Raw genomic sequence first — 55,393 nt, 5'->3', positions numbered from 1 at the left:
GCGCACTTCCCGATACCTCGTCGAAGCAGCGGCCGATTCCACGACGTTCCCGGTGCGTGTCTGGGATCTGAAGACGGGGCGCCACCGCGACCTGCCGAAGATCATTCCCGGGATCAAGTCCATCTGGTTCGGCCCGGACGACACCACGCTGATGGCAATGGGGACCACCTCGTCCTACACCGAGATGATGGACGCGGTCGACATCCGGACGGGTACGAGGCGACGCCTGGTCACGGATGGCAAACAGAGCGGTGTGTCGAGTGACGGAACCGTGGTCATCACCTGCCATGAAGGGGACAGCGAGTCCTCGGCCAAAGCTCTGTACCAGACGATACGAGTGGCGGACCGGCGGATCCTACGCGGTTACCGATCCGACAACACCACGTGCGAAACTACGGTCCTTGACGCCAAGGGCGACCGGTTTGCCCTGACCGGCTACGGAGACACCTGGGAAATCGTCAACGCCAGCGGCAACGAACGACCACGAAAAGTCATAGCTCCTTCTGTACGCCGACACGACCTTTCTCCGGAACTACCCTTGCTCGGCTCCGAACAGGAGCCCGTCCTGGCTTTCAAGGACGACATTTCGGTTTCCGGACACACCCTGGTGAGCGCCGATGGAGCCACCGCCTACGGCGTACCAAGACTGCTCGGGGACGGACGCACGGTGCTCGTCCGCCTCGGAGAGAAGGGCGACACCCTGCGCGTCATGGAGACCGAGGGCGACAACCGCGACCTGGCCGAAGTGTCCGTCAAGGCCAAGACACCGCCGGCCAAGGAACAGGTCATCGCGATCAACAGCGCCGAGACACTGATGGCGGACGTGTCGGACAAGAATCGGGTCACGATCCGCCGACTGCCGTCCCTGCGCCGCGTATCGGAGTTCAAGACAGCCGTCGAGCCACCCGTCGTCGACCGGGACCCCCACGACCTCTTCACCCCGCCCGGTGACGTAGGCGAACTGGAACCCGTCGACCTCGTCTTCCTGCCCGGTGATCGGCTCGTGACGGTCGTTGGTTCCCTCGTCGAACAGTGGGACACCCGCAAGGGACGTCGCCTCTCCTCGATCGATCTGAAGGACCTGCGGCTTACTTCCCAAAACCGGCCGGAGTACCACGTGACTCCCCACCGCGACCCAGGTCTCCTGGCGGTCAGCGTGGGCGACGAACCGGACCTGCACGCCGTCGACCTGCGCACAGGCCAGAAGAGGAAAGACCTTCGCATCCGATTCGCCGACAACTTCCTCACCGCATACTTCCTCAAGGACACGCGCTATATGGCCGTCCTGACCTCGGGACGCATCCTGGAACTGTGGTCCGTCGAACCGGGACAACGACCACGTCGAGTGGCAGCCTTCCCCAAGCCGCTGCGACCCGGCGAGTGGGCAACGGGCAACCCCAATGGCGCACACTACTTCCTGGCCGCTGACAGTTCTGTGACCTTCCTGAAAGCAGACGATCCGTCATATCGGGAGACCTACGAGTTCGCCGAGAACCAGAGCGTCATCTCTGCCACCAGGGACGGCAAGGCACTGTTCGGCTCTCCCACCCCGGAGTCTTCACTCGATGCGCTGGGGAAGTCTCCCCTGTCCCTGACCCGGCTGGACCCCATCCTGTGGAAGCGGCACCTGTGCAAGGTGATCGGCCGTGGCCTCACCGACGACGAACGCCGCGGCCTGCCCGGTCAGCTGCCGGACAAGATCTGCACCACATGATCCGCGAAGGTCTTGTCGGTGCCGCGGGGGTGTTCTGGCTGGTCAGGGGGCGGCGTCGTGGCGGCGCGGGTACGGCAGCGGGTCGATGTCGTTGCCGGGCCGGTGCGGATCTCGAAGTGCACGTTCCGTCGGTGATCCACTTCCAGGGCAGCCGCCCGGTCTTCCGCAGGTGGCTGACCTCGTGGATCGGTGTGCCCGTAGTGCGAAAGCCCCGCACGTCTCCGCTTGAGTTCTGGGGGGACGTACGGGGCCTTCTGCAGGCCGTGAACGTCCGAGGTGGTGCCAGCATCACGGCCTCGCACGCCGCGAGTTCAGCTGATCACGGGTTTCTTGATCAATCAGCATGGCGGGTCAGCTGGGCCATCAGCTCGCGGTTCGCGGCGCGGGCGGCGGCAAGGTCGTCGTCCCGCTCCGGCCTACTCCGGGCGGGGGTCGCGCAGCGGATTGCGGTGACCGCAGTCCCAGCACTTCACACTCTCCGGGAGCTTCTCGTACCGCGTGCCGGGGACGCCGAAGGAGCCGTCGATCCGGAATCCACCGCAGCCCTGGCACGGTGTGGCGTGGAAGGGCTTGTCGCAGCGGAGGCACATGCCTTCCGCGCTGGTCTGGTCGAGGCAGGTAACTCGGGTGTCTGCGCTGCCACATCGCACGCAGAACGCTTCCTGGGTCTTCATGGTTCGGGTGTACATCAGATTCGCGACGTCGTTCCCCCCGCTCCGAACCGAGGCGTCGGTGGCGGTCACAGAGCGTGTGACACCGGGGGTCAGCTTGTCCTTTAACCCGTCTTCCCTGCTGTGCCCTTGCGGCTGACTTTGTTCACGAGTGTCGGTTCTGGCTCAACTTTCGTGGTTCGGAGTACCAGTGCCTCCTCCAGGAGCATGTTCCACCGGCCTGACCTGCGAGACGCCGGTCACGGCACCGTTCAGAGATCGGCGTGACCGTTCACATCACAGAAGTTGAGCCAGAGCCCGAGTGTCGACAGCGATTGTTCAGCACGTCGGGAGGCACTGAAACCGCGCCGTGTTAGATGGTCAAGGCAGGAGACAGCGCCGGGTCCGTGTCGCTCGGTGGCTGCAGCCCCGTCGACAAGGGCGTCGGCCGATTCGGACCTGTCCCAGGGGCGTGCGTGGGCCGCCTCAGCCCTTCCGGTAGGTGGCGACGGCGTCATCACCGAAGGACGCGGCGAGCGCCCGCGTGACCAGGTCGGGCAGCTTGGTGTGTCCGTCGTCTTCGGTCCAACGCGTCAGCGCCGTGTGCATCGCGGCCATGCAGGCGCTGGTCGCCGCCTGGGCGCGAAACGCGGCGTCGGGATCGGTCGCGTCACCCCCGAGGGCGTCGACGATGGCCTGTTGCAGCGCGTACTGGCTGTCCAGGTGCCGGGCCCGCAGCGCGGGCGTCGAGACCATGAGCCGGAGGCAGTCCAGCAGGAACCGCTCGTTCGCCTCCGGTTCGTCCCCGTTGCCGCCCGTCAAGGCGGTGGCCGCGTCGATGAGCGCGCCGCCGACGCGGCGCACCAGGGGTTGCGTCGCGGAGGATGCGGCGACCTGCTCGGCGATGAGTTGGGCGGGCTGGTCGATGAGGACGAGGTCCTCCTTGGTGGGAAAGTGCCGGTACACGGTCATTGCCGAGACGCCGGCGGCCTCGGCGACGTCGGCCACCGTCACCGCGTCGTAGCCGTGGTCGGTGAACAGCCGCACCGCGTGCGCTTGGACCAGGCGCCGCGTCTCGAATCGCCGTCGTTCCCGCAGGGTTGGTTGCCGCTCACTCATGTGCTAGACACTACCATCACGTTAGTAACTAACACTTGGATGGAGTGAAGACATGGGCGATCTGACGGGCAGAACGGCTTTAGTCACGGGCGCGTCGCGCGGCATCGGGCAGACAATCGCCGCTCGGCTCGCGGCCGAAGGGGCCACGGTCATCGTGCACTTCGGCACGGATGAGAGCGGGGCGGCTGCGACGGTCGACGCGATGGAACGCGCCGGTGGGACCGCCTTCTCCGTCCGAGCCGAACTGGGCGTGGACGGCGACGTCGAGACACTTTTCGCCGGCGTGGAGGCCGGCTTGGCCGGTCGGCCGCTCGACATCCTCGTCAACAACGCGGCAGCCGCCCCGGCCGGCCCGCTCGGCGTGACGACCAGGGCGGAGTTCGACCACTTGTTCGCGGTGAACGTGCGAGCGCCGTACTTCATCATCGAGCGGACGCTGCCTCTGTTGAGCGAGGGCGCCCGGATCGTCTCGGTCTCGTCGGTGGCGACCCGGATGGCCAACTCGGCCCAGACATCCTTCGCCATGACGAAGGGCGCGATCGAGACGATGACCAAAACCATCGCCGTCCAACTCGGCCCCCGAAGGATCACGGTGAACGCGGTCGCTCCTGGGGCCACCAGGACGGCGACCAACGGAGCTGTCTTCGACACGCCGGGCCTCACCGAACAGATATCCGGTATGACGGCACTCAACCGGCTGGGCGGGCCCGACGACGTAGCCGATGTGGTCGCCTTCCTCACCTCCCACGCCGCCCGCTGGGTCACCGGTCAGATCATCGACGCGAGCGGTGGCCTGTTCCTCGGCCCACGCGTCTGACCAACGAGGACTAACTGGCTGTTCTCTATCCGCTCGGGTGGTCGGTGGGGTTCGAACAGGGACCTGGTCTGGGTGAGTCTGCAGGTGCGGATGCATGGAAGAAGGGCCTCTTGGTAGCTCGCGGATGTCGAGTCCAGCGAGAAGCAAGAGGCCCTGTTGTCGAAGTGTCGCGTGGTCACGGTTGCCGGGTCCAGTTGGTCCACTCCTTCGTGTGACTGCCTCGCCCACAGGTTCGGAAACGCAGCCGACCGGCCAGGGCGCCGGCCCCGGTACGACTCGGACATGAGCGATGACGAGTGGGCCGTGGTGCGGGACTTGCTGCCGGTTCCGGAATGGCTGGCCGGCCGGGGCGGACGGCCGGAGGGCTACTGCCACCGACAGATGCTCGACGCGATTCGCTACCTCGTCGACAACGGCATCAAGTGGCGGTCGATGCCCTCGGACTTCCCGCCCTGGCCACGGGTGTACGCCTTCTTCGCCCGCTGGCGGGATGCGGGACTCGTGGCCGAGTTGCACGACCGGCTGCGCGAGACCGTCCGCGATGCCGAAGGCCGTGATCCGGAACCGACTGCGGCGATCATCGACTCGCAGTCGGTGAAGGCAGACGCCACCGTCACCCACGGCTCGCGAGGTTTCGACGCCGGGAAGAAGATCAACGGACGCAAGCGGCACCTGCTCACCGACACGCTCGGGCTGCTGCTGGACGTGCTGGTCACCCCGGCCTCGACCACCGACCGGGACGCCGCCCGCATCCTCCTGCCAGCGGCCCAGGGCCGCTTCGGGCGACTGGCACGGGTCTGGGCCGACGGCGGATACACCGGCCACCTCGTCGACTGGAGTGCCACGCAACTCGGCCTCGTCCTGGACATCGTTCGCCGCAGCGACGACACCCGCGGCTTCGCGGTGCTGCCCCGCCGCTGGGTCGTGGAAAGATCTTTCGCCTGGTGCCTGCGCAGCCGGCGTCTGGTCCGGGACTACGAACGCCGCACCGATACCAGCGAAGCCGTCATTTTGTGGTCGATGACCATGCTCATGAGCCGCCGCCTGGCCGTCCAGCACCAGCAGCGTCTTGCCCCGGCAGCAACAGGGGCAGCGTGAACCTGCCCGGCTTCGCCTCGACCAGCCAGCCCCGTTCCACCAGTCGCTTCAGCCGTGCCCTGGCACCTTCGACGCGGGAGGCGGATGCACTGTCCCAGCCCAGCACCACCGCTGCCCGCCGGGCACCCAGCCCGTCGCCTCCCGCATCGACTGCGGCGGCCATCAACGCCTGATAGTCCGGCGACAACTCCGCCACCTCACTCGCGTGTCGCCGGTGAGGCACCGCCCGGCGCGGTCCGACCGGCTTCCTCCTCGGCCAGCGCCTCCAGATACTGCTCCAGGCCGATCACCCGGCACCGGTGCACCTCCTCGGCGTCCGCCAGAGCCGCCCGCACCCGTTCCAACTCGGCTTCGAGTTCCTTCACCAGCGCGGCCGCGGCTTTCTGCCGCGCTTCCAGAACCGCCCGCATCGACGGCATCCGCCACCCCCACGACCTCTCGCCCGGCAACAAGCCGAGGCTTTCGCAGCAGCAGCTACTTCATGCCTGACCAGCCAATACGTCACACGAGGTTCGGAAAGAGAACGGCCTCTAAGAGGTCCTACTGACCTTTCCGCTCAGTTGTCGTGTTGAGTGTGAGACCGGTTTCGGCGAGGCAATCCTCGATGAGGTCGGTGCGTCGTTGGATGCGGCGCAGGCCACTGCGGACAGCTTGGACAAGGTGGTCGCGATCGCGGAAGACGACGTTGACGGTAGTGCTGCGCCGGAGCAACGACCAGATGCCCTCGACCGGATTGAGGTCGGGTGCATAGCTGGGTAGCTGGACGACGGTGAGCCAGTCACGCTCTACCGCGTACTCACGTAATCGGCTGCAGCGATGAACATTCAGGTTGTCCCAGATCACCAGGATGGGACCGCCGAGCTGGAGGTGGGCCCGCACGAGAAGATCACGGTAGTCCTGCCAGGTGAAGCCGCGGTAGGCCCCTTGGTGATGGCACTGGACGCGAGGACGGTAGATCAGACGGCTGCGTTCGCCGGCCTTGAAGCACACCAGTGCGGCCATCGTGATGCGGCCGCGGGAAGCGCCGTTGAATCGAACCACGGGTGTGCTCCCCCTGGGTGCCCAGGTGCGTGCACGGTGCGACGTCATCGAGACAGCGGCTTCGTTCTCGAAGACCAGCCATGCCCCGAGCGCCGCCGCGGTGGCTTTGCCCGGGGCCAGATCTCCTTCACCCAGCCGGACACCGCCGCATCGTCCCGTTCGACCGCCCGCCGGGCAGGCTGCTGACACGACCAGCCATGCCGCCGCAACAACTCCAACTGGTCGGCAATCAGCAGCCGCACCCGCGAGAGCGTCCACCGCTCATCCGCCCAGCCCTGAGCCATCGCGCCTTCCAGCAACAGCGGCTCGAGCACGGCGAAGTCACTGTGTCCGAGCTTCGGCCGCTTGGCCGGGCCCGACGGGCGCAGAGCCTGTCGCCCTCCCTCGCGCCAGGAGCGGCGCCACCGTTCCACCGACCGGACGCTGACCCGCAGTTCTTTCGCGATCACCGTGTTCTTCTCACCCCGCACAAAGCCATCGGCGGCCAGCATGCGCACCCGCTCCCGCGCGGCCTGACCCTGCGGAGTGAGACCACCACCCTACGCACATCTCATGGCCACGGCATACCGCAAGGATCTAGCGATGTCAGCCCCGACAACTGAGCGGAAAGGTCAGTAACAAAGCCGTTGAACGTGACGGTGGGTGATCACGCAGACGGCGAGGCTGAGGAATGCTTCGTGGATGTCACGGGGCGAATTCCTCGCTGCCAGAGCAGACGGGTTCTTCGACCGCAGGTTCTCCAGCAGCACGTGCAGGCGGTCCCAGACGCCGGCCCCGCTCCAGGCCGCAAGACGCCGCCAGTACGTCATCCCGGAGCCGAAGCCCAACTCCTGGGGCAGCAGGTACTCCCACTGGATGCCGGTGTGCAGGACGAAGAGGATCCCGCACAGCGCCTGTCGGTCCGGCACCCGCGGTCTGCCCTCGACCTTCTTCGGACCCGGCTTCGGCAACAACGGCTCGGCCAGCGACCACAGTTCGTCCGACACGATCCACGGCCGCGACTGACGGTTTCCCATACCCAGACATACGAGCAGAGAGGCCGAAAGCCTATGAGCGCTCTGACGTAGCTGACGGCCAGGCGGGCCGACGACACCTATCCGTCGCGTCCGGTCGGCGTGTCTATCGGAGTCTCGTTCGTGTGAATTCAGGTTTGATGCGGCGTTTTGCCGTGCGGGGCGACGTGACCATGGGGGTTCGGCGCCATCTGATCGCCCAGCGAGGAGAAACCGATCATGAATTTATGCGTGCGTGCTCTCGAGAGGGCTGCTGCCGGCGCCTTCTTGGCCTCTTCGTGGGCGGAGCTGTACCGGCAGGACCCGGAAGCAACGCCCTACCAGTCTCCATCGTGGCTCACCGGATGGGCGCAGCAACTCCCGTTCACTGCCCGCCCCGTCGTGGTCCTCTGCGAGGATGCTGCCGGGCAGGTCCTCGCCGCTCTGCCGCTGGTTCACGACCACGAGGGCTCGGAGGTGCGGACGTATGCACTGTCCACGCCGATGGGAGAGTACGTCCGGGCCGTGGGCCCGGCAGCCGAGGACCCGCGGGTGTCGGCGTCCTTCGCCCGGTACCTCCACGACCTGGCGTACCAGGGCCACCGGGTGGAAATCGCGGGCCTGCCCGCGGCCGGCCACCTCGCCCGGCACCTCGCTTCCAGTGGCCCGGCCGCATCCGGGCTGTGGCGCACGAGCGTCACCGACTGCGCCGAGATCGCGTTACCGCTCGCCTATGAGGCGATGTCGCGCTCGACCAGACGTGATCACAAGCGACGCCAGCGGACCTGGGACGAAGTCGCCATCAGCCGGAAGGTGACCTACCAGCGCAGCCGCGACAGCGGCGAGTTACTCAGCGCCTACGCTGTCCTGGCCCGGCTGCACGCTCACCGCTGGGCCGGCCACACCCCGCCGGCCGGCGCGCGCCACACACCCGGCGCAGCCCACTGGCAGGCCGTGCTCAAACGGTGCGGCCCCAGCACAGCGTTCATCGCCACCCTCGCCCTGGATGGCGAAGTCGTCGCAGCCCAACTCTGCCTGACACGAAACCGCCGGGCCTACTCCGTCGTACCAGCGATGCACCCGGACTACAGGGACCTCGCACCAGGCCACGCACTGCTGCGCCACCTCGCACAGGACCTGACCTGTGCCGGATACGAACACCTCGACCTGGGCCGTACCGCCCCAGGCCAGCACGCCTACAAGAACCAGTACCGGCCACACTGGAGCCAGACCCTCTGCGCCGTCAGCACCCCTGCCCTCGATTCCCGCAGCGTGCCGGACGAGCTCTCCACACGTCAGCCACAACAGGTGTAGCCGGTCACTCTCAAGGACCGTGGACGCGCTGATACTCCAGATCCGGCACCTCCTGGATCCGCTCGGCTCCTTCGGCTACGGCAGCCTGGCGTCGGACCCTTGCTGCCTGCCGGAGGTCCTGCCCGTGGAGGCCATGAGTCCGGCGCGCGGCGCATGGCGGCTGGGTGGGGACGACCACTGGCTGGGGATGACGGCCGCCCGTGGGGTGGCCAGGGAGACCGCAGAGGCCGTACTGAGAGCGATGCACGAGGGCACTCACCGCTACACGCCGCCCGGCACCTGGGGCGAAGCCGTCGCCGAGGCCCGGGAGCAGGCCCTGTGGGGCGCGGGCGACGCCGCGTGGCGGCTGCTGCGGAACGCACTCCCTGCATGGGAGGCACCGGGCCCCTTGCTGAGCGCCCCGATCGGGCTCCTGTGCCGGTGGGTTGAGACGCCGAACACCTCCCTCAACGGCACGGGGGCTTTGTGCGTTGCGGCTCTCACCTCGGCCTGACCGGCGTCACCCGATCAGTGGCCACGCTGAAAACGCTCCGTGACGGCACGAGCCGGCCCGGCCCCTACCAGCACCTCGCCGAGGAATTCACCGCCCGCCTCCAGGCGCTGCAGGCCGGTGAGATAGTCGACCCCCGTGCCGCGCAGCTTGAACGGCTGAAGAAGGAGAACGCCGAACTGAGGGACCGGGTGGCCCGTCGGGACAGGGAACTGGCGGAGCTGGCCGAGTTCAGAGTCCTGGCCATCTCGCGACTGGCTGCCCAGCATGACGAGAGCGAACGACTGCGTTCGCTGCTGACACGGCACGCGGAGCCGGGTGATGTGGTCACCGGGTTCGCGCCGCGGGCGGGGGATGCGCCGTTCGGGTCCAGCTGACTCAGGCGGCTACCCCGAGCTCCTTTCGGGTGCGCTGGACGAATGCACGGACGGACGGCTCACGCTGCCACGGGCTGAGCGCGGTGTTGAACTCTCGGGCGCAGTCCTTGGCGAGAGTTCGCGTCCCACGTCGTGGGAGAAGCTGCCCTGCAGCAGCGGGGCAGCTTCCTTCTGGAAGCAGGTGGTGACGGAGTTGACCCGCCAGTTGCCGCCGCCGTACTTGGAGTCGTAGCGGCGGGCGTCGCCGGCCGCGTCGCGCAGCTGCTCAAGGTCGGTGCGGCCGACCTGGCGGCCGCCGCGGAAGCTGGGGCGCCGTCACGCCGCGCGGGCTGTGCCCGGGGTGCCACGACCTGCGCAAGCGTGCGCGGCGCGGGAGGTACGAGATAGGTGACCGCTGCCGGGCTGCCGGATCGCCGTCCGTCTCGGCGAGGATCCGCAGTGGGTTGAGGCAGAGCTTGAAAATCGCCCCCCTTTCTCCCGGGCGTCCACTGCTGTCGGCGTACGGACTTTTCTCCCCAGTTGCGTACGGACGAACGTCCCCAGCTCTGGCCGTGGGGGGCGGCAGTGCGGCAGGGACCTCGGTTGAGATCGATGCCCCGACCAGGGACACTCGCGCGATGAGCCGCAGTACATCGTCTGAACCGATCGAGCGAGGGTGGGACGAGCCCTGGTATCGGGTCCGTATGGAGGGTTTCGAGGTGTCGTTCCTGCCCAGCGACGGCGAGGACTTGGACGAGGTCTGCAACGTCGATGTCTTCGTGACTCTGGAGGATGGATCTCGTTGGACCGCGACCGTGTTCACCGTCGCGGAAGTCGAGCGCCTGATGAAACTCTGGACAGGGACCGACGAGGCCCTCGGGGGCCGGTACTTCTGGGTCTCGGACGGCCTGATCGTCAGGTTTCCGGGCATCGACAGCATGACCGAAGTGATCGCCGGACTGATCGAGAACGGCGAGTTCTCCGAGATCTTTCAGCCGGTGATCAACAACTGATCAAGTGTTCGGCCGCCGGAAGCGACGTGGGTTGTCAGGCCACGTCGTTCTCTCGCTCGATCGCCTTGAGGCGGTTCTTGAGCCGGTAGCTGGGGCCGTTGATGGAGATCACTTCGCAGTGGTGGAGGAGCCGGTCGAGGATGGCGGTGGCGAGGACCTCGTCGCCGAAGACCTGGCCCCATTCGCTGAAGGTCTTGTTCGAGGTCAGGATGATCGAGCCCTTCTCGTAGCGCTTGGAGATGACCTGGAAGACCAGGTTCGCCTCGGCTCGTTCGAGGGGCTGGTAGCCGACCTCGTCGACGACGAGAACGCTGGGCCGCAGGTAGGTGCCGAGCTTGTTCGTCAGACGGCCGGCGGCTTCGGCGGCTTTGAGGTTGCGAACCATGTCGTCGAGGCTGGTGAAATAGATCGAGTAACCGGCCCGGCAGGCCGCAACCGCGAGCGCGACGGCGATGTGCGTCTTGCCGACCCCGGGCGGCCCGAGCAGGGCGGCGTTCGCCTTGCCGTCGACGAACGAGAGGGTGGCCAGGTCCTTGACCTTGCGCGGGTCGAGGTCGGGCTGGAAGGAGAAGTCGTACTCGTCGAGCGTCTTGTGGTGCGGCAGCTTCGAGAGTCGCAGGCCCTGGCGGAAGCGGCGGTCGTCGCGGACGGCGAGTTCCTCGGACAGGACCAGGTCGAGGAAATCGAGGTAGCCCATCTTCCCCTCGTCGGCCCGCCGGGTGTACTCGTTGATCGTTTCGGCCAGGTGGGGCAGGCCGAGCTTGCCGGCCGTATTGCGGATGCGGGTGGAGACCAGCTCGCTCAAGACGTTTCCCTCGTGCTCGGACGGGTGGTGAAGGGACGGGTTCCGGTCAGCTCGTCATAGACCGACAGCGGACGGCGGCCGACCTCGACGCGGGTGGCCGCAGCCCGGTTCAGCAGTGCCTGCAGAGGTCCGGCCTCCTCGCCCAGTGGACGTTCATGGCGAGGTCGTGGCAGGACATCGCCGGTGGTGGTGCGGCGTCCCTTGCCGGTGGGCAGGCCATCCCAGTGGGTCTCTTCGACAACGCGGACCCCGCGGCCGATCGCCCGCGGATGGGTGGCCAGCAGCGTCTCGCCGCTGCTGTCCACGATGGTGGAGTGCAGCATGACCTGCGACTTCGTGGCCCTGATCTCCACCAGCTGACGCGGTCGGACCCTGCGGGCAGGCACCGAGTAGAGGTTGCCGCCGAAGGCGACCAGGCAGTCCTTGCCGACCGGCCGCAGATGCCGCTCGGCCACCAGATACGGAGTCTCCGGCAGCGGCTTGAGGGCCATGTGGTCGCGGGCCGCCCGCTCGCCGATGATCTGCTGGTGAGTCCTGTGGGCCTGAGCCCGTCGCTGCGGCCCCCATGCGGCGAAGGCGGCGTCCATCTCCTCCACGGAGGAGAAGGACCGGCCGGACAGGACGTGGTCACGGACGATCAGGACCTGCCGTTCGACACGGCCCTTGCCGGTGGGCCGGTAGGCGGCCAGGACGTCGATATCGAAGTCGTAGTGGCCCGCGAACCCGACCGCTTCCGGATGCAGCGGGACCGCCTCGCCCGGAGCGACGTGCCGTCGGACGACCGTCTTCGTGCGGTCGTAGACGATCGTCATCGGGACGCCACCGAAGTGAGCGAAGGCCCTCCGGTGGCAGTCGAAGAACGTCTGGAGGTCCTGGCTGGTGGTGAAGCAGCAGAACGGGTCGCGCGAGTACGACAGCGTCATGTGGAAGGAGTACACCTTCGGAATGCCCATGTGGGCGAGGATCTTGCCCTCGTCGCCCCAGTCGACCTGGGCCTGGGCACCGGGGATGACCTCGAAGCGGCGGTGCATGCCGGCGAGTTCCTTCGGCGTGATGCCGAGCTCCTCGGCGATGCGAGGCCGGGCTTCCTGAACGTAGAGCTTGACCCTCTGGTAGTTGCCGGTGAACCCGTACTCCGCGGTCAGCCGCCCGTGGATCACCGCGGCCTTCATCAGGATCTCCGCCCGGAGCATCGAGTCGACCAGCGGCGCGAACTCGTCGATCACCCTCGCCTTCGACCGCCCGTTCGGCGACCGGCGCGGCGGGGTCGCCGGACCTGGTGCCGACAGATACTTGCGGACCGTCTTCCGGTCCAGCCCGGTCTCCCGGGCCACCTCCGAGAGGCTGATCACCCCGGACTCCAACAGACCCCGGAAGCGCCGCAGTTCCAACCATCGATGCGGATCCAAGACCACCGTCGACCGCCTTCCGCCGCCTCTCACCGACCAAGCAGCAGAGTGTCGAGCAGAGGATCTCAACGCATCAACAACTGTCCCTTTTCATCCGTACGCGGGTGGGGACGTTCACGTGTACGCCGACAACTGCAGTTGGCGCTGGGTCCGCCCTCCCAATCAGTCCCACGCATCGCTGTCACCAGACACCCGCGCGAGGCCCAACCGCTCCGATGACCGCGCCTGTCAGGGGCAAGGAATGACTTGATACCTGCCTGACAGGCGGCCCATCGCACCGGGTATCAGGCGCGGCGGGCGGCCCACACCGTGCGCTCGGTGCGTACGGCGAGGTCCTCGCGGAGCAGCAGGCTGTTCGGGCTGCTGGTGTCCAGGAGCTCGTCCAGCGCGGCGAGGTCCTCGGGGCTGAGAGCCGGGGCGGCGACGCTGCGAATTCGCTGCAGAATGCCGTAGGCGTAGCGGCCGACCGCTTCGCTGCGCGCCCCTGCGACGCTGACAGTGAGGGTGCGATCGTCCTCGACGGTGAAACCGGCGGCGGTCAGCATCGGCCCCCAGTCGGCGCCGCGGTGCGGAACGCGCTCGGCGTGGAAGCTGTTGGTCGCAGCATGGGCGCGCTCTTCGAGGCCGGGCCGGTTCTCCGGGGCGTGGGCGGGCAGGAAGCGGGGGACGCCCGCGAGCTCGACGACGGCGAACAGGCCGCCAGGGGCAAGTAGTTCGCGGGCGTTGCGCAGGGCGCGTTCGGGGTTCGCCATGTGGTGCATCGAGGCCGAGGCCCACACCAGGTCCGGCTGGCCGAGGTCGGGCCAGTCGTCGTGGTCGAGGTCGGCCTGCACGGTCCGTACGCGCTCCTGGATGCCGCGGGCGCATGCCTTCTCGCGCAGGAACTTCAGGTGCTCGGCGGAGGTGTCGACGGCGGTGATGTGCGCATCGGGGAAGCGTTCGAGGAGGGCGAAGGTGCCCGCGCCGGTGCCACAGCCCAGGTCCACGATGTGGCGGGGCTCGTCCTTCAGCGGCAGCCAGGCGGTGATTGACGCGATGTGCTCGGCGAGCACCTCGGCATCCAGGTCGAGGATCTCCGCCTGACCGCCGTCGCTGTGCGCATGGTGTCCGCCATGGCCGTGGGGGTGGTGACCGCCGTTGCCGTGGTGGGGGGTGTGCTGATGAGTGTGGGTCATGACTCCACCGTAAGCCGACCATGCGCCTGCCGCACGCCTTGTTGCGCATAAGGCAAAGAGACGGTCTGGCGCACTGCCCGGCACGCAAGATCGCCCGCTTTGCCGGACCTCCCACCCGGCCACGGCCCGCTATGCGCAGGGGCCCTGGGCGCCCGTGCAGTCGGCTTCGGAGTCGTCGGTGTCGACGTCTTTCTGGTGGCCACGTCGGGCGTCGCGGTCGAAAATGCCCAGGATCTCGCAGGGGCCGCCCTCGGCGCCGAGGGCGTGCGGCATCATGGTCGGGAACTCGGCGGCCTGGTTGGTCTCGATGCGATAGCGACGGTGGCCGAGCATGAGGACGGCGGTGCCGGACAGGACGACGAACCACTCGCGGCCGGGATGGGCGCGCATGCGGGCCGGATTGTCGGGCGGCGGGTCGGTCAGCCGCTGACGCATCACGCTCACGCCGGGGTCGCTCTTCACGGGCCAGCGCATCAAGCCGTGAGCGCCGTCGATCATCGGGCTGATGACGACATCGTCCGCGGCGTTCTCCACGAGCTGGTCCAAAGTGGTGTCCAGGGCGCGCGCGAGAGTGACGAGCTGGTCCAGGGCGAGGCGACGCTGACCGTTCTCGATGCGGCTCAGTGAGGACTGGCTGAGGTTGGCCCGGGATGCCAGCTCCTCCAGGGACCAGCCCTGTGCGACGCGCAGCGCGCGGATCCGTTTGCGTACGAGGCTGTCCAGCTGCCCATCTTCTTGCTTCATGGGCAACATCATATGCCTTTGATGCAAAACGGGCTTAACGTCGAACACAGGTGGTCCGGACGGGGCTCCCCATCACACCCAACTGGCGACCGGTCTTGTCCCGGCGCTGATTCCGCATGCCTTTTTGGAAGGAAACCATGAGTACCCATCAGCCTCCACAGACGCCGGAATCGCCGGTCGGCGCAGTAGGTGCGCCGGATGCGCGTCAGCTGCGCGCGATCCTGATCACCGTCTCGATCGCTTTGATGGCTGTCATCGCCTCGGTGTCGGGGCTTAGCGTCGCCCAGACCCACCTGGCCGTCGAGTTCGGCGCCTCGCAGACCGCCGTCCTGTGGATGATCAACAGCTACACCCTCGCCCTGTCCGCGCTGCTGCTGCCGCTCGGCGCCATCGGTGACCGCCTGGGCCGCAAGCCCATGTTGATCGCGGGGTTGGTCACCTTCGGCGCCGCCAGCGTCCTCGCGGGACTCGCCCCGACGGCCGGGGTAATGATCGCGGCCCGGGTGGCCGCCGGCGTCAGCGCCGCGATGATCATGCCGATCACCCTGGCCGTCATCACCTCCACCTTCCCGGAGGAGGAACGCGGCAAGGCGATCGGTGTGTGGACCGGTGTCGCCGGAGGCGGCGGCATCGTGGGCATGTTCCTCTCCGCCCTGCTGGTCGACGTCGCCGACTGGCGCTGGCTGTTCGTACTGCCCGTGGTCCTGGGGGCCGTGTCGCTGGCGATGACACTGAAGTCGGTGCCCAACTCCCGCGAACGCTCCGCCCATTCCTTCGACACGATTGGCGCGCTGCTCTCCATCATCGCCGTGACTGGTCTCATCTTCGTCCTGCAGGAAGGCCCCGAGCGCGGCTGGACCGCCCCCATCACGCTGGTCAGCCTGGCCGTCGGCGTCGCCGCCGCCGTCGCCTTCGTGGCCTGGGAGCTGCGCCGCCGCGATGCCTCGCTGTTGGACGTACGCCTGTTCCGTGAGCGCGGCCAGGCCGGCGGCTCGATCACCCTGCTGGTCGTCTTCGGTGTCCAGGCCGGTATCGCCGTGGTCCTCTTCCCGTTCTTCCAGGCTGTGCTCGGCATGTCGGGGCTGCTGTCGACCGTGGCGCTGATGCCGATGGCCGTCATGATGATGACGGGCTCGGGCCTGGCCCCCAAGGTGGCCGCCAAGATCGGCGCCCGCTCCACCATGACGGTCGGCGTCGCCCTGTCCGCGTTCGGCCTGGCGCTGATGGCGATGTTCGTATCCGTGGACGGCGGCTACCTGTCCCTCCTGGCCGGCATGATCGTCATGGGTATCGGCATGGGCCTGTCGATGACGCCCTCCACCGAGGCCATCACCGGCTCCCTGCCCCGCGCCAAGCAGGGCGTCGCCTCCGCGCTCAACGACGTCACCCGCGAGTTCGGCACCGCTCTCGGAATCGCGATGCTCGGCGCGCTCCTGGCCAGCGGCTACCGCAGCGCCATCGACGGCAAGCTCGACGGCATCCCCGACGGGGCCGCGGACACCGCACGCGAGGGCATCGCCAACGCCATCGAGGTCGCGCCCGCCACCGGACGCCACGCCCAGGATCTGATCCACGCCGCGCAGCAGTCCTTCGTCGACGGCTGGCAGCAGTCCATGTGGGTCGGCGCCGCCGTCATGGCCGCCCTGCTCGTCTACGTCGCCCTGCGCGGCCCAAAGAACACCGCACCCCGCCAACCCGACGCCGAGGCAGCCCCCGAGACCGGGGTCACGGTGAACGTCGCCGCTCGCTGACCTCGCACAAACCCCGTGCGGGCGGAGCACGACGCCGCTCGCACGGCAGTCCGCCGTCGGGTACACCTCGACCACGGGGTGTACCCGACTGCCGTACATCGCCTGCGCGCAACCCGATTCCCCCGATCACACGCAGGAGCAGCGCCCATGACCACGATCGAGCTGACCACGGACAACTTCGACGAGGTCACCTCCGGAAACGACTTCGTGATCATCGACTTCTCGGCCGAATGGGGCAGACCTTGCACGCTCGGGCCCGCCTTCGAGCAGGTCTCGAACAAGCATGAGGGCGTCGTACTCGCCAGGTCGACACCGAGGCACAGCGGGAACTGGCGCAGGCATGCGAGATCACATCGATCCCCACCTTCATGATCGTGCGCGAACAGATCGCCATCTTCCGCCGGCCCGGCTCCCTGCCCGAGGAGAACTCGACGACCTCATTCACCAGGCGCGCAGCCTCGACATGGACGCATTGCGCGCTGCCGGCACCGCAGGAGACAAAAACCTGTAGGTACCCCTACCTGAACTTCGCCCTATCGTGATCGCGTAACGCAGTACGGGTGGAAGTCGTTGTGGTCATCTCCGTCGAAGTACACGACGTCCTCGCCCAGGCCCGACTACTCGGCCACCACGGGTTGGAGTGTGGTCTTGCACGATTCCTGGGGCCCACCCAGCACGAGCATGCGGGGAGTCGCCTGCGGCGTCACCCTGGCCAGCGGGGGCAGCACGTCCTCGGGGATGATCTCGCTGATCTGCTCGTCTGTGAGGTGACGGGGCGCGGTGTCCTGTTCAGGCATTGCTGCTGCCGGCGCGCACGGTCCAGGCGGCCCGGCATCTCTCGGAGGATCGCCGCGACGCTGTCCCGGTCGTCGGCCGTCCGGCGCCGGCCTTCCGCCTCCGGGCCTCGTGCCGCCGCTGCTGCCGTCCTGACTCGCACCGTGCGTCCCAGCGCGGTGCGAGCTCAGCGATCAACTCGCCGAGACGTCGCTCCTGTCTACCCTCACCCGTATGACGATCGACTGGATAGCGGAAGCCCAACGCCTGGCCCATGGGCGACGCTTTGACGAGTTCAGCAGCCCGGCCTCGGGACAGGACTCCTCCCCGGCGCCGCTGTCCGAAGCACACGTCTGCGAGGCGGAGGCGGAACTGGGCATTGTCTTTCCCGTCGAATACCGGGAGTACTTGCTCCGACAGAGCGCTGGCGGCGCGATGAACCGCCTACGCCGAACCGCGGCAGGCTGGGGCTGGCAGGGAGACTCAAGCACCAACTACGACCTGCTCACCGTTGCCTTCCCACATCCTGACTCCTACCGCGCTTACGAAGACGAGTTGGACGCACGCGAGCCGCTGGAAGAGAACTTCCCGGACCAGGACGCCTACCAGCAGGCATGGAAGCAGTGGGATGCGGAGTACGAGGTGTTCCAGGAACGCAAGACGTCCGGCGCCGTGTTCATCCGGGACAACGGTTGTGGCTTCTCGACCCTGCTCGTCGTCACTGGTCCGCACCGAGGCACCATGTGGTTCGACGGCCGCGCGACCTGTGACCAGATCCTCCCGCTCCACCTGGACGGTCGGCCCGTGTCGTTCACGGACTGGCTCGGTCGGAGTTCCATGGATCTGCTCGACTGGTGAACGCGCCGAGCGGACGCCCGGCCAGGTCAGGAGCCGTCGGATCAATCGCGGGTCAGGTCGTTAGCGGGAATTCCCCAGCGGCGGCCACTTGGCGGGGAGCTATCTGGCCGCCGGTGGTCACTCTGCGTTCCCGGATGGTCCGGTCGTTCTTGATCGGTCCCGGCGGCAGCTAACGGGCTCGTGCACGGTAGGGCCTGGCTCCGGTGGCACCTGGGTGGGGTTGTTGCACATGCCGTAGCGGCATGTGGTGGGGTCGGGGCACCACAGCACGAAAGGCTCTGTCTGCGATGTACCCCTCCCTCACGCCTCCCCGACAGGTCAAGATCGGTGATGCCGCCGCGTTCGCCGGAATCACCCCACGCGCCATCCGCCACTACCACGAGATCGGTCTGCTGCCGGAGCCCGAGCGCGGCGGGGACGGCCGCCGCCGCTACGGCTATGACGACATGACCCGCCTGCTGTGGATCCGCAAGATGGCTGATGCCGGTATCAGCCTGGACGACATGCGGGCCGCCTTCGGCGAAGCCCGGGACGAACCTGGAGACGAAGCCCTGGACCAAGCCCCGGATATCGAGTCGGTCCTGAGCAGGCTGGAGGAAACCTTGGCGGCGCAGGAGGCCGCCGTCAAACGTCGGCGCGCGGCTGTCCAGCGCCTGCAGGCAGTGGGCAGCCCGCTGGGGCTGCTCTCCGAACTGGTCACGGACCGGCTCAGCCACCTGCCCCCGGGCGCGTTGCGTCCCTCCGATCTGGACGCCCTGCTAGTCACGGAACGGATCTTCGGGCCGCTGGGCGCCGCCATCCAGGCCAGCACGTTCATCGTGCTGGCCACCCACCCCGACCTGCGGGCCGAGGAGGACCGTCTTGAGGCGGCCGAGGCCGCCCTCGACGATGGTGTCGACCCCGACGACCCGCGCGTCGAAGAGCTCGCCGTACAGCGATGCGCTCACCAAATGGCCCTGAATCAGGCCATCGAGGCAGCTGGCCTCGACGCGGTCGAGGAGAAGATCTTCGACCTCTACGACGCCGACCTGAACGAGGAGGAGGGCACAGAGATGAGTGCCGCCGCAGCGATCACCAAGATGCCTTACGACTTCTCTCCTGCCCGGATGCGCTGCGTGGAACTCGCCGGACGGCTCTTCGACGAGGCCCTAGCCGACACCCGCTCCGCGGACAGCTGATCGCCTGTGCCCGGCACTGACGTGGCCCGACAACCGGTCGCGGTTCATCCGCATGTGACCGATCGGGTCAGAGCCGTGACCAAGAGTGACATCACAACTGGCTGTACGCGGGGATTCCGAACTGGCCGCTGACACGGGGGCATGCTGAGGCCATGAGCGATGCCCCGAGGATCAGCACCCTGGCGACGGACGTGGCTCGCTTCTGCACGGAGGCGGAGCAGTTGGTGCCCGCGCAACGGCTCCGGCTGGTCGCCCAGCTGCGGGACGCTCTGGAGGCGGTGACCGGCCAGGCCCTGGACACGGCAATGTCCGCAGCCAAAACGGCATCGCGTGCATGCACATCCGCCCCCCGCGGATACGCGAGCGAGCCCTGGATCGCATCGGTCCGGGTGTGGTTGAGCGCCCACAGTTGGCGGGGATTGCCGACTGTGGCGCTCAGGTGGACGCCTGTGCTGAGGCGACGACTATCACCTGATGACGACGATGCAGGTCGCCTGGTTCCCGTATTCCTCGGCCTCCGACCGGCACTCCTCCTCGTTGGCCTCGGTGCTGCGGCTCATCACCCAGAGAACTGCAACGAAGGTCGCCAGCACGACGAGGCCGACGAGGATCCCCACCACGATGTCCTTCATCCTTCTTGGCCACCTTCGTAGAAGCCGCACCACGCCGCACCCAGGGTAGAAGGACTCGTTGGGAGCGGTCCCCAAACTTTGGAAAGAGTAGTTCGGGGCGTTGCTGCTACAGGTCGAACGCGAGGTGTTCGATGTCCGTGAACCGGACTTCCTCCAGGCTGCCGACGCGACGGCCGCCGTCCTGGAAGTACACCCGCCTTGAGAGCTTCGGCCGCGATCTCCTGGAGCTGGGCGTCGCTGGCGCCGACTTCCTGGGCGTCGAAGAGGCGGGCGGCGTGCTGCGGGGGCAGGGCGACGGTCAGGTGCCGGATGCGGTCCTGGTCCGTCGACCCGATCGGCGCGGTGTAGCCCATGCGGGCGCGGGTATCGATGACGATGCCGCCCGTGCTGGCCGCCTGCTGCCGGCCTTCGCCCGGATCTGCGGCTGCCAGCGCTTCTTCACCTCGCGTTCCAGGCGAGCGGCGAGTTCGGGCCGGGGCTTCTTGATCTGGTCCTTCACGTACCGTTCGACGGTGCGCTGGGAGATCCGCAGCATCTGGGCGACCGCCTCTGCGCGGGAGCGCTCTTGGGTGCGGGGCGGGTGAACGCCTTCTGCACCGCGGCTTCCAGGCCGTCCCCGAACAGGCTCATCGTGGCCTTCTCCTACTCTCCGTTGTCGACGTCGGTGACGGTGCGAAGGTGCGGCGGGTGCACCCCGAGTTCCGACAGGCGAACCGGCGGACCCTCAACTGAAGAACAACGCTTCGTCCGGCGCTGGGCACATCAGCGGGAAACCGCAGGTAGGAACCATCAATCCGGTTCGACCAGACCCCGCACGCCGGGCAAGCGGCACTGTTCACAGTGCATTCCATGTCGACCCGCACTATCGCGATGCTCACGTCCACCGACAGCACCGCAACGTCCGCGATCGACGGGAACAAAAACGCCTTCAACCGGAGCAAGATCTCTTCCACGGTGCCGAACTGTCGTCCCAACCGCCCTTACCACAGCTCATTTTCGGGTGACTTCACCTACTGCCCGGAGGAGCGCAGCCGTCACTTAGCGTGGCCGCTTCACAGAAGTTGAGCCAGAACCCGAGAACGGAAGGCACCTCGTGGACCCGCCCGCCGGGTGAAGGTAGGCGTCGGCTGGGCCACGCGCCGACGTCAGCGCGTCCCGTAGGGTGATCTGATGTTCGATCGTTTGGAGATCAGGGTGTTGCCGCCGGGACCCCGGTTCGCTGCTCAGTTGCGGCTCTGGATCAACGGCGAGGATCTGGTCGAAGAGGCGGTCGGTGAAGGCGGCCGCGGACCGTACGCGGCCGATGCGCTGCCGGCCGGCCGACCCAGCCCTCTCCGGGCGACTGGCGAGGCACGCCGCTTGGAGCTGGGGGAACCGGACTGCACCGGTGGCTGCTGCGGCTTCTTGACCGTGGTCGTGCAGCGGTTCGGGGAGATCGTGCAGTGGTCGAACTGGGAGGTTCCGTCGGAGGCGCACACCCTCGTGCCCAACCCTCCGCCCGAGCTCCACTTCGACGCGAGTCAGTACGACGCCGAAGTGGCTCGCTCTGAGGCGGACCGCTGGTGGCAGGTGCACCCGTAGCCCAGCACCGCGCGCCGCCGCCCGGCTGCGGGCTCTTGCATCACTCCATCCGCCATTCGAGGCGTTTCACCGGGTCCCCGTCGATCACCACGGGCGCCCCGGACATACCCGGCACGGCCATGGTCGGAGGCACCTCGACCACTCGAGGAACCTGCCGGTACGTTCGCCCGATACCCCGGACACCGGAACCGGATTCCAGACCGTCCGCGATCTCGGCAAACGTCTTCCCGAGGCTGTCCCATCGGATCACGCCCCACACATCGGAGCCCTCGTAGTCGATCTCCCGGACCGTGCCATAGGTGTCGCCGGGGCGGTGATCCACCGCGAGGTGCTCTCCGGCATTGGTGATCGCGACGGGGACCCAGAATGCGTACGCGTTCGGCGGGTCCCAAGGCCCCTCGGGCTCCACGCCGTCGTCCGTGAACTCGGCACGAAAATCCTCGAACGCTTCCCTAAAGCGCTCCGACCCGCCCGCCACCCCCTCCGCTCTGATCGGGGAGGACCGGAACGGCCAGATGGAACACAGGGCGGCGACCACCGGCGGCATCGTGATCGACACTCGCGCCCGCATGGGCTTCACCGCGCCGATCGGGTCGACGGACCACGACCGCTTCCGGCGCCTGACCGTCGCCCTGCCCCCGCAGCACGCCGCCCGCCTCTTCGACGCCCATCAAGCCGGCGCCACCGACCAGCAGTTCCAGGACATCGCAGCCGAAGCGCTCAAGGAGGTCTACTTCCAGGACAGCGGCCGCCGCGCCGTCAGCCTGGAGGAGGTCCGGTTCACGGACATCGAGCACCTCGAGTTCGACCTGTAGACGCCGAGGCCCCGAACAGCCCACGAGCCCCAGTGTGACTGAGCGCTTCGCCTGGCGAGTGAGCGGCTGAGTTGGCGACTGGAGCGTGGGGTGCTGACGGTGTGGTGAGCCGTGCATGAGTCACAGTCGAATCGGCCGGACGGAACGCAAACACTGTGGTCAGTGCCAGTGAGCGACGATTGGGCTGTCAGTGGCTGACTCTAGGGTCAGCCCTATGACAGCAGACCTGGTCCAGGATTCATGGAGCCGCATCGACGCGTGGCTGCGCGAGCACGCGCCTCGCACTTTCGCCACGCTCCGGCCGCCTGCGGGAGATGAGGAGATTGCGGCAGCACAGGAGGAACTGGGCGCCACCTTTCCTCCGGACCTGGTTGCTTCACTGCTCCGGCACAACGGGGCACTGGATGGACCAGAGGCTTTCCGGTTCAGCACGCACGACCGGCTACTCGGAGTGAGTGGGATCCTCGAGGACACCGAGTTCATGCGCAACGTCGCCGACGGCCTTGACGAGGAGGAGGCCGAGGACTACTGGCATCACGGCTACGTGAAGTTCGGTTCGTATGGGGTAACGGCGGACGGTCTCTTGATCGATTGCCGCACTGGGCGGGGCTCCTTCGGCGCGATCGGACGGTTCTTCGACGAGACCGGCACCAGCTTCGGGGAGGCCGACTCACTTGGCGGGTACCTGGCAGAGCTGGCTGGCCAGCTCGAGCAAGGCCGGGATGCTGGTGTCGTTAGCTTCAACGGCCGGCTGCTCTGGGAGCGGGCTATGCCTACCCACCCGGAGTGGGGCAGTGCCGACGATCCTCTTCCCGCACCGGATGAGCAGCTACCGGAGCTGGACCTCTCCTGCTGTCCCACCGACCCCCTCCACGCGATCTACTTGGACGGACTGGAGGAACTCGGTGCACTGCTCGCGGTCCTGCCGCGGGAGCGGGTGGCCGAGGCCGCTCGGAAGCAACTGCGCAGACTGGTGGTCGAAACGGGCCTCAACAAGTACCCGGAGGTCAAGTCAGCCCTGGACGCGTTGGAACGGGGTGAAGCCCCATCACGGCCGGACCAGACCGACCCGTTGGCCCTGCGACTACGCGCGGTGCTCGTGCAGGCGAACGCCCACCGAGACGACACCCGCAGGTGGGCTGCGGAGAAAATGGCACACGGGATCTGGGGCTCGCCTTACAGGTCTGTGTACGAGAGCGCGGGCCTCCGCAGGCGTCTTACGGTCGACTGGCGCTCTGACCTGTATGCAGACCTGGGCCGACCGCCGCTGCCACCGATACCCGACGAACAATTCTGGGGAACTCTGCGCAACCCCGCCATCGACTCCAGCTGGTACGCAGCTCAGTACGTCCAAGACCAGGACTGACCCCAGAGGCTCCGGTCTCGCGTGAGCGCTTCATCTGGCGAGACTTACCAGATGAAGCGCTCAGTCACACCCAGTGAGCGGATGCACGATAGTTGTCACCAAGGCAGGCATGCTGTCACCAGGGCCACCGGGTGGCGAGTGCTGAGCGGGGTTCGGGGCCCCGGTGCAGTGTCAGCTGTCCACTCCGGCTTCCTGCTTGCGTCGGCGCAGCACATGGTCGCTGAAGAGGTGCCGGCTCCGGTCGAGCAGTTCACCTACTTCCGCGTTGCCGCGTGGCTCATCCGGTGCGGGATACCAGCGTTGTACTGATTGCGCGGCCCAGGTGCGCAGCTTGACATCGGGGTCTTCGAGCAGACCGACCGCCGTCCGTAGGGCCACGATGCCGCCGCGCGCGTCGAGCAGCCGGAAGGCACCGACGCGGACGTGCCGCGGCCGCTGAAAGCTGGTGCGCTCCCATAGCCAGTCGGCGGGCAGGTCCTTCGCCGAGGGCAGCAGGGCGGTGGCGGTCTCACGGACGACTGCGGCGGCAAAGTCGTCGAGGAGCGGCCGCAACTGCTTCGCATCCGCGCAGTCCAGTTCCCGCAGTCCTGTCACCGCTCTCGCCCGTACCCCGGCTTCCGGGTGCACGAGCAGCGGCCGCAGCAGCCAGGCATCCGCGCGGTTCCCGCACTCGGCCAGCCCGATCACCGCACCGGGCGGCAACTGAGGGTCGTGCGGGGCCGTGCACCGCTCCCGGTACCAAGCCGCCGGGTCGCCTCCATGCTGTCGTACGACATACCGGGCACACGCACGTACGAGCGCGGAACGGTCGCCGAGAAACGGTTCCGCCTGCTCCGGCCGCCCCGCCCGTCTCAGCGCGGTGACGCCGGCCGAACGGGTACGCGGGTTGCGTGCGGACAGCAGTAGAGGCAGCACACCCTCGTAGGCATCTCCGCCCGCGAGAGCCGTGAGTGCCGCTGTGGCACACAGGTCCTGGACCACGGTGTCGTGGTCCGTGGCAGCCGCGCGGGCCAGCTCAGCGGGGCCGAGCAGTCGGTCCTCGATGGCCAACCGGTATGCGAACCGCCGGACGACGCGGTCGGGGTTCGCGAAGAGAACCGAGAGCTGAGCGTGGGATGCCCGGCGCAGGATCTCGCCCAGCACATCGACGCCGAAGGCACCTCTGTCGCGGCGGCCGACACGGAGGATCAGCGGCGCGAGGCCGGGGGCGGAGTTCACGCTCAGAGCCTCGCGCAGCAACTGCCGGGCATGTTCGCGCACCGGACCAGCCCAGTCGGCACAGCGGATCACGACCAACGGCAGCAGGCCGGGGTAGCGGACGGACAGATCCAATGCCTCCTGACGGATCCGCCCGTCGCGGTGGCAGAGGGCGAGCGCGAGCCGAGGCTCGTCGAGCTGAGTCAGATCGGCAGGCAGTGGGGCAAGGTGCTCCCACTCCGGCAGGAACTGAGGGCGGTACCGGGCCACTTCCCGTACTCCTGCGTCCAGCGTGAGCCAGGCGGAGGGGTCGGCGACATCAAGCGCGCGGTGAAGCGGCGCACCTCCCGCAAGCCGCGTCGCCGCCGCCCCGTCCTCGACGTCTTCAGGCATTCCCGCCCTCCCCAGCAGTCGTACCAGGTGATCGTAGGGGGCAGGAGCCGCGTCCAGCGCGCGAAATACGGCCTGTGAGCGCCGACCGCCGCTCGGCGCCCTGCCCACCAGAAGCCGAACGCGGTGACATCGCCCCTGCTTCGCTTGCCGCTGGTGACAGGTGGCGCGCCGCACCGGTGACAACCACCATGCTTTGCCCTATAGAAGCCGCAGGTCAGCGGATGCCGTGGGGGACAACTATGGTGATGTGGGAGAACAGCCGGTGCTCGATCTTGTTCCACTTCGAGGTACCGGGAGGCAGGTGACACACGGTGATCTCCAGACCCGCCTCGGCGGCGAGGTCGGACAAATGGGTTTTCCAGCCGCGGCTGCGGTAGCCGTTGGAACCTCCGCCGTCGGCGGTGATCAGCAGCCGGCGAGAGCGGGGGTAGTCGTGCCGGCCGACCGCCCGCCACCAGCGGCGGATCGAGGCGACGGCGAACGCCGCGGTGTCGTGATCGGTGCCGATGCTGACCCAGCCGGTGTCCGCCGCCAGGTCGTAGATCCCGTACGGAATCGCCTTCTCAGCCTGGCCGGGAAGTCGTGCGTGCTGACCCTCACGGGCTGTCCGGCGGGCCGCCATTCGTGCCCGGCGTTCTTGTAGTCGCCGATCAGCTCCTTCTTCTTGGTGTCCACGCTGATCACCGGGGCTCCGGCGTCCCGGTGGTCACGTGCCTGCTCGTTGAGGTAGTGGAACTGGGCGCCCCGGTCCGGGTGTTGGGCGCCTTCGATGGTCTTGGCGTTGCCCTGCAGCCTGAAGCCTTCCTCCCGCAGCAAGCCGGCGACGGTGTCGGCGGAGACCCGGTGGCCCTGCCGGGTCAACTCCGCTGCCAGTTTCCGGGTCGAACTTCGTCGTCCAGCGCAGCGGCGACATCGGATCGCCCCGCTCGTCGGGCTCGACCAACACCAACAGCGCCGGTCGCAGCCCCGCATCCAGCTCGGTCGCCTTCTTCCGGCCTCCACCAGGACGACGGACCCGCCCCAACGGGGCCTGGCCGGACTCAAGTTCAGCCACCCCGCGCGAGACTGTGCCCTCCCGCACCCCGGCGGCAGCGGCGACGAGCCTGATCCCGCCATGCCCCAGCGACCGCGCTTCCGCCCCTATGGCCAGTCGACGCTGACGCTCGTCAAGACGCGGCAACAACGCTGGTCCACCTGAAGCCCCTCCACCCGCACCCGGGCAGCGGTCTCCCGCTCTTCCAGCACCATGACCGACGCCACGGGCCACTTCCACATCGTCGAGGAGAAAATGACCGCCCGAACCCTCCCACGACGACGCCGGAACCATGCTCGACCAGCGGAAACTCAGTGATCACATCCGGAAAGACAACGGCCTTCTCACGCAGGGAGGGTCCACGTTACCGGGTCCTGCTCCCGGGAGCCTGCGTCGCGCAGTGGTGGGCGACAGTGTCGGCGAAGGTGCGGGCCAGAGGTGATAGGGCGTCCCAGCGGCGCACGGCCCACCCTGCAGTAAGGCCGGGGAGGGCGGAAATGGGGACGAAGCGCAGGCCGAAGTGGCCGGGGCCGCGCCAGCGGGGGAGCATGGGAACAATGGCATGACCCAGCCCCAGTTCGGCCAGCAGGACCGCAGTGTCCCAGTCGGCGACACTGGTGTCGAAGACGGGGTGTACACCGGATTCCCCAAGCCAGACGTCGAGTTGTGAGCGGGAGGTGGAGTTCTCGGGGAGCCCGATGAGCCGGGCGTCTTGCAGGTCTGCGGGTTCGATGAAGGGCTTGTCAGCCAGCGGATCGTCGGCGGTCACAGCAAGCACCCAGGGTAGTTCGACAACCGGGCGCTGCTCGATACCGCGGACCGGGGGCCCGAGGGTGATCCAGGCGAGGTCGAGTCCGTCGGTGGCGAGTGCATCGAAGCAGCTGCGGCTGGAGGTCTCAGTCTGGAACTCCAGGCTGACATGGGGGAAGCGCTGACGGAAGTCGACGATGGCGGCCGACATGAAGTGCCGGACGGTGGTGGCTCCGGTGGTGATCCGCACCGCACCGCCGTCTCCTCGTGCGATTTCGTCGAGGCGACGCAAGGCGTGGTCGATGCTGCCGAGCCCATTGATGACCGCGGAGTGCAGGACGTGCCCAGCAGGGGTCGGTATGACCCCACGCGGTTGCCGCTCGAACAGACTGAGTCCCAGTTCCCGCTCGAGCCTCTTCACGTGCTGACTGACCGCCGACTGTGTGCACATCAGGTCGCGGGCAGCGGCACTCAGTGAGCCCGCCTGGCACACGGCGGCAAAGACGCGAAGATCATCAAGAGTCACAGCCACCCAAGGTATCGCTTGGGTACAGACAAGCAAATGCGAGGATTGACTTGGATTTACGCGATGCTTGATTATCAGTGCAGGGCCCCGGGCGGCAACCCGCCCTGACTTCGCAACGATCCGGACGTGAGGCGAAGGCACGGCGGGTGCCGACCCGTCACGCGCCGAGAGGACCACCGCCATGTCCACCCCGCCCGCCGTCACGGCTCGGGCCACCGCCCTGCTGCGCCGGCTCGGCGCCGCGAACATCGAGTACCCCGGCGGCACCCTCCTCGCCCATCTGCAAGGGTCCAGCAACAGCTCGCCGCCTGGTGCGCCCGCCCTGCCCTGCAACTCGCGGGCCTGTGCCACGCCTTCTATGGCACCGACGGATTCGCCACCGCACTACTCCCCCGCGACCGCCGCAGAGAGCTGGCCACGGTGATCGGCGCCGAAGCCGAAGCACTGGTGTACTTCTACGCCAGTTGCGACAGGAACGCCTCCTGCCCGCCGTTGGACGATGCCGACCCCGCGTTCCGCGATCGGTTCACCGGCCGCACCCTCGCCCCGAACCTCGGGCTGCGGCAAGACCTCACCGAGCTGTCCGCCGCCAACGAACTCGACATCGCCCGAGTCGACCCCGCATTCCACGAGCGCTGGGGGCCTGACCTCCTCGTCCTCTTCACCCGCCTCCGAATGCTGCTGAGCCCGCCCGCCTGGAAGGACTGCCACACAGTGCTCACCACCCCATCCTCCACCGCCGACGGCCCCGCGCGCCGATCCACCGTGACGGTCCTGGGCCCGGGAGGCGTCGGCGGCCTGCTCGCCGCGCTGCTGTCCCGCGCCGGCCACCGGGTCGTCTGCCTGTCCGGCGAGACAACCGCGCAGGCACTCCGCCAGAACGGCCTGCGCGTACGCAGCCGGCAATTCGGCGACTTCACCGCCGAGGTGGAGGCGGACACCATGCTGCACGAGCCGGTCGACCTGTGTCTGGTGACCGTCAAGCACACCACCCTGGGTGCGGCGTTGGAGCGGATCCCGCCCGCCATGCTCGACAACGGCCTTGTGCTGCCCCTCCTCAATGGCATTGAGCATCCCGAAGCTCTGCGCCGACGGTACGGTGTCGACCGGGTTGCGCCCGGGGTCATCCGGGTCGAGTCGACCCGCGTCTCGCCGGGCGTCATCGAACACGGCAGCCCCTTCACCGAGATCGATCTGGCCGGGCCGGCACAACGGCTGGAGGACCTGGCTGCCATGTTGCAAGCCGCCGGGGTGCAGGCTCGGGTGGCCGAGGACGAGACCGCCCTACTCTGGGCCAAACTGGCCTTCCTCGCGCCCTTCGCACTGCTTACGACGCGGTACGGGCTCACCATCGGCGGCGTCAGGACCGAGCGTCGGCGGGAACTGGTAGCGCTCGTCGAGGAGACCGCCGCTGTCAGTCGGGCCTGCGGCGCCCCCGCCGACCCCGCGAAGGCTCTGGCGCTGTACGACGCCTTCCCAGCCGGAGCGAAGTCCTCGATGCAACGCGACGCGGAGGCGGGGCGTCAGCTGGAACTGGACGCCATCGGCGGGGCACTGCTGCGGGCCGCTCGTCGACACAACGTCGCCGTACCCGTCGTCACTCGGTTCGTGACCGAGTTGGCCACTGATTGAGAAGGGCAGCAAAGCCCTCTGACTTGCCGAAGCACTCCGGGCGCCAGCACCAGCACTCGACTGAAGGCCGGTGCGCTCACCGACCGGTGCCCACCTTCGCCGGACTTCCTGCCATGCCCGCATTGGTGTGGCGAACACCCCAGGATCACGGAGACGAGATGCGATACGCGGATATGCCTGGCACTCAATGTGAGACCTTCGTTGCTGCGGCTGCATCGGCCGTATGGGAGATCGTGATCGACATCCAAGCCCCAGCCCGTTGGAGTCGTGAACTGCACCGCACGGAATGGCTCGATGGCGCGACGGCTCCCGTGCTGGGGGCGCGCTTCGCAGGCCACAACCAGCATCCCGTGATCGGCGCCTGGCGCACGGTTTCCCAGATCACCGAACTCGACCCGGAGCGGGCTTTCGGGTGGCACGTCCTCGATGCGGACGGCCGCTTCGGGAAGGCAACGCTGAGCCCGGCGGAGCCAATGGCAACATGGCGCTTCACGCTCACGCCTGATGCAGGAGGCACCCTGCTTCGGCAAAGTACGCGAATCGGCCCCGGGCGCTCAGGGCTGAACGCTGCCATCGACCGGATGCCTGACAAGGAAGAGTATCTCGTGGCCCTCCGTCTCGGTGAGCTGCGCGAAGGCATGCACGCCACGCTGGACGGAATCAAGGCGACGGCAGAGCAGCGGCAGCGGAGCGACTGAGCTCGGCCCTCTTCCTGTTCCGAGGTGGCTGGCTCTTGGCCCTCGACGAGGAGAGCGTGTCCGGCTGCATGACGCTCCCCAGTTCTGGTCTCCCCGGATCGCGCCCGCCGCCGAGATGCCCCAGGAACGAGGTGTAGTGGCCGCGCGATTCGGTCATGCCGCCCTTGACGTGCACATAGAACGCGGGCGCGGCTGGGCTGGGGTGTGCCCGTCTTCAGCCGTGCATTCGTCGAGTCCCTCTCGGCCCGGAAGCCGGGTGCCCTGCTGAGACGCCGCGAGTTCCTCGCGGGTCTGCTCCAACTCCAGGGGCAACTCGGTGGCGGCGCGGACGTGGAGTCATCGGGTCACGGGCCTCGGTTTCCAGGACGGGCAGTCGCCTGCGGTGTTCGGCGATGTCCCGGTCGGTGTAGGCGAGGTTGGCGCAGGTGCTGCGGCACAGCGATTCGCACGGTCGCCGCTCATGGTGTGCCCGCTGACAGCCGGCCTTCCCGTGCGGGCCGGCCGTCAGCGTGCCCGGCTGTTGGCCGACGTCATCCCGGGGTGGGGGGTTCCTCTTCAGCAGCGTTGCCGCGTCCGACGGTAAGCGCCCAGGTGACGCTCGAAGGGGCCGTGACTGCCACCGTGCCGGCCTTGTGGGCGGAGCTCATGGCGAGCTGGTTGTAGGTCACGGCGGGCTCTGCCGTGCCGCACGGAACCCGGTTCCCTCGACGAACGAGTCGGCCCGAGGTTGTGTCCACCGGAGACGCTGCCGTTCCACTACTCGGTGATACCGTGTAGCAGTACTCGGTATCACGTAGTACCGGCAGGGCTGAGGAGTACCCGTGATGGATGACCTGACGGAGATGTTGAAGGGCACGCTCGAAGGGTGCGTGCTGGAAATCATCGGCAGCGAGGAAACCTACGGGTACGCCATCACTCGCCAGCTGAATGAGCTCGGCTTCGCCGACGTCATCGAGGGGACGGTGTACACGATCTTGCTGCGGCTGGAGAGGAACGGGCTCGTCCAAGTGACGAAACGACCATCCGGGGTCGGCCCGCCCCGCAAGTTCTACGCGCTCAACGACGCCGGGCGCGAGGAACTCGCAAAGTTCTGGGCGAAATGGCAGTACCTCTCATCACGCATCAACAGGCTCAAGGAGGGCGGGAGATGAACTTCTGGGAGAAGAACACGGGCAGCGATCTCACCAGGGACTGGAAGGCGTTCGGAGCCAGGGTCGATGCCCTGCCGGACGATTACCGGGAGGCTTGGGACCAGATCGTCGCCCACCTCTTCCCCTACGGGGACTTCACCGGCCGCAACCTGACACCGATCCTCGACTCCGCCCTTGGGCTGCTCGAAGTGTCGGCAGCGGACGGGCAGAGCGTTCACGAGGTGCTCGGTGACGACATCCAGGGCTTCTGCACGGCGCTGGCCGGCGGAGCTGGGTCCCGGACTCATCGCGACCGGTGGCGCGAGCAGTTGAACAGGAACGTCGCACGGAAACTGAGCCGGCTGGGAGGCTGACGTGAGCATCCACGACATCATCGAAGGCAAGAAACAGTGGCGTGCGCACGTGGCCCGGGTCAAGGCACTCCCGCCGGACTACCAGATCGTCTACAAGGAGATGCAAAAGTACCTGTTCAAGGTCGGACCAGTCAGCCTGTCCGACGGCTCTCTCCTCCCCGGAATCGTCGACTTCTTCGAGGAGGGGGTCGCCGCGGGCAAGGGAGTTTTGGAACTCATCGGCACTGACGTCGCCGCGTTCTGCGACGACCTGATCAAGGACTCCCCCACCTACGCGGATGCCTACCAGGAATCCATTGGCGGGGAGCCCGACGCGGCCAGGAAGTGACAGCCGCCGGACCGGTGAGCGACGCTGCCGGGTAACACCACGCGAAATTCATGGTGAGGTCGGCTCCTGCGCGTGGATCCGGTCGTGCTCGTGGCGGTCGACCAGCGCTCGCGGATGTGCGGCCGCGGCGGGCGAAGCGGTCGGCGAGGGGACCAGGGAGCACCTCGGAGACGGCCCGCTTCTCCAGGGCCTGGGGTTCTGCGGCACGGTGGTCGGTGCGCGCGCGGCCTTCGTGGGCACCCAGAACACACGCCACCCCGGCATTGCCCCGCCCCTCTTGCATCGCCTTCAACACGCCAATCCAACAGGGAGGGCGGTGAGCGTGCGCCCCGTCCACGGATGTCCGCCCGCCGCCGCCAGGACCTCCGCAAGCGAGACGGCCGCGGCACGGGCGAGAGAGGGCTCCGGCCGGTGCAGCGCAGGGCGCCCGCGGGGTCGCGGCGGCCGAGCAGCGGTGTGTGGGACGCGGTGACAAGACCGGTGACGGCGCCGACAATGGCCTCAGTGGTGACGCGGACCTACTGGTGAAGAGCCATTATTCCGAACCTGCGCTCCCCACCTGACCGCGGCCTCTTGGGTATGACGGTGGCCGACAAGCCGGCATGCCTCGACGGTTGTGCTCGGTCCTGGTTGAGGTCCGCCGCTGCAGCGGTAGACGGGCTCGGGGCGTGCTCCCTGCTGTCGTGCCCTTGCCTCATGCTGTCCCATGCGTTGTTGAACCGAGGGAGACGACATGACCGAGGACGAACTGATCGCGGTAGTCAGGAAGCAGACACCCGCCGATGATCTGGCACCGGTCGCTACACCCGCCGTGATTGCCGCCGTCGAGGCGGAGGACGGTCACCCGATGCCCCGTTTCCTCCGCAGGCTCTATGCAGAGGTCTCAAACGGTGGCTTCGGCACCAACGGCTGGGAGTGCGCCTCGTTGAGCCCGCTTCCTGACCACTACTTCTGCGACGGCGAGGACATCCTCGCGCTCTACCGCGGTTTCACCACTCCCACCCAAGACCTGGACGAGACCGTCCCGCCAGGCATCGTTCCGATCATGGACCGCGGCTGCACGATGTGGACCCTTGTCGACTTCCGCACGCCCGACGGCCGCATCTGGATATGGGATGGGAACGAGTGCTGCCGCAAGCTCTGTCCCACCACCATCACCTCCGTGCGGGAGTACTTCGCCGAGGGCATCGCGGGTCGACCAAACGGCCCCGGCCCGCCGCACAGCCAGTTGATAAGAGCTCGTAACACGATCACGAGCCGGGCTTCTTGAGGCGTGTCCACGCACACGCGGGTCGTTGGCGGTGCGCGCCCCGAAGACGCGATGTCCTTCGGGGCGCGCGGCAGGGGTTCGGTTCAGGCGTTGTAGCCGCCGTGGGCGTCCAGCACCGCGCCGGTGACGTACGACGCGGCAGGGCTCGCCAGGAAGGCGATCGCCGCGGCGATTTCGTCGGGGTGCCCCATGCGTTGCAGGGACAGTGAGCTGAGCAGGGCCTTGAGGGTGTCGGGGTCCGGCGGTTGCATGCCGCTGTCCATCAGCCCGGCTTCCACGACGTTGGCCGTGATGTCGCGGGGCCCGAGGTCCCGTGCGACCCCCATGGTGTACCTCTCGATGCCTGACTTGGTCGCCGAGTAGTCGGCAACGCCCGGGACGCCGACCCGGGAGCCCAGTCCGGAGCTCACCGTGATGATGCGGCCGCCTGTGCGCAGTACTCGGGAGGCGGCCCGGATGACGGCGATCACGCCGAGGTAGTTGGTGGCGTGCATCCGGTCCAGTGCGGCGGTGTCGGTGTCCGGGTCGTCCACCGTGCGGCCCTGCTCCACCGAGATCGCCGCGTTGTTGACGAGGATGTCCAGGCCGCCGAAGTGCGCGACCACGTCGTCGATCAGCGCCGGCGCCCGGCTCGCGTCCGCCTGGTCGGACTTGAAGGCGACGGCCTTGGCTCCCTTGCCGTGGACCCCGTCGACGACGGCCTGCGCCTGCTTCTCGGAGCTGACGTAGGTGAAGGCGACGTCGGCGCCCTGCTCGGCCAGCAGCCGTACGGTCGCCGCTCCCAGTCCGCGCGACCCCCCGGTGACCAGGGCGACCTTGCCCGTGAGTGGCTTGCTCATTCTTCTCACCTCGTTGATTGACCCTCCCTAGCAGTCGCAACAATAATTGTTACGACACCCCGTTGCAACCTTCATTGTTACGACTGCACTGTCGTAACATAAAGCGTTGCGGCCGAGAGGAGGGCTTCATGAGTGCCAACAGCAGGCTGACCATCGCCGCCCACGCGCTGGCCTGGATCGGCCTCTACCAGCGCCAGGGCCATGAGGTCGCCACCTCCGAGCAGATCGCGAGCAGCGCCAACACCAACCCCGTGGTGATCAGACGGCTGCTCGGCGAGCTGCGCAGGGCCGGGCTCGTGGAGTCCCGGCGGGGCGTGGGCGCGGGCTGGTCGCTGGCGCGCGAGCTGGAGTCGATGACCCTGCTCGACGTGTACGAGGCAGTGGAACCAGGCCCGCTGTTCGCAATGCACCGCACCACCCCGGACCAGGGATGCGTGGTGGGTCACGGCATCCAGCCGGCAATGCAGTGCATCTACGAGGGCATCGAGGAGACCGTGAGACACGAGCTGGCCCGCGTCACGCTCGCGAACGTCCTCCGGGACGTACTCGCGGCACCTCGCTAGCCTCTCCGTTACGCCCTGACATCACCAAGATCCCCATCTAAGCCCAGGCCAGCGAACAGCCTGGCAACCAGTCACGCCGAAGATCGTTGCAGTATCAGACCGTGTCCTACGAGCTCGTGACTTGATCTTGCTGCGGTGACCTGGTCCGGCGTGACCGATGTGACGATTCCGCCGTTCGGGAGGATGTAAGCACCCGGCCATGGACCGTGGACGACGACTTGTGGGCGCCGATCAAGCCGCTGCTGCCGCCCTGGCCGGATAAGTCGCCGGGCCCACGGCCGGTGGCGGACCGGCTGTGTCTGCAGGCCATCCCGTACGTCCTGCACAACGCCATAGTCTGGCAACTCCTGCCGCTGGAGCTGGGACGCGGTTCCGGGCAGACTCGTCAGCGACATCGTGTTGCCGTTGGCGTCGTACTTGTAGGAGCCCTTGCGGCCGTCGGCGGTAGTGAAGTCGTTGGGCGCCGGGCACGAGCGCTCGTGGAACACGCCCTGTCGCGGTTGAAGCACTGGAAGATCCTGCGGGACTGCCGCCTCAAGGCCGACGGAGTTCACCAGGCCATGCTCGGCATAGTGGACACCATCGTACTCAAGCAGGCTCGGCTGCTTGTCGAGGCGGGCGGGCTGGGTCGGACCACCTTCTACCGGAGTACGCCCTACCTTGCATTCATCGGTACCGGCTTCGCCCACCGTGAAGCCGTGAAGGACTGGAATCCTCCGGAGACCAGGGTGCGCGAGCCCCGAGTCCGTCGGCGTGGAAAGAAGGGCCGGGCCTGATGAGGATTCACGACGCGGCAGACGTGCAGTACCTGTTGAGGAGGACCGGGCGCGTCCTCAGCCCGAACCTACACGGCGTATCGCTCGCTGTCGGAACGCGCTGCTATTGTCCGAGCTGATCATCGCGTGAGGCGACGCGGGGGTGGGGATCAACGGTCGTCGCGCGAGTCGCCGCGCGCATGCGTCCTTGCCGCGGTTTCTTACTGGGGAGGGACTGTACGTTGCACCATTCTCATGTCTTGGGGCTGCGGCTCACCGCTGCGATCGGCACTGTCCTCGCGGTGGCTCTGGTCGGGGGCCATGCCGTGGCGGCGCCCGCCTCGGTGCCCATGTCCACGCCGGGCGTAGCCGCGGAAGCCGCCGAGGCTCAGGTTTCCTATCCGAGCGTCAGCAGGAGCCGGCTGAACAGTGTCGGGTCGAGCGGGTTCCTGGTGCACGAGCAGGGCACGCCCCTCTGGACCAGCTTCGCCGACGGCTCAACCACCGAGGTGAAGGCGAAATCTTTCGCCGGCGAGGACGTGAAGGCCTCCGTTTCCGCCGCGCTGGCGTCGGACGTGGTCAAGATCGTGCATTGGGAGGGGAGCCTGAAGGTCACCAGACTTCGTGACATGAGCACGCAGCGATCGGTGGCGATCTCCCCCAACCTCGAGGTTCCAGGAGGCATCCTGGCCGGGTGCGTCGGCTTCAACTACTTCGTGCGAAGCACGAACACCGCCGGCGGTCAGGATGTGCATCTGCTCGGGAGGGCCGACGACGGCAAGCTGGTGAAGCACCTGGTGACCGGCCTCCCCCTCGATGCCAAGGACGCGAACCTGGCCGCGGCCACCCCCGAGCACGCGGTGCTGGTCTACCGGACGTCGCGCACCTGGCAATGGGCGCTCGTCGACCTGGTCACCGGCGCCGTGGTCCAGCGTCACGACATGCGGTCCGCCTCCGACTCCGTCGCCGTGTCCGACAGGCACGTGGCCTGGCACGAGACGGACGATGACGGCACGGACCGCGTAGTCGTCACCGCCCGCGGCACCAGCCCTGGTCCCGACCGGAGCACCGTACTCGGCAAGGTGCGCGGCACCATGGCGGTCGGGCTGGTGGGCAACTGGGTCACCTACGGCGTGAGCAGCGACCTGGCCTGGGAAAACGAACCGGACCCGTTGTACGCCCTCACGGCTCGCAACCTCACCACGGACGCCACTCACAAGCTCCTCGACCACACGGGCGAAGTGGCCACATCGCCCGACGGCACCCTGTACGCGAGTGGCGGCAGGGTCAGTGGCGGTGAGGGCCTGTACCGGGTCGCGATGGGGTCTGCGGGAGCCCCGGTCACCACCCGGGTGGCGAGCAGTGGGGAGTCGGTCGGAGTCAGGTTCCTCGGCGGCTCGGTTCCTGACGTGATCGACCTCGACGCTCCCGGCCCTGCCCGGTTCGAATGGCGATTGTCTCGGCTCAACGTGCTGGTGAACGTCACCCTGCGCAACACGTACACCGGCGAGACGAAGCAGGAATCGCTGCACCCGTACGCGAGCGCCGACGACCCGCATGGATTCTCCTTCGACTGGGAGGGCGACCTTGCGTGGCACAGCGACCCGGACTTCTACACGCCGGCCGCAGCCGGTGACTACACGTGGCGTATCGACGTCAAGCCGCGCAACGGCATAGGCCCCGACCTGTCCGCCTCCGGATCGTTCACTGCCACCCGCAGGTCCGGTGCGCACGACTACGACAGTGACGGCCAGCCCGACATCCTCGAGCGGGACACGGCCGGACGGCTGTGGCTCTCCGACACCACCTACAAGCCCTACTACGAGCTCTATCAGAATCCCCAGACCCTCGTCGGAGGGGGCTGGAACGTCTACGACCGCATCGAGGCCTCCGGCAACCTCGGCGGGGCCCCCGTGGACGATGTGGTGGCCCGGGACCGCAACGGCGTGCTGTACCTCTACCTGGGCACGGGCGACAGCAAGGCTCCCTTCGCTTCTCGCGTGAGGATCGGAGGCGGCTGGAACACCTACGCCCATCTGACCGGCGGCAGCGATCTGAACGGCGACGGCCAAGCCGACCTCGTCGCCACCGACAAGTCCGGTGCTCTGTGGCTGTACCGCGGCACCGGAAACTACAAGGCCCCGTTCGAGAAGCGGGTGATGATCGGCACCGGCGGATGGGGTGCGTACAACCAGATCCTCGCAGTCGGCGACGTCGCCGGCGCCCCCGCAGGAGACCTCGTCGCCCGCGACCGCTCCGGCGTCCTCTGGCTCTACCTCGGTTACGGCGATGGCCGCTTCGCCCCACGAACCCGTATCGGAGGCGGCTGGAACACCTACAGCCACCTGGTCAACATCGGCGACGCCAACCTCGACGACCGGCCCGACCTGTACGGGATCAATCGAGACGTGCCAACCTCCCCCTTCCTTCACCGGGCCACAGGAGCCTGGCGTACGCCCTTCGCCGTCCGTTCCAACGTGCCGACGGTCTTCTACGGGCACCAGACGTACGACCTCTTCGCCTGACGCCGATTGCCGGCCCCTAGGCGCTGTTTCTCGGATCTCCTGACTGGGGCGGGGTGTTGGGGTCAGGCTGGCTTCATGAGTCGTGGGGATCTGACGAACGCGGAATGGGCTCGGTTGGAGTCGTTCTTACCTCCTGGCGGTGCGCGGGGAGGTCGGTGGAGCGATCACCGTCGGGTGATCAACGGAGTGCTCTACCGGGTGCGGACGGGGGTGCAGTGGCGGGATCTGCCGGAACGGTTCGGCCCCTGGGAGACGGTCTATAAGCGGCATCGCCGCTGGTCAGCGGATGGAACGTGGAGAATGCTGCTGTCTCGCATCCAGGCCGCCGAGGATGCCGCGGGCGGGATCGACTGGGACGTGTCAGTGGACTCGACCGCGGTGCGGGCCCATCAGCACGCCGCCGGTGCGAGGAAGGAGCCGCCGGCCCTGGATGCTCAAAAGGGGAACGGCCGGGGGACGAACCAGGTCGATCCGGTGCTGCGGAAACTGGCCATCCGCCTGGAGGAGGTGGTCAGATCGGCGAATGTCTGGGACGCTCCCGCGGTGGATTCACCACCAAAATCCATCTCGCCGCCGACGGACGATGCCGGCCCCTCGCCTTCGTTCTGACACCAGGACACTACGGTGACGGCCCGCAGCTCGAGCACGTGCTGGGGCAGATCTCCGTACCCCGATCCGGAGTGGGACGGCCCCGCACCCGGCCCGACCACGTGCTGGCCGACAAGGCCTACACGTCCCGAAGCAACCGGCGCTACCTGCGACGACGCGGAATCCGGCACACCATCCCCGAACGTCTCGACCAGCAAAGGCACAGGCACAACCGAGGATCCCAAGGCGGCCGGCCCACCGGATTCGACCGCGAGCACTACAAGAAGCGCAACACCGTCGAACGTGCCATCAACCGACTCAAGGGCTTCCGCGCCGTCGCCACCCGCTACGAGAAACGCGCCTACATCTACCTCGGCACCGTCGCCCTCGCAGCCCTCATGGTCTGGCTCCGCACATGATCCGAGAAACGGTGCCTAACGCCTGGTTTCCGTACTTCATTACCGAGAACCAGGTGTTGGGGCACATCCGGCCCTCTCAGCGGCCCCTGACGCGCGCACGGCTTGATGATCGCCGCGTGGCGATCACAGCGCTTCAGAAGCATCGTCACCACCACCGAAACACTCCGGAAGCGTCCACTTCGTTCTCAGAAAACTCCGAACATCACAGCTCACCCCCCCACCCGTCCCAACCACGAACCTCGCGATCACACCGGCTGGCCGACTGGCCGGCTCCACGAGCTGTGATGCGGATCGCAGGATGATTCGAGGTGTGCGTTGTCGGATCGGGTCCGTGCCGGGACCGAGAGGAGAAGGCTTTCCCCCGACAAGGAGGCACCCATGGCCACCGAGGACGCGACGCCCAGTTACACCATGGTCGAGGATGACTGCTCCGTCCGGAACGATCTAGCGGAGCGGATCAGCCAGTTCAACTACGAACGCACCTGCTGATCGCTCTGGGCACCGAGGCCGCGATGGCCGGCTACCGGGTCCGCTACACACTCGCCACCAAGCTCGTCAACGAGCTGGTCGAGGCCGCGGACGAGAAGGCGCTGACCAAGACCATCGCCCGCTACGGCAGAGTCGATCTTTTGTGCATCAATGAGCTGGGCTATATGGAGCTGGACCGCAGGGGCGCTGAGCTGCTGTTTCAGGTTCTGACCGAACGCGAGGAGAAGAACAGCGTCGCCATCGCATCGAACGAGAGTTTCAGCGGCTGGACCAAGACCTTCACCGACCCCCGGCTCTGCGCGGCCATCGTCGACCGGCTCACCTTCGGCGGCAACCTGATCCGGACCAGCACCGATTCCTACCGCCTCGCCATCACCCAAGCCCGCGCCGCAGCACAAAACTCCGGCAGCTGACCTCACACCAGTCCCTCTCCGGTGATCGGCTGATCGATCACCTGGCCCAACCTCGAAAGAGAGATCATCATGTGGGAATGTCTGACAACCAATCCTCTGTAACACCGGCTGTAGTGCGGCTTCTTCAATACACGAAGACGGACCAGGACGAGATCCTCGGTGACTGCGATGATCCCTTCGGTGTTGCCGCGGCCGGTTTGACCTGGCTGCCCAAAAAAGAGCACTTCGGTATCAGACACGGCGACCGGCTTGTGGCACACGCCGGCCTCCTCCGGCTGCCTGTTGCGATCGGCGATGTCCAGACAGAGGTGGTAGGCGTCGGTGGAGTGGCCGTCGCACCCGACATGCAGGGCCAGGGGTTGGCCCGGCGTGTGGTCACAGCGGCACTTGACCACGCTCGCACGATGGGTCCTCAGCACGCGCTCCTGTTCTGCCGACCTCCCCTCGTGCCGCTGTACCAGCGCCTCGGATGGCACCCCCTCGACAAGGAGGTGCTTGTCGAACAACCCGAAAACCGCCTGGTGGCCATGCCACTGCGGACCATGGTGACGCCCCTGCGCGACAACGCATGCTGGCCTTCAGGGCCGGTGCGTTTGTTTTCCCTCCCGATGTGACGGGCCCCTTCCGCGAGGGCCGTCCAGCGTGGCAACAAGCCCTATCCCTGTGACAGCGGTGTCAGTTCTCGCTGACATTTTCCGGCCTGTGATCAACAAGTGCTGCTCGAACTCGACGACAAACGGTGTCAGCTCTCGGTTACGAAGCCACGCTGCCCAGGCTCAGGTCCATGGTGCAGCCGCGTCCGCGTCGAGGCCGGACCGGCAGGACCATTGCACTCACACGGGCGGCGCACTTGGCGACGTGTTGATAGCACCCCTCCCCACGCCGCTATCAACGGCTCATGCTCACCTCTGCGCCGCGCGACCTGGCCGCCGCGTCCCTCGCCGTTCTGCCCGTCCTCGCGTCCACGCCTGCCCACGCGGCTGAGGATCTCCCTGTCGAGGAAGCCATCACCCGCCTGCCGGTCGACGTCGAGTCCCGCGACGGGTACGACTGTGACGCCTTCCGTCACTGGAACAGCGGTGACGATCCGTCCGACGGCTGCTCGACCCGCAACGAGGTCCTTCTCGCCGAGGCGATCGAGCCCCCTGCGGTGGGGCCCTGGTACCGACCGTCGGGCCTGGTGCACCGCCTCGCAAGACCACCCCGCTGACGGCGGCGGACGAGCACGATCAGGGAAGGTCCTCCGCCGAAGCACCACAGGGCGATGACCGGATCGCAGATGGCGCATGCCAGGGATGAGTCGTGGTAGAACGACAGGATCGGATTGCCCTTGAGGTGGTGGGCCATGTCCCATGCGGTGTGGAGCAGCCAGCCGATGCCGATGAAGGTCCAGGACTCCAGGCCGCGGTAGGCGACGTAGGCCATGAGCGCGACGAACGGGAGCTCCCACAGGCCGAATCCGCCCCCACTCAGATAGGCAGCGCCGGCTCCGCCCACCATGACTGCGTTGAAGCGGCGGCGGTGCGGTTCTCTGATCAGGGACATCAGCAGGCATTGGAAATGGACAGGTTCCAGGTGCCTTCGGCGAGCATGCTGCTGTTCTTCCTGACTGTGCGAGGGGGATGGTGAGCGACTGACCTGCGAAGGGCCGAGTGCTCAGAGGGTGGTGGGCGTCGGGCCCTGGGCGCGCCAGACAGTGCCGCGCCGCTCGTGGGAGAAGAGGTCTTCCATGGCGTGGGCGATGCGGGGGCCGACCTCGCGCTCCAGTAGGTACAGGGCCAGATCAAGCCCGGAGGTGACGCCGGCGCTGGTGATCAGGTCACTGTCATCCACGATGCGGGCGCGGACCGCGTGGGCGCCGGTGGCGTCCAGCATGTCGAAGCCCATGTGGTGAGTAGTGGCGGGACGCCCCTCCAGCAGGCCTGCCATGGCCAGGACAAGCGAGCCGCCGCAGACGGTGGCGACCGTGATGTCCGGGTCGTCCATCGCCTTCTTGAGCAGCGCGGGAAGCTCGGTGGTCAGGGTGCGGCCCAGCAGCACCGGGATGAACTCGTCCTGCCTCCACGCGCCGGCGCCCACCTCTTCTTCCGGGACCTCGCCGGGCTCGCCCACGCGCCCGGAGGCGCCGGGTACGAGAAGCATGTCCGCGCGCTCCAGGTCGAGGGCGCCGACGGCGCGCAGCGTCAGCCCTCCGGTGCCGCTGATCACCTCACGAGGGCCCTGTGCGGTGACCAGTTCGACGGTCACCGCGCCGTCCGACGCCGAGCCGCCGGCGTGCAGCACCTCGGCCGGTGCGGGGGACGCGGACACGTTCCAACAGAGGGCGTGCGCAGACACTGTCGTGGCGTTGGCTGGGCATCACCAGGATCGCGAGCGGCCGGCCCTTGCCGTCACAGACGAGGTGGATTGTGGTGGCCAGTCCGCCTCGGGGCCGTCCGAGGGCGTGATCGTCCGGTTCGTCCTGCTGGTGCCGCCCCTAGCTCGGCCGGTGCGGCGGCGTGCTGGTGGGCGCGGACGATGGTGGAGTCGATCTGGGCCGGCCAGTCGATGTCGCCGGCCGCGTCGGCACGGGTCCGGATGTGCTGCAGGGCTTGAGTGAACGCCCCGTCGAGGGCGTAGCGCCAAAGCGGGCGTGCGCGGTCTCCCATGACCCGTAGCGTCCCGGCAGGGACCCGTAGCGTCCCGGCAGGCCACGCCAGGAGATCCCGGTGCGGATCTTGCAGACCATCCCGTTGATGACCTGCCGGTCCTTCACGCGGGGCCGCCCCGTCTCGGTCCGGGGTGTCAGCGGAGCGAGTAACTCCCACTCCTGGTCGGTGAGTTCGTGGCGACGTACCAGTCACCATGATCTACCACCCGGGTGATCTTTGAAGACGGACCCTAGCAGGCAGCGGCCTCGTCCACCGTCTCCCTGATCCTCAGGACGGTGTCGACCCCGGTGAGCTGCAGCAACCGCTCCAGTTGCTGCGTGGGGGCGGCCAGGCGGAAGTCGGCTGCCTGGTGGGTGAGGATCAGCAGGTTCAGCAGCGCGGAGTCCGCGAAGGTGATGCCGGAGGCGTCCAGGACCACCTTCGGATGTTCCTTGGCCGCGGTGTCCAGCGCGTCCGCCAGCGGCGTGACCGTAGACATGTCGTAAGGGCCTCGCGCGCTGACGACCCAGGCGCCGCGATGTTCGTACTGCACCACCGTGGTCCCGTCCAGCACCTGCGGCCGACTGTCACCGACGCTCCTCGGGCGCCTTGCTACCGCTTCGTCGACAGACACCTCGGGCCCCTCCTCTGGCTACCCCGAATGGGATCACGTCACCTGTTACGCGAAAAGTATGTCATGTATTGAGTGTCGCGCAAAGGCGGTCCCTAGAATGCTGTGCATGGTTGAAACACCTGGCTCTCACAGCGGATGGACGTTCGTCACCAACCACGCGCGCGTGCTGGCGGCCATCGCCGACAACCCGAACATCCGGATCCGCGACATCGCCGCCCACTGCAGACTCACCGAGCGCGCGGTCCAACGGATCATCTCCGACCTCGAGCAGGACGGTTACCTCTCCCACACCCGCGACGGCCGCACCAACACCTATCGCATCCAGCCCGACAAGGTCCTGCGCCACCCGGCGGAAGCGGGCCTGTCCGTGGCCTCGCTGCTCTCCCTGCTCGTACGGGACGAATCCGACCGCGCCCGCGAGCCCGACAGCAACGCGTCCCACCTGGCCGGTACCGGCGGCACGCGAGAATGAAGAGGTCCCAGGCGCCGGCCGCGGCATCCGCCTGACGGCGCCGAACGGGCTGCGGCAGGGCGCGATCCCCGCGGGACTCCGCGGCCGGCGCACGCAGGCGTTCAGGCCGCTGTGAACACCGAGGTGTCGATGCCGAGGCAACGGCGTATCCCACGAAGCCGCGACCCCGGCCATGGCTTCCGTCGCCCGACCATGGACCCGACCACCGCAGGCCACAGCATCACGCAGCCTCAACACCGGGATCTCGCAGGCTGCCGATGCCGTGCGCAGGTCGCATCCCGTGCCAACGCAGTCGGTCGTGCAGGCAAGACGGGAAGGCCCGGCCTGCCACCCAACGCGACAGGTCCACGAGGAGGTCGGTAGAGCGGGAGGCGGCGGCGCGCGTGGCCGAGGACTCGGCCCCCGACCCGGCACTCGGCCCAACCGCCATGCTTGAGCCCGCGGTTGCCGGCCTCAGTGCGGCCGCCAGGAAATCACCGGCGTATGCAACCTCCGGCGGAGAACGGGAGTAGGAGTGGGTGGAGAGGCGCCCTCCGGTCCAATCACCCCACTTCCCGTAGGAGCAACGTGTACAGCAGCTTCAAGAAGCTCGCGGTCGCCGCCGGCGCGGCCGCCATCGTGGTCGGTACACCGGCAGCCGGTGCATGGGCTGCCCCCGAGGTGTCTGGTGACGCCTCCGGCAAGGGAATGCACGCGCGGTCGGCCACGCAGGCGAAGCAGCACCCTACTCGGCACGCGCAGGGCGAGGAACGGCGGACCGTGACCCGTGCCGTCGGCTCCGGCATCATCGACGGCAAGGAGTGGTCGGTGACGCTGCAGTTCTATCCGACGGTTCCGGAGAACTTCCCCACCGTCGACCGGACCTCCGGCTTCGGTGACTCGCAGCCCGACAATCCCTCATTGCTCTGTCAGCGGGTGTTCATCGGCGGGGTCCAGGTCGACCACCAGGCCGGCCCGTGGGCGGGATGCGCCGTCGTGGACGGCCGGGACGACTTCGTCGAAGGTGCCGGGCTGCACGGCCTGACCGGCAAGGGCACCTCCGGGACCCGGATCTTCGTCGGCAACCCGGCTTCGGGTACGGCCACGGCCCGGTTGACTCTCGACGGCGGGACGGTCCGTACCGCTGAGGTGGTCACGTTGCCGGGGACCTCGTACCGTGCGTTCGCCCTGCCCATCACCGAAGGGGAGACCATCGCGTCCGTCGACACCTTCGACGGACAGGGCGACCGGCTGACCCACGAGACGTACTGGGACTGACCCCACCGGTCTTCGGTCCCCGGGTGCCGCCGGCATCCGGGGACCGGACCGTACCGCCTGCCCGCCCACACACCCGCAGGGACAGACTCTTCGTGCGCATCGGACCGGCCGTCGAGGCCGAAGACGATTTCACGGCCTTCGCCTCGGCCTACTGGAGCCGCCTGGTCAGGACCGCCTACATGCTGACCGGTGATTTCCATGAAGCGGAAGACCTGGTGCAAACGACGTTGATCAAGGTGTACGCGCGGTGGGACCGGGTGCGGCGGGAGGACGCCGACGCCTATGTGCGGCGCGCGCTGGTGAACAACAACCGAAGCCGCCACCGCCGCAGACGGGTCGCCCAGCTGCTCACCCCTCTGCTTCCGGACCGTCCGCAGCGGTCCCGCGATGCCGAACGCCTGGAGGATCGCGACGTGCTGATGGAGGCTCTGGCCGAACTGCCCGAACGGCAACGAGCCGTGGTCGTCCTCCGCTACTGGGAGGATCTCGGGGCGGATGAGGTGGCACGGACGCTGGGCTGCTCGCCCGGCACGGTCAAGAGCCAGGCTTCCCGTGCTCTGGCCAAGCTGCGGGCACACCCCGCCCTGGCGGCGCACGACCGCGCGGATCTCGGAGGCGCCGCATGACCGCCCCCCACACACCCGACAGGCGATCGGCTGCCTCAAGGGCTTCGGGCGCCTCCGGCGATTCCGTCCCGGACCGGCTCGGTACCCTCCATGCCGCGGATCGCGCACCGGACGTGCGGCATGCGCTGGCCAGGGCGGCCGGGCGGAAGGCGCCCGGGCCGGCACCTGTGCAGGCCATCCTGGACGGTGCCCGTGCCCGGAGGTCCCGCCGCACCACCGTGAGCGCGGCGGCCGGGGCGCTGATGGCCGCGGTCACCACAGCCGTCGTCCTGCCGCTGCTGGCCGGCCCGTCGCAGGATGGCAGCCCCACTCCAGCGGCCTCCTCCCCTTCCGTCTCACCGGGTCCCGACGCGTCGAAGGCCGCGGAACGCAGCCGGGTGATCCGCTCCGGCAGCATCGACGGCAAGAAGTGGTCGGTGACGCTGACGTTCTATCCGGAGGTGCCGGACGACTTTCCCTCCTCGGACACCAACGTCGGCGCAGAGGGCGACCGCGACGCCGACGGGGGCTCCGGCTCCGGCCGTGGTCCCCGGCCGGAGGAACTCTCGCTGCTCTGCCAACGGGTCTTCATCGGCGGCGTCCAGGTCGACCATCAGGCGGGCCACTGGGCGGGCTGCTCCGTCGTGGACGGCGATGACGACTTCGTCCAGGGGGCCGGGCTGCGCAGTCTGTCCGACAAGGGGGCGTCCGGGACCCGGATCTTCGTCGGCAACCCTGCCTCGGGGACGGCCACAGCCCGGCTCACCCTGGACAACGGATCGGTCCGCACGGCGCGGGTGGTGACACTGCCCGGCACTTCCTACCGTGCGTTCGCCCTGCCCATCGCCGACGGAGAGACCATCGCGTCCGTCGACACCTTCGACGGACAGGGCGACCGGCTGACCCACGAGACGTACTGGGACTAGGGACAGCACTGATGGGCGGCCGGCAACTCTCGTCGGTCGTTGTGGTCAGCGATGCTCGTCGATCGCCTCGTGGCCGTGCGGGACGGACCGTGGTCTCGTCGTCCACCCGGCGTTCCAGCTCCTCTCCGCCGCTATCGCGAATGGCCTGGCCTTCTCCGCCCTCACCAACACCTGCGGCATGGCCGCACTGTGCAACCGTTGAGCCGCGCGAGAAGGGGGAGTGATGCGGAGCCGCATCACTCCCCCCCCTTTCGCTTGCCAGGGCAAGCGGCCAACGGCCCGCTGCCCGTGTGCGGACTGCTGGGCACCGTGTGACTTCCAGCGTTAGGTGTCACCTTCCAGCGCTTGTTGTCATGACCCGAGGACGATAGGTGCCGTTTTTGCGCGACGACCGACCGTCGTCATCCGGGCCCGGCCTCCTTGCTCAGGTGCTCTTTGGTCCGGTTCCGCGAGTCACCGGGAAGCGGCGTTGTCAGTGGGCTCTGCCAGGGTGCTGTCGTGGCCGAACTGGTGGAGCGTGTCAACGATCAAGATCGTGAGCTGGGGATGGTGGTCAGCCACCGGCAGGCCATACGGGAGGGGTGGCTGCATCGGGTCGCCGTGACAGTTTGTCGTGATGATCGTGGCCGGCTCCTCGTCCACCGGCGGTCGGAGCAGGTATCGCGCTTCCCCGGGCTCTATGAGGTCGAGGTCGGTGGCGCCGCAAATGTCGGCGAGTCCTATGAACAGGCCGCCGCGCGGGAGCTGACCGAAGAGCTGGGCATTCGTGGATGGCGTCCCGCTGTGTGGTGTAGGCGATCTCCGCGTCTGAGTGCGCCAGTTCTGCTCCCTTGGGTGCACCGTCTGCCGGTAACTGCTCCCTCTCTGTGTAGCTCAGCGAGTCGTGCGCGCTGTCATCGCTCCCCCATTACATCCGTCACTCGCACCGCTGACGGACGTCACTCGTCACGGCCCCGGCGCCTGGGGATCATGGATTCCTAGGTAACCCCCTTGGCGAGCGGGAGGCCGTTCTCGCGCACTCGCCGTTTAAGGAGAAGCATGCGTACCCGTGCCCGCGTCCATCGAACAGCAGCGGTCGGTGTGACGCTGCTGCTGGTAGGAATGCTCGGTGCCTGCACGTCGTCGAGCGCGGACAAGTCGTCGCAGGAGACCTCGCAGGAGCTGCGGCGCTTCTACGAACAGGAGCTGACCTTCGAGCCGTGCGAGCCCTATGCGAGCAACGAGACCGATGCGGAGCTGTTCGCGAACGACCAGTTCGAGTGCGCCCGCATGGAGGCGCCAATGGACTATGAGGACCCGGGTGGCGAGACGGTGTCGATCGCGCTGCTGCGGGTGCCGGCGAAGGGCGGGGAGCCGGTCGGGTCGTTAATGACCAATCCGGGCGGCCCGGGATACGCGGGCATGAGCTTCGCCCCGCTGATCGCTGCGATGGCGCCCGACAGTCCGGTCCTGGAACAGTTCGACCTGATCGGCATCGACCCGCGCGGCGTCGGCGCGTCCACCCCCACGCTGGACTGCTACACCGACGCCGAACGCGAGAACGACGAGATGTCGGAGAAGACGGCCAACGTCGCGAGCTGGACAGAGGAGGAGACGCGGCAGTGGATGCAGCAGTGCGCCGAGCGCACCGGGAGTGAGGAGTTCCTTTCCCACGTGGGCACCCGCGACGCCGCGCGTGACATGGACGTGCTGCGGGCGGTGCTGGGCGACGACAAGCTGAGCTACTTCGGCGCGAGTTACGGCACGCGGCTGGGAGCGGTCTACGCCGAGATATTTCCCGAGAACGTCCGCGCGCTCGTTCTCGACGGGCCGATGGACCCCTACGCGGGCACCATGGAGCGGCGTAAGCAGCAGTACACCGGCGTGCAGCGCTCGTTCGAGCTGATGGGCGCTTCGTGCACGGAAATGCCGGACTGCCCGCTCGGTTCCGACCCCGAGGCGGTGACCCAACGGTTCCAGGAGATCGTCCAGCCCCTGATCGACGAGCCGGTCCCGGCCGGGGACGGGCGAGTCCTCAGCTTCTCCGACGCGATCGACGGGGTCGTCGCCGGGCTGTACTCGGAGGCGAGCTGGCCCACGATCATCAAGGGCATCCGCGAGGTTCAGAACGGGCGCGGCGACGCCCTGATCGGACTGCATGACGCCTACTACCAGCGGTATGTCGACGGCACTTACAGCAATGCCCTCGAAGCCACCGAGGTCATCAACTGCCTGGACGAGGAACGACACACCCCGGAACAGGAGTCGAAGCTCAGGCGCACGATGACCAAGATCGCCCCTTTCCTCGACACCGGCCGGCCGCTGGACGACACCCGGAACATGTGTGAGGCGTGGCCCGTGGAGCCGACCCTGGGCTACCCCTACGCCACGGACATCAAGGGCCTGCCCGACACGTTGACCGTCGCTGTCACCGGCGACCCCGTGGCCCCGTACGAGGAAGGTACCCACCTGGCCGAGGCGCTGGAAGGTAGCCTGCTCACCGTCGAGGGCGAGCAGCACGGCGCCGCCCTGATCGCCGGCAATACCTGCGTCGACGACGCCGTCGCCGACTACCTCGTGAACCTCACCTCTCCGCCCGCGAACGCCCGCTGCACCTTCGAATGACCCGGTTCCGCACCGGCCGGTGCGGAACCGTGGCGGTCAGACGATGCCGCCGTCCCCACCTGCACGGCACCTTTCGAGCACGCCCCGAAAAGTCGTTTTATTCTCGTTTGTACATTTTGGTTCGGTCATGCCTCTTGCCGTGGTGTAGGTGATCAGTCGTCTGACGCGGCTGGTAGGACGGTCGGGGTGTCGGCGTAGAGGGCGTCCATGCTTTCGTTGGAGAGGTAGCGGCGAGGGAAGGCGATCCATTCGTCGTGGAGCTCGGCGAGGACCGCGGTGGCGAGGCGGATCACGGCGGTCGGGTTCGGGAAGACCTGGACGACGTCGGTGCGGCGTTTGATCTCCCGGTTCAGCCGCTCCAGCGGGTTCGTCGACTGGATCTTCTTCCAGTGCTGGTGGGGAAAGTCCGCGAACGCGGTCAGGTCTTCCTTGGCCTCCAGCAGCATCTCTCTGAGCTTCGGGAACTGCCGGCCGGGCATGTCGGCGACGGTGTCGAGCTGGGTGCGGACGGCGTCCGCGGTGGGCTGGGCGAAGACGGTGCGGATCGTCGCGGCGACCATCTCCGCCGAGCCTTTCGGGATCACGGCGAAGACGTTGCGGACGAAGTGGACCCGGCAGCGCTGCCAGGCGGCGCCGAGCATGACCTTGCGGATCGCATTGACCAGACCGCTGTGGCTGTCGGAGATGACCAGGCGGACGCCGCTCAGGCCGCGTTCGCGCAGGTGACGCAGGAACTGGGTCCAGAAGGCTTGGCTCTCGCTGTCGCCGACCATGACGCCGACGACTTCGCGGCCGCCGTCCTGGGTGACGGCGGTGGCGATGACGATGGCCTGGGAGACGATGCAGTGGTCGACGCGGGCCTTGACGTAGGTGGCGTCGAGGAACAGGTAGGGGAAGCGGGTGTGGTCCAGCGGCCGGGATCTGAAGGCGTCCAGCTGTTCGTCGAGCTCAGCGCAGATTCGGGAGACCTCACTTTTCGATATCCCGGTGTCGGAGCCGAGGGCTTTGACGAGGGCGTCGACGGAGCGGGTGGAGACGCCGTGGACGTATGCCTCCATGATGACCGCGTAGAGGGCTTGGTCGATGCGCCGGCGACGTTCGAGGAGGCTGGGGAAGAAGCTCCCTGCCCGTAGTTTCGGGATCGCGAGTTCCAGGTCACCTGCCTGTGTGGTCACTGTCTTCTCGCGGTGTCCGTTGCGCCAGGTGGTGCGGCTGTCGGTGTGTTCGCCCCACTCGGCGCCCCATTCGTGCGCTGCCGCGCCTGCTGTTCACTTTCCTCAACCGCAGCGGCTTGAGCCCTCACTGGCTCGGCGTGCACGAAGCCGTGGTACCGGATGCCGTGGTCCCCGATCCCGATGAGGTCGCCTGGTATGGCTGGTTGACCGAACCTGAGCTGCGGTCGGCCCTGCTGGAGTGGCGCTTCACTCCCGACAGCCACAAAACCTTCAGCCGGTATCTCGCGTTCCGGACCGCGTCGAGGTGACAGCGGGCAGTCAGGCGTCAGGGTCGACTTCGGGGTGCGTGAACAGCACGGGCTTACCCAGCGACCGGGCGTAGGCGATTTCGGCTCGGGTGCTGTCTCCGATGTAGCCGCCGACTACGAGCACCTCATCAGCGAGCCGGATCTTCGCCCGGTGCAGATCGTCCAGTCGAACCTTCAGCGCCTCGGCCTCGACAGGATCGGACCAGAGTTGGTGCGGCGACTTCATGTCACAACCCGGCTTTACGACAATCTTTCCGGCATTGGTCTCCCGCAGATCGGCCTCGGTCATCTCGGCCATGAAACGGGTGGAGCCGCAGATCACGACGATACGCGGGAGGCTCAGCTGCTTCTTCGCTTCGGCGAGCTTCTCCTCGGGAGTGAGCAGTTGCGGGTCTGACACTGATTCCTCCTGGTGGTGTGGCCAAGGGGTGCCTGCGGAGACGAGAACGTGATCGCCTACTGACCCCCTGGAGTAGATCATCCAGCGTGATCCGTCTCATGTCACTGGCCGCGAGGGCGGCATGGGGACAAGCCCGGGGTGTTTGCGGAGAAGCCGTTCCCTGCTCTTTTTCCAAAGGTCGTGCCTGTGGTGATTGAGCGTGAGCCGTAGCGGCGCTGACGCGTGGTGGGGCTTTTGCAGGTGGGTCATGGTGGGTTCGGTGTTTCGGGCCCGGCTAATGAGCGGGTTGAAGATCGCGAACGTGGCGTCGTAGTCGGCGGCGAGGATCTGTGCGGCTATCCCGAAGACAGGCGCGGCGGCCAGAGGAACGGTGGGCGGGTCGGTGTAGGCGACGGAGCGGTGTCGTTTGCCGGGGCGGTCCCGTTGGCATTGGGCGGCGATCCGGGCGTTCTCCGCGGCGCGCGCGACGGCGTCAGCGAGAGCGGCGGTCGGGGCGTAACGCTGTGTTTCGAGCCAAGACAGGATGATCAGCCAGGTCACGGCTCGGAGGTCCAAGAAGTACTGGACGGCGGTCTGCTGCCAGCCGACGCTGCTGATGGCGGTGGGGCCCAACGCCGACAACCCCGAGAACACCGTTCCCATAAGCGTGTTCGCATCATGCACGCTCAATGATCACAGGTGAGTACTCACCGTCACCACCGACTACGGAACAGGCCCGCTTGTCTGACAGACCCTATCTACGCTGGTGCAACGCCAACGCCCGCCACCGCGACGTCCTGGCCGCCAAACGCAGGAACGCGCCCGTATCCGAAGCGAGAAGAGCATCCGTTGAGGCGGACGCCCCCTCAGCACCGCAGCCTGGCCAACCGCGAACTCACACGGCCACAGCACATCATCGGTCCGCTCGTGGCCAAGCGCGGACGACCGAAGCGTTGTGAAGATGATCTCGGCTGGGCAGACCCGGAGCCCCGGACGGGGCCGGTTCGGGGGAAGGACGGCACCAGAGGAGAACGACTCAGGATGCGGACGGCTCGATCTCCCCCGCGAACACGATGACCTGGTCGATGAGGCTCCGCCGCAGATGGACGACGTCCGTTCCCGCCAGACGGGGGCCTCCATCCGGCGTCGTGAAGACCCACTGGTACCGGGCCCACTCGTCCGGCATGTCCACCGCCGAACAGCGCACCATCGTGCCGGTCCCCGCGGGGTGGCGCCGGATGTCCAGCACGAACCGCTCGACCGCCTCGATCCCCTCACTGCGGCCCAACGGTCCCCAGAAGACCACGTCCGAGGTGACGGCCTGGGAGAGCAGCGCAGTCACATAGCTGTCGTCCGAGGCGTTGAACGCGGAGATGAACGTGTCGATCGCGGACCGCGCGGTCTCTTCCTGCTCTTCCTGCATGCACCAGTAATACCAGTCGCCTCGCGGGCCGCGCTCGTCCCGTGAGCCGTCTCCCGACCACAGTGAACCATCTCGGTCACAGCATCAGACGCGCGTGGTCGGGAAGAAGGAGTGCGCGTGTGGGGGAAAACTGCGTGTAGTTCATCGTGGTCGATGGGTTGTGGGACTTATCCGGCGACTACAAGGGTGCGTTTTGATCGCCGGCGCCTCGAATGACTACGGCTTCCTCACACATTCCCTAGAGTGCGTGGTGAACGGCGGGCACGGGCGCGGACTCGATGGAGCAGAGCAGCAGCCGTGTTGATGATCCAGACGGCACCAAGGGCGACAAGGCCGAAGGCGAGCAAGACGGCCGCGACGACCAGGACCAGGTGCATCGCACCGCCGGCCGATTGCGCGGCCCGGAACAGGGTTTCTGGTTGAGCCCCTGCCGTTCCCGTTGTGGGAACAGCAACGGCGGCGAGCAGCACAGGGCCGCGCCGTGGGCGTGGATCGTCCTCACGTGCCAATTTCCCGATACGGCGCGACTGCAGGCGCGTGTCTCTTCCCCTCATGAGCCTCCATTGTGCAGCGTCTTGGACAGCCGAAACGATCGCAGGTCCGCCCTGCAGTGATGGAAGCGCCGGTCTGCGGAGCCGGCCCCACGGCAGCGGATCGATGCCTGGGCCGGCGTCGAGCACCGCCCGTATGCTCGACGAGCCCGTCACCGTCTTCGATGCCCGTTGGGCCATCACCTCACGAAGCAACCGGCCCTCCTGCGTCGACGCGGAACCCGGTACCGTCCCCGAACGTCGCGACACTCCGCGATCCGGGTCTCGCCCTGCTCGTAGAAGGCCAACAAGGACACCGGCACAACCGATGATCCCGAGGCAGTTTGTCCGGCTGCGCAGATAGCACTCGCCGCGGAGCCGTTCCACTTTCCCCAGCTTCACTACCAGTCGGACGGGCAGGGCCGGTCCTGTATACCCGCTGCCGCTCCGCCTCCCGCTGCTCCGCCACGGCGATCGCCGTCCGAACCTCCCCGAGGAGCAGCAGCAGGTAGGCCTCCAGAGTGCGGAGTCAGGGCAGGTCAGGTAACCCGTGGGCAGGGAAGTTGAGCGGCTCCCCTCAAAGGTTGATCGGTACTTGTGACTGACACCGCCCTTCTCTCAGGGCAGCACGCGGTAGGTCACGTGTGTGACCGAGTTCGCTGCTCGCGACTCCACCTGCTCGAGATTCAATGGCGGCACCCCGTCGAACAGCCGCGTGCCGGCGCCGAGCGTGAACGGCACAATGTGCAGCCGCAGCTCGTCGATCAAGCCTGCGGCCAGGTACTGGTTGATGGTGGTCGCACCCCCGTGGATCGACACGTTGCGGTCCCCGGCCGCCTCGCGAGCCTGTCGCAGAGCGGATTCGATGCCGTCGGTGACGAAGTGGAACGTGGTGCCGCCGTCCATCGGTTGCGGGTCGCGAGGGTGGTGGGTGAGGACGAAGACCGGCGCGTGGTACGGCGGATTGTCGCCCCACCAGCCCTTCCACTGCCGATCCCACGCGCCGCGTACGGGGCCGAACATATTGCGCCCCATGATGAAGGCGCCCACTGCCGTCAGCCGGTCGAGTTCGGCCTGCCGCTGCTCCGGGCTTTCGAACATCCATGCGTGCAGCCTGCCGCCCCAGCCATCACCGGCGTCGTCGCCGAACGGACGCTGCTCGGCCTGGTTGAGCCCGGCCGAGTACCCGTCGGCGGAGATCGAGAGATCGCAGGTCACCCTGCCCAAACGTGTGGTCACTGTGCCGTCCTCCTGGTGGCGACCTTAAGTCGCCTTCGCGGTGAGCCGCCTGAGACATTCACTACTTGGGTAGACCGTCCCGGGCCCGCGAACTCATCGCGCGACCGTTTCGCTGGTTTTGGCGCCACTCAGCCGGCCGCGGCCCTTGACGCTGTGCTCACATCAGTGGCCAGTGAGGACGAACTGCACCGATTGCTGCAGCGAGAGTTCGACTTTCCGGACTTCTACGGTCGATACCGCGACCTCCATCGGCCAGGTCTTCGGGTGGAGTATCTGTAGCCGTGACGATCACCTGCATGGCCCTCCGTTCAGCCGACCACTTCGGTCCGTCAGCGCTCGCGCAGCGCGGCCAGGGTCTGGTCGAGCTCGCCGGCCCGGGGCCGGTTGTGGGGAAGCCTGGCGAGCATGGCGGCCATGCCGCAGGTGTTGGTGAGGGCGGAGAAGACCAGGCCCGCCGCGATACCCGCCGACAGGAGCTGGAAGAGGGGGTGGAGGAAGAAGGCGAGGAGCAGGCCGAGCAGCACGAGGACGCCGGCGCTCAGACGGACCTGCCGCTCCATTCCCCAGACGGCTCGTGCGGTGCTCCGGGGCCGGTGCAGGTCGTGGCCGTCGGCGGCCCAGGCGCCGGTGCCCCCGGAGAGGGTGGCGGTGGGGATGCCGTTCTCGGCGAGGATCGCGCAGGCGTTCTCGGAGCGGGCGCCGGAGGCGCACACCATCAGTACGTCGCCGCGGTCGGCGGCTGCCCGGATGTCGGGCAGGGCCCGCCGGACCTGGTCGAGGGGGATGTTGAACGCCCCGGGCAGGTGGCCTCCGGCGAATTCTCCCGGGGTGCGCACGTCGATGACGGTCAGCTCGTGCAGGCGGGCCCGCGCGTCTGCGGTCGCGAGGGTCGTGGGCGTGATCATGGCGGGTGTCATCCTTGTCTGTCGACGGGGCCCCCGGCAGGGGACTATATTACCCCTGGGGGTATTTCATGAGGAGTTGTGATGGATCTTGATCTGGCGGGCGCCGAACTGAAGTCGGTCCTCAATCGGCTGCGCCGTGCGCAGGGCCAGATCTCCGGGGTGATCCGGATGATCGAGGAGGGACGTGACTGCGAGGAGGTCGTGACCCAACTCGCCGCCGCCTCGCGTGCGCTGGACCGCGCGGGTTTCGCGATCATCGCCACCGGCTTGCAGCAGTGCCTGACGGACATCGGGGACGGCAGCGGTTCCAGTGAGGACCGCGAGCAGATGCGGGGCCGCCTGGAAAAGCTGTTCCTGTCCCTGGCGTGATCCGGCGGTGGGCTCCGTCGTCAGACGATCACGTCCAGGAGCATGACGGCCGCCACGGCCAGCAACACGTAGGCGAAGATCCGCTGAAGTGTGCCGCCGGTGACCTTCGCGGCCAGGCGCTTGCCGTCCCAGGCGCCCAGCACGGCGGCGCCGGCGAAGGGTCCGATCAGCTCCCAGCGCAGGTCCCCGCCGCTTCCCGTGCGTGCGGCGAGCGCGGCCAGGGAATTGGCGGTGATGACCAGCAGGCTGGTGCCCACCGCCTGCCGCATCCGCAACCCGAGGACGCCCACCAGCGCCGGGACGGCCAGGAAACCGCCACCTAC

General features: G+C 67.6%; 51 protein-coding genes and 17 pseudogenes (1 of these 68 running past the window's edge). 38 read left to right on the top strand and 30 right to left on the bottom strand.

Features of this window, described 5'->3' with window-relative positions; translation table 11 throughout:
* Positions 1-1,714 carry the 3' portion of a trypsin-like peptidase domain-containing protein gene (locus EBH09_RS36680; RefSeq protein ID WP_121751029.1) on the top strand. It extends 2,714 nt beyond the left edge of the window, so 1,714 of the gene's 4,428 nt are visible here — the last part of the coding sequence; its start codon lies beyond the left edge, outside the window; its stop codon occupies positions 1,712-1,714.
* Positions 1,715-2,130: 416 nt separating this feature from the next.
* Here EBH09_RS36680 and EBH09_RS36675 read toward each other — a convergent pair whose 3' ends face one another.
* A complete protein-coding gene (locus EBH09_RS36675) occupies positions 2,131-2,304 on the bottom strand; it encodes a hypothetical protein (RefSeq protein ID WP_238697558.1) in 174 nt (57 codons plus the stop codon).
* Between the two features lie 546 nt (positions 2,305-2,850).
* Positions 2,851-3,483: a TetR/AcrR family transcriptional regulator gene (locus tag EBH09_RS36670; RefSeq protein ID WP_121751028.1), complete on the bottom strand. Its 633-nt coding sequence runs from the start codon at positions 3,481-3,483 to the stop codon at positions 2,851-2,853.
* 52 nt (positions 3,484-3,535) lie between these two features.
* On the opposite strand from EBH09_RS36670, the gene EBH09_RS36665 reads away from it, so the two are divergent.
* On the top strand, positions 3,536-4,300 hold the full coding sequence (locus EBH09_RS36665) for an SDR family oxidoreductase (RefSeq protein WP_121751027.1): 765 nt from the start codon (positions 3,536-3,538) through the stop codon (positions 4,298-4,300).
* 282 nt (positions 4,301-4,582) lie between these two features.
* A complete protein-coding gene (locus EBH09_RS36655) occupies positions 4,583-5,398 on the top strand; it encodes an IS5 family transposase (protein WP_121751026.1) in 816 nt (271 codons plus the stop codon).
* Here the strand turns inward: EBH09_RS36655 and EBH09_RS36650 are convergent.
* The 4 genes and pseudogenes from EBH09_RS36650 to EBH09_RS36635 all read right to left on the bottom strand — a co-directional run.
* Positions 5,331-5,808, bottom strand: a pseudogene (locus EBH09_RS36650) (hypothetical protein). The gene EBH09_RS36655 and the pseudogene EBH09_RS36650 overlap by 68 nt on opposite strands.
* Positions 5,809-5,938: 130 nt before the next feature.
* The gene (locus EBH09_RS36645) at positions 5,939-6,487 is read right to left on the bottom strand and encodes a transposase (RefSeq protein ID WP_238697557.1); all 549 of its coding nucleotides are present in this window, start codon (positions 6,485-6,487) and stop codon (positions 5,939-5,941) included.
* Positions 6,484-6,936: a winged helix-turn-helix domain-containing protein gene (locus EBH09_RS36640; protein WP_274595163.1), complete on the bottom strand. Its 453-nt coding sequence runs from the start codon at positions 6,934-6,936 to the stop codon at positions 6,484-6,486. Before EBH09_RS36640 ends, EBH09_RS36645 begins: the two co-directional genes overlap by 4 nt.
* Before the next feature lie 231 nt (positions 6,937-7,167).
* Positions 7,168-7,455 (bottom strand): annotated as a pseudogene (locus tag EBH09_RS36635) (transposase); the annotation flags it as partial.
* Positions 7,456-7,983: 528 nt separating this feature from the next.
* Here EBH09_RS36635 and EBH09_RS36630 point away from each other — a divergent pair.
* From EBH09_RS36630 to EBH09_RS36620, 3 genes are read left to right on the top strand one after another with little or no spacing between them, the layout of a single operon-like run.
* The gene (locus EBH09_RS36630) at positions 7,984-8,745 is read left to right on the top strand and encodes a GNAT family N-acetyltransferase (protein WP_193776721.1); all 762 of its coding nucleotides are present in this window, start codon (positions 7,984-7,986) and stop codon (positions 8,743-8,745) included.
* Positions 8,746-8,764: 19 nt separating this feature from the next.
* Positions 8,765-9,238 (top strand): hypothetical protein, encoded by a 474-nt coding sequence (locus EBH09_RS36625; RefSeq protein ID WP_193776720.1) that lies wholly within the window; start codon positions 8,765-8,767, stop codon positions 9,236-9,238.
* Between the two features lie 17 nt (positions 9,239-9,255).
* Positions 9,256-9,612 (top strand): hypothetical protein, encoded by a 357-nt coding sequence (locus tag EBH09_RS36620; RefSeq protein ID WP_121751023.1) that lies wholly within the window; start codon positions 9,256-9,258, stop codon positions 9,610-9,612.
* A gap of 114 nt (positions 9,613-9,726) precedes the next feature.
* Here EBH09_RS36620 and EBH09_RS39695 read toward each other — a convergent pair.
* Positions 9,727-9,909 (bottom strand): annotated as a pseudogene (locus tag EBH09_RS39695) (sporulation protein); the annotation flags it as partial.
* Between the two features lie 320 nt (positions 9,910-10,229).
* Here EBH09_RS39695 and EBH09_RS36610 point away from each other — a divergent pair.
* Positions 10,230-10,604 carry a hypothetical protein gene (locus EBH09_RS36610; protein WP_121751201.1) on the top strand — a complete coding sequence of 125 codons (375 nt, stop codon included), beginning with the start codon at positions 10,230-10,232 and terminating at the stop codon, positions 10,602-10,604.
* A 34-nt stretch (positions 10,605-10,638) separates the two neighbouring features.
* Here EBH09_RS36610 and istB read toward each other — a convergent pair whose 3' ends face one another.
* From istB to EBH09_RS36590, 4 genes are all read right to left on the bottom strand, one after another.
* A complete protein-coding gene (gene istB, locus EBH09_RS36605; protein ID WP_121751022.1) occupies positions 10,639-11,409 on the bottom strand; it encodes an IS21-like element helper ATPase IstB in 771 nt (256 codons plus the stop codon).
* Positions 11,406-12,824, bottom strand: a complete 1,419-nt coding sequence (gene istA / locus EBH09_RS36600; RefSeq protein ID WP_193776719.1) for an IS21 family transposase — start codon at positions 12,822-12,824, stop codon at positions 11,406-11,408. The genes istB and istA overlap by 4 nt, the downstream gene beginning before the upstream one ends.
* 278 nt (positions 12,825-13,102) lie before the next feature.
* Positions 13,103-13,993 carry a class I SAM-dependent methyltransferase gene (locus EBH09_RS36595; protein WP_121751020.1) on the bottom strand — a complete coding sequence of 297 codons (891 nt, stop codon included), beginning with the start codon at positions 13,991-13,993 and terminating at the stop codon, positions 13,103-13,105.
* Between the two features lie 129 nt (positions 13,994-14,122).
* Entirely contained in the window at positions 14,123-14,737 is a 615-nt protein-coding gene (locus EBH09_RS36590) for a helix-turn-helix transcriptional regulator (RefSeq protein ID WP_193776718.1), read from the bottom strand.
* Between the two features lie 137 nt (positions 14,738-14,874).
* On the opposite strand from EBH09_RS36590, the gene EBH09_RS36585 reads away from it, so the two are divergent.
* Positions 14,875-16,488 carry an MFS transporter gene (locus EBH09_RS36585; protein ID WP_121751019.1) on the top strand — a complete coding sequence of 538 codons (1,614 nt, stop codon included), beginning with the start codon at positions 14,875-14,877 and terminating at the stop codon, positions 16,486-16,488.
* A gap of 147 nt (positions 16,489-16,635) precedes the next feature.
* A pseudogene (locus tag EBH09_RS36580) lies at positions 16,636-16,999 on the top strand (thioredoxin family protein).
* A gap of 106 nt (positions 17,000-17,105) precedes the next feature.
* Here the strand turns inward: EBH09_RS36580 and EBH09_RS36575 are convergent.
* Positions 17,106-17,285 carry a hypothetical protein gene (locus tag EBH09_RS36575; protein ID WP_121751018.1) on the bottom strand — a complete coding sequence of 60 codons (180 nt, stop codon included), beginning with the start codon at positions 17,283-17,285 and terminating at the stop codon, positions 17,106-17,108.
* A 211-nt stretch (positions 17,286-17,496) separates the two neighbouring features.
* On the opposite strand from EBH09_RS36575, the gene EBH09_RS36570 reads away from it, so the two are divergent.
* Positions 17,497-18,120, top strand: a complete 624-nt coding sequence (locus tag EBH09_RS36570) for an SMI1/KNR4 family protein (protein ID WP_238697555.1) — start codon at positions 17,497-17,499, stop codon at positions 18,118-18,120.
* A 287-nt stretch (positions 18,121-18,407) separates the two neighbouring features.
* Positions 18,408-19,298, top strand: coding sequence for a MerR family transcriptional regulator (locus EBH09_RS36565; protein WP_121751017.1), 891 nt, complete (start codon positions 18,408-18,410; stop codon positions 19,296-19,298).
* Between the two features lie 467 nt (positions 19,299-19,765).
* On the opposite strand, the gene EBH09_RS38155 is transcribed toward EBH09_RS36565, so the two are convergent.
* From EBH09_RS38155 to EBH09_RS39690, 3 genes and pseudogenes are all read right to left on the bottom strand, one after another.
* Positions 19,766-19,930, bottom strand: a complete 165-nt coding sequence (locus EBH09_RS38155; protein WP_193776717.1) for a hypothetical protein — start codon at positions 19,928-19,930, stop codon at positions 19,766-19,768.
* Positions 19,931-20,036: 106 nt separating this feature from the next.
* A pseudogene (locus EBH09_RS36560) lies at positions 20,037-20,560 on the bottom strand (XRE family transcriptional regulator).
* Positions 20,557-20,781 carry a transposase family protein gene (locus EBH09_RS39690; RefSeq protein ID WP_238697599.1) on the bottom strand — a complete coding sequence of 75 codons (225 nt, stop codon included), beginning with the start codon at positions 20,779-20,781 and terminating at the stop codon, positions 20,557-20,559. Before EBH09_RS39690 ends, EBH09_RS36560 begins: the two are co-directional and overlap by 4 nt.
* Positions 20,782-21,100: 319 nt before the next feature.
* Between EBH09_RS39690 and EBH09_RS36550 the strand changes: the two genes are divergently transcribed.
* Positions 21,101-21,511: a hypothetical protein gene (locus EBH09_RS36550; protein WP_121751016.1), complete on the top strand. Its 411-nt coding sequence runs from the start codon at positions 21,101-21,103 to the stop codon at positions 21,509-21,511.
* A 40-nt stretch (positions 21,512-21,551) separates the two neighbouring features.
* On the opposite strand, the gene EBH09_RS36545 is transcribed toward EBH09_RS36550, so the two are convergent.
* The gene (locus tag EBH09_RS36545; RefSeq protein WP_193776716.1) at positions 21,552-22,049 is read right to left on the bottom strand and encodes a hypothetical protein; all 498 of its coding nucleotides are present in this window, start codon (positions 22,047-22,049) and stop codon (positions 21,552-21,554) included.
* On the opposite strand from EBH09_RS36545, the pseudogene EBH09_RS36540 reads away from it, so the two are divergent.
* Positions 22,036-22,326, top strand: a pseudogene (locus EBH09_RS36540) (XRE family transcriptional regulator); the annotation flags it as partial. The gene EBH09_RS36545 and the pseudogene EBH09_RS36540 sit on opposite strands and share 14 nt — an antisense overlap.
* Before the next feature lie 214 nt (positions 22,327-22,540).
* A complete protein-coding gene (locus EBH09_RS36535; protein WP_121751015.1) occupies positions 22,541-23,692 on the top strand; it encodes an SMI1/KNR4 family protein in 1,152 nt (383 codons plus the stop codon).
* 171 nt (positions 23,693-23,863) lie between these two features.
* Here EBH09_RS36535 and EBH09_RS36530 read toward each other — a convergent pair whose 3' ends face one another.
* The 3 genes from EBH09_RS36530 to EBH09_RS36520 all read right to left on the bottom strand — a co-directional run bounded on the left by EBH09_RS36530 (position 23,864) and on the right by EBH09_RS36520 (position 27,591).
* The gene (locus EBH09_RS36530; protein ID WP_238697554.1) at positions 23,864-25,282 is read right to left on the bottom strand and encodes a hypothetical protein; all 1,419 of its coding nucleotides are present in this window, start codon (positions 25,280-25,282) and stop codon (positions 23,864-23,866) included.
* 214 nt (positions 25,283-25,496) lie between these two features.
* Entirely contained in the window at positions 25,497-25,904 is a 408-nt protein-coding gene (locus EBH09_RS39890) for an ISAzo13 family transposase (RefSeq protein ID WP_274595162.1), read from the bottom strand.
* A gap of 775 nt (positions 25,905-26,679) precedes the next feature.
* Positions 26,680-27,591: a LysR family transcriptional regulator gene (locus tag EBH09_RS36520; RefSeq protein WP_121751013.1), complete on the bottom strand. Its 912-nt coding sequence runs from the start codon at positions 27,589-27,591 to the stop codon at positions 26,680-26,682.
* A gap of 181 nt (positions 27,592-27,772) precedes the next feature.
* Between EBH09_RS36520 and EBH09_RS39685 the strand changes: the two are divergent.
* The 7 genes and pseudogenes from EBH09_RS39685 to EBH09_RS36485 form a co-directional block, all read left to right on the top strand.
* Positions 27,773-28,311, top strand: a pseudogene (locus EBH09_RS39685) (DUF6817 domain-containing protein); the annotation flags it as partial.
* Positions 28,306-29,223, top strand: a complete 918-nt coding sequence (locus EBH09_RS36515) for a 2-dehydropantoate 2-reductase (RefSeq protein WP_238697598.1) — start codon at positions 28,306-28,308, stop codon at positions 29,221-29,223. The pseudogene EBH09_RS39685 and the gene EBH09_RS36515, both read left to right, overlap by 6 nt.
* A 113-nt stretch (positions 29,224-29,336) precedes the next feature.
* Entirely contained in the window at positions 29,337-29,921 is a 585-nt protein-coding gene (locus EBH09_RS36510; RefSeq protein ID WP_345940973.1) for an SRPBCC family protein, read from the top strand.
* Between the two features lie 824 nt (positions 29,922-30,745).
* Entirely contained in the window at positions 30,746-31,072 is a 327-nt protein-coding gene (locus EBH09_RS36505; protein WP_030340375.1) for a PadR family transcriptional regulator, read from the top strand.
* Positions 31,069-31,425 (top strand): DUF1048 domain-containing protein, encoded by a 357-nt coding sequence (locus EBH09_RS36500; protein ID WP_121751011.1) that lies wholly within the window; start codon positions 31,069-31,071, stop codon positions 31,423-31,425. The genes EBH09_RS36505 and EBH09_RS36500 overlap by 4 nt, the downstream gene beginning before the upstream one ends.
* Position 31,426: 1 nt before the next feature.
* On the top strand, positions 31,427-31,753 hold the full coding sequence (locus EBH09_RS36495; protein ID WP_121751010.1) for a DUF1048 domain-containing protein: 327 nt from the start codon (positions 31,427-31,429) through the stop codon (positions 31,751-31,753).
* Positions 31,754-32,486: 733 nt separating this feature from the next.
* Positions 32,487-33,023, top strand: a complete 537-nt coding sequence (locus tag EBH09_RS36485) for an SMI1/KNR4 family protein (RefSeq protein ID WP_121751008.1) — start codon at positions 32,487-32,489, stop codon at positions 33,021-33,023.
* 83 nt (positions 33,024-33,106) lie between these two features.
* On the opposite strand, the gene EBH09_RS36480 is transcribed toward EBH09_RS36485, so the two are convergent.
* Positions 33,107-33,862: an SDR family oxidoreductase gene (locus EBH09_RS36480; protein ID WP_121751007.1), complete on the bottom strand. Its 756-nt coding sequence runs from the start codon at positions 33,860-33,862 to the stop codon at positions 33,107-33,109.
* 128 nt (positions 33,863-33,990) lie between these two features.
* On the opposite strand from EBH09_RS36480, the gene EBH09_RS36475 reads away from it, so the two are divergent.
* The 7 genes and pseudogenes from EBH09_RS36475 to EBH09_RS36440 all read left to right on the top strand — a co-directional run bounded on the left by EBH09_RS36475 (position 33,991) and on the right by EBH09_RS36440 (position 40,228).
* Complete coding sequence (locus tag EBH09_RS36475; protein WP_121751006.1) at positions 33,991-34,425, top strand: Rrf2 family transcriptional regulator; 435 nt, start codon at positions 33,991-33,993, stop codon at positions 34,423-34,425.
* A 206-nt stretch (positions 34,426-34,631) separates the two neighbouring features.
* Positions 34,632-34,805 (top strand): annotated as a pseudogene (locus EBH09_RS39680) (transposase); the annotation flags it as partial.
* An 81-nt stretch (positions 34,806-34,886) separates the two neighbouring features.
* A pseudogene (locus EBH09_RS36465) lies at positions 34,887-34,997 on the top strand (IS5/IS1182 family transposase); the annotation flags it as partial.
* A 383-nt stretch (positions 34,998-35,380) separates the two neighbouring features.
* The gene (locus tag EBH09_RS36455; protein ID WP_121751005.1) at positions 35,381-37,705 is read left to right on the top strand and encodes a VCBS repeat-containing protein; all 2,325 of its coding nucleotides are present in this window, start codon (positions 35,381-35,383) and stop codon (positions 37,703-37,705) included.
* 75 nt (positions 37,706-37,780) lie between these two features.
* Positions 37,781-38,712, top strand: a pseudogene (locus EBH09_RS36450) (IS5 family transposase).
* Positions 38,713-39,185: 473 nt separating this feature from the next.
* Positions 39,186-39,614: pseudogene (locus EBH09_RS36445) on the top strand (ATP-binding protein); the annotation flags it as partial.
* 77 nt (positions 39,615-39,691) lie between these two features.
* Positions 39,692-40,228 carry a GNAT family N-acetyltransferase gene (locus EBH09_RS36440; protein WP_121751004.1) on the top strand — a complete coding sequence of 179 codons (537 nt, stop codon included), beginning with the start codon at positions 39,692-39,694 and terminating at the stop codon, positions 40,226-40,228.
* A 601-nt stretch (positions 40,229-40,829) separates the two neighbouring features.
* On the opposite strand, the pseudogene EBH09_RS36430 reads toward EBH09_RS36440, so the two are convergent.
* The 3 genes and pseudogenes from EBH09_RS36430 to EBH09_RS36415 form a co-directional block, all read right to left on the bottom strand.
* Positions 40,830-41,159: pseudogene (locus tag EBH09_RS36430) on the bottom strand (DUF6010 family protein); the annotation flags it as partial.
* A gap of 111 nt (positions 41,160-41,270) precedes the next feature.
* Positions 41,271-41,924: a DJ-1/PfpI family protein gene (locus tag EBH09_RS36425; protein WP_238697552.1), complete on the bottom strand. Its 654-nt coding sequence runs from the start codon at positions 41,922-41,924 to the stop codon at positions 41,271-41,273.
* Positions 41,925-42,494: 570 nt separating this feature from the next.
* The gene (locus EBH09_RS36415) at positions 42,495-42,797 is read right to left on the bottom strand and encodes an STAS domain-containing protein (protein WP_345940976.1); all 303 of its coding nucleotides are present in this window, start codon (positions 42,795-42,797) and stop codon (positions 42,495-42,497) included.
* 187 nt (positions 42,798-42,984) lie between these two features.
* On the opposite strand from EBH09_RS36415, the gene EBH09_RS36410 reads away from it, so the two are divergent.
* The 7 genes and pseudogenes from EBH09_RS36410 (at position 42,985) to EBH09_RS36380 (ending at position 48,742) form a co-directional block, all read left to right on the top strand.
* Positions 42,985-43,350: a helix-turn-helix domain-containing protein gene (locus tag EBH09_RS36410; protein WP_193776715.1), complete on the top strand. Its 366-nt coding sequence runs from the start codon at positions 42,985-42,987 to the stop codon at positions 43,348-43,350.
* A gap of 567 nt (positions 43,351-43,917) precedes the next feature.
* Positions 43,918-44,607, top strand: coding sequence for a hypothetical protein (locus EBH09_RS36405; RefSeq protein WP_121750999.1), 690 nt, complete (start codon positions 43,918-43,920; stop codon positions 44,605-44,607).
* Positions 44,608-44,699: 92 nt separating this feature from the next.
* Positions 44,700-45,233 carry a SigE family RNA polymerase sigma factor gene (locus EBH09_RS36400; protein WP_121750998.1) on the top strand — a complete coding sequence of 178 codons (534 nt, stop codon included), beginning with the start codon at positions 44,700-44,702 and terminating at the stop codon, positions 45,231-45,233.
* A 218-nt stretch (positions 45,234-45,451) separates the two neighbouring features.
* Positions 45,452-46,138 (top strand): hypothetical protein, encoded by a 687-nt coding sequence (locus EBH09_RS36395; protein WP_153182736.1) that lies wholly within the window; start codon positions 45,452-45,454, stop codon positions 46,136-46,138.
* Between the two features lie 91 nt (positions 46,139-46,229).
* Positions 46,230-46,328 (top strand): annotated as a pseudogene (locus EBH09_RS39670) (transporter); the annotation flags it as partial.
* A gap of 356 nt (positions 46,329-46,684) precedes the next feature.
* A pseudogene (locus tag EBH09_RS36385) lies at positions 46,685-46,906 on the top strand (NUDIX domain-containing protein); the annotation flags it as partial.
* A gap of 270 nt (positions 46,907-47,176) precedes the next feature.
* Positions 47,177-48,742 carry an alpha/beta hydrolase gene (locus tag EBH09_RS36380; protein ID WP_121750996.1) on the top strand — a complete coding sequence of 522 codons (1,566 nt, stop codon included), beginning with the start codon at positions 47,177-47,179 and terminating at the stop codon, positions 48,740-48,742.
* Positions 48,743-48,894: 152 nt separating this feature from the next.
* On the opposite strand, the pseudogene EBH09_RS36375 reads toward EBH09_RS36380, so the two are convergent.
* Positions 48,895-49,953: pseudogene (locus EBH09_RS36375) on the bottom strand (IS256 family transposase); the annotation flags it as partial.
* A 32-nt stretch (positions 49,954-49,985) separates the two neighbouring features.
* On the opposite strand from EBH09_RS36375, the pseudogene EBH09_RS36370 reads away from it, so the two are divergent.
* Positions 49,986-50,225, top strand: a pseudogene (locus EBH09_RS36370) (NTP pyrophosphohydrolase); the annotation flags it as partial.
* Positions 50,226-50,235: 10 nt separating this feature from the next.
* Here the strand turns inward: EBH09_RS36370 and EBH09_RS36365 are convergent.
* Together EBH09_RS36365 and EBH09_RS36360 are read right to left on the bottom strand one after the other, a co-directional pair.
* Positions 50,236-50,625, bottom strand: a complete 390-nt coding sequence (locus EBH09_RS36365; protein WP_121750995.1) for a hypothetical protein — start codon at positions 50,623-50,625, stop codon at positions 50,236-50,238.
* Positions 50,626-50,721: 96 nt separating this feature from the next.
* Positions 50,722-51,288, bottom strand: coding sequence for a hypothetical protein (locus EBH09_RS36360; RefSeq protein ID WP_153182735.1), 567 nt, complete (start codon positions 51,286-51,288; stop codon positions 50,722-50,724).
* Between the two features lie 71 nt (positions 51,289-51,359).
* Between EBH09_RS36360 and EBH09_RS40040 the strand changes: the two are divergent.
* Positions 51,360-51,457, top strand: a pseudogene (locus EBH09_RS40040) (integrase); the annotation flags it as partial.
* 183 nt (positions 51,458-51,640) lie between these two features.
* Here EBH09_RS40040 and EBH09_RS36350 read toward each other — a convergent pair.
* From EBH09_RS36350 to EBH09_RS36340, 3 genes are all read right to left on the bottom strand, one after another.
* Positions 51,641-52,027, bottom strand: a complete 387-nt coding sequence (locus EBH09_RS36350; RefSeq protein WP_121750993.1) for a nuclear transport factor 2 family protein — start codon at positions 52,025-52,027, stop codon at positions 51,641-51,643.
* 1,148 nt (positions 52,028-53,175) lie between these two features.
* Positions 53,176-53,796, bottom strand: coding sequence for a dihydrofolate reductase family protein (locus EBH09_RS36345; RefSeq protein ID WP_121750992.1), 621 nt, complete (start codon positions 53,794-53,796; stop codon positions 53,176-53,178).
* Between the two features lie 329 nt (positions 53,797-54,125).
* Entirely contained in the window at positions 54,126-54,701 is a 576-nt protein-coding gene (locus EBH09_RS36340; RefSeq protein ID WP_121750991.1) for a rhodanese-like domain-containing protein, read from the bottom strand.
* 81 nt (positions 54,702-54,782) lie between these two features.
* Here EBH09_RS36340 and EBH09_RS36335 point away from each other — a divergent pair, with 81 nt between their 5' ends.
* Positions 54,783-55,070: a metal-sensitive transcriptional regulator gene (locus EBH09_RS36335; protein ID WP_121750990.1), complete on the top strand. Its 288-nt coding sequence runs from the start codon at positions 54,783-54,785 to the stop codon at positions 55,068-55,070.
* 20 nt (positions 55,071-55,090) lie between these two features.
* Here the strand turns inward: EBH09_RS36335 and EBH09_RS36330 are convergent.
* A partial coding sequence (locus tag EBH09_RS36330) for a sulfite exporter TauE/SafE family protein (protein WP_153182772.1) occupies positions 55,091-55,393 on the bottom strand: 303 nt, incomplete at its 5' end.

The organism is Streptomyces sp. E2N166, assembly GCF_003671715.1.
Taxonomy (GTDB): Bacteria; Actinomycetota; Actinomycetes; order Streptomycetales; family Streptomycetaceae; genus Streptomyces; species Streptomyces thinghirensis.
The sequence above is the reverse complement of the archived record's forward strand: the minus strand, read 5'-3'. Positions and strand labels throughout refer to the sequence as shown.

What these genes read in the sequence shown, in the direction of transcription:
- EBH09_RS36530 (WP_238697554.1), bottom strand. Translation starts at nt 25,282, where the DNA reads ATGCCTGAAGACGTCGAGGACGGGGCGGCGGCGACGCGGCTTGCGGGA.
- EBH09_RS36565 (WP_121751017.1), top strand. Translation starts at nt 18,408, where the DNA reads ATGTACCCCTCCCTCACGCCTCCCCGACAGGTCAAGATCGGTGATGCC.
- EBH09_RS36575 (WP_121751018.1), bottom strand. Translation starts at nt 17,285, where the DNA reads ATGCCTGAACAGGACACCGCGCCCCGTCACCTCACAGACGAGCAGATC.
- EBH09_RS36380 (WP_121750996.1), top strand. Translation starts at nt 47,177, where the DNA reads ATGCGTACCCGTGCCCGCGTCCATCGAACAGCAGCGGTCGGTGTGACG.
- EBH09_RS36675 (WP_238697558.1), bottom strand. Translation starts at nt 2,304, where the DNA reads ATGTGCCTCCGCTGCGACAAGCCCTTCCACGCCACACCGTGCCAGGGC.
- EBH09_RS36535 (WP_121751015.1), top strand. Translation starts at nt 22,541, where the DNA reads ATGACAGCAGACCTGGTCCAGGATTCATGGAGCCGCATCGACGCGTGG.
- EBH09_RS36440 (WP_121751004.1), top strand. Translation starts at nt 39,692, where the DNA reads ATGTCTGACAACCAATCCTCTGTAACACCGGCTGTAGTGCGGCTTCTT.
- EBH09_RS36350 (WP_121750993.1), bottom strand. Translation starts at nt 52,027, where the DNA reads ATGCAGGAAGAGCAGGAAGAGACCGCGCGGTCCGCGATCGACACGTTC.
- EBH09_RS36570 (WP_238697555.1), top strand. Translation starts at nt 17,497, where the DNA reads ATGACGATCGACTGGATAGCGGAAGCCCAACGCCTGGCCCATGGGCGA.
- EBH09_RS36475 (WP_121751006.1), top strand. Translation starts at nt 33,991, where the DNA reads ATGAGTGCCAACAGCAGGCTGACCATCGCCGCCCACGCGCTGGCCTGG.
- EBH09_RS39690 (WP_238697599.1), bottom strand. Translation starts at nt 20,781, where the DNA reads ATGGAATGCACTGTGAACAGTGCCGCTTGCCCGGCGTGCGGGGTCTGG.
- EBH09_RS36550 (WP_121751016.1), top strand. Translation starts at nt 21,101, where the DNA reads ATGTTCGATCGTTTGGAGATCAGGGTGTTGCCGCCGGGACCCCGGTTC.
- EBH09_RS36485 (WP_121751008.1), top strand. Translation starts at nt 32,487, where the DNA reads ATGACCGAGGACGAACTGATCGCGGTAGTCAGGAAGCAGACACCCGCC.
- EBH09_RS36410 (WP_193776715.1), top strand. Translation starts at nt 42,985, where the DNA reads ATGGTTGAAACACCTGGCTCTCACAGCGGATGGACGTTCGTCACCAAC.
- EBH09_RS36655 (WP_121751026.1), top strand. Translation starts at nt 4,583, where the DNA reads ATGAGCGATGACGAGTGGGCCGTGGTGCGGGACTTGCTGCCGGTTCCG.
- EBH09_RS36590 (WP_193776718.1), bottom strand. Translation starts at nt 14,737, where the DNA reads ATGAAGCAAGAAGATGGGCAGCTGGACAGCCTCGTACGCAAACGGATC.
- EBH09_RS36500 (WP_121751011.1), top strand. Translation starts at nt 31,069, where the DNA reads ATGAACTTCTGGGAGAAGAACACGGGCAGCGATCTCACCAGGGACTGG.
- EBH09_RS36480 (WP_121751007.1), bottom strand. Translation starts at nt 33,862, where the DNA reads ATGAGCAAGCCACTCACGGGCAAGGTCGCCCTGGTCACCGGGGGGTCG.
- EBH09_RS36610 (WP_121751201.1), top strand. Translation starts at nt 10,230, where the DNA reads ATGAGCCGCAGTACATCGTCTGAACCGATCGAGCGAGGGTGGGACGAG.
- EBH09_RS36670 (WP_121751028.1), bottom strand. Translation starts at nt 3,483, where the DNA reads ATGAGTGAGCGGCAACCAACCCTGCGGGAACGACGGCGATTCGAGACG.
- EBH09_RS39890 (WP_274595162.1), bottom strand. Translation starts at nt 25,904, where the DNA reads ATGGCGGCCCGCCGGACAGCCCGTGAGGGTCAGCACGCACGACTTCCC.
- EBH09_RS36505 (WP_030340375.1), top strand. Translation starts at nt 30,746, where the DNA reads ATGGATGACCTGACGGAGATGTTGAAGGGCACGCTCGAAGGGTGCGTG.
- EBH09_RS36335 (WP_121750990.1), top strand. Translation starts at nt 54,783, where the DNA reads ATGGATCTTGATCTGGCGGGCGCCGAACTGAAGTCGGTCCTCAATCGG.
- EBH09_RS36455 (WP_121751005.1), top strand. Translation starts at nt 35,381, where the DNA reads ATGCGTCCTTGCCGCGGTTTCTTACTGGGGAGGGACTGTACGTTGCAC.
- EBH09_RS38155 (WP_193776717.1), bottom strand. Translation starts at nt 19,930, where the DNA reads ATGAAGGACATCGTGGTGGGGATCCTCGTCGGCCTCGTCGTGCTGGCG.
- EBH09_RS36340 (WP_121750991.1), bottom strand. Translation starts at nt 54,701, where the DNA reads ATGATCACGCCCACGACCCTCGCGACCGCAGACGCGCGGGCCCGCCTG.
- EBH09_RS36595 (WP_121751020.1), bottom strand. Translation starts at nt 13,993, where the DNA reads ATGACCCACACTCATCAGCACACCCCCCACCACGGCAACGGCGGTCAC.
- EBH09_RS36645 (WP_238697557.1), bottom strand. Translation starts at nt 6,487, where the DNA reads ATGACGTCGCACCGTGCACGCACCTGGGCACCCAGGGGGAGCACACCC.
- EBH09_RS36510 (WP_345940973.1), top strand. Translation starts at nt 29,337, where the DNA reads ATGCCCGCATTGGTGTGGCGAACACCCCAGGATCACGGAGACGAGATG.
- EBH09_RS36585 (WP_121751019.1), top strand. Translation starts at nt 14,875, where the DNA reads ATGAGTACCCATCAGCCTCCACAGACGCCGGAATCGCCGGTCGGCGCA.
- EBH09_RS36665 (WP_121751027.1), top strand. Translation starts at nt 3,536, where the DNA reads ATGGGCGATCTGACGGGCAGAACGGCTTTAGTCACGGGCGCGTCGCGC.